This is a genomic window from Sinomonas albida, assembly GCF_004919045.1.
In the GTDB taxonomy this organism is placed as follows: domain Bacteria; phylum Actinomycetota; class Actinomycetes; order Actinomycetales; family Micrococcaceae; genus Sinomonas; species Sinomonas albida.
In genome coordinates, this window is record NZ_SWDW01000005.1 from 224,362 (window position 1) to 269,727 (window position 45,366).

The following is a 45,366-nucleotide window of genomic DNA, read 5'->3' on the forward strand; positions in this document are numbered from 1 at the left end:
CATCATGCTCATCGGCATTCTCGGCATCGCCACGAGCAAGAACCTCGTGCACGCCGTCGTGTGCCTCTCGGTGGCGCAGTCGAGCACTTATGTGCTCCTCATTGCGGTCGGCTTCCAATACGGAGGGGTTGCGCCGATCTTCGGGTCCGGGGTGGACCAGAAGACGCCTGTGGTCGATCCGGTGGTCCAGGCGCTCACGCTCACCGACATCGTCGTCTCTGCTGCCGTGACCTCGATGCTGCTAGCCCTCGTCATCCAGATGGCCAAGCGGCGCCGGGCCATCAACCCCGACGACCTCGGTCCGCTCGAGGGCTGATCATGACGTCAGACGCAGCAGCTCCGCTCATGCCCGCGGTGGTCATCGGCCTCATCCTCGTCGCGTGCGTGGTCATGTCGCTGGGCCGCGTGCTTCCGCGGCGCTTCGGCAGCCTGCTCTCGGGCGGCGCGGCGATCGCGGCGGCGGGCATCGAGGCCGCGATGCTCGTGCCCGCGTCGCAGACGAGGCTCGTCTACTGGATGGGCGGCTGGGCCGCCCGCGACGGCCGGACGGTCGGCATCGCGTTGGTCGGCGACCAGCTGAGCATCGGGATCGCCCTCCTCGCCGCCGTGCTCATGGTCGCAGCGCTCGTGTTCTCGTGGCGGTATTTCGAGTCGGACAGCACGCACTATCAGGGCCTCATGGTGCTCTTCCTCGCCGGGATGACGGGATTCGCGTTCGCGGGGGACGTCTTCACGATGTTCGTCTTCTTCGAGCTCATGGGCGTCGCGGCCTACGCTCTGACCGGCCTCAAGAGCGAGGATCCCTCGGCCGTCCACGGCGCGATCAACTTCGGGATCGTGAACTCTCTTGCCGCCTACTTCTCGCTCATGGGCGTGGCCATGCTGTACGCCCACACAGGCAGCCTGAATCTCGCGGCCCTCTCACTCGAGCTCGCCGGCGACCGGAGCTTCCTGGTGCCCGTGGCGTTCATCCTCCTGTGCACAGGATTCCTCGTGAAGGGCGCCGTGGTGCCGTTCCACTTCTGGCTCGACGACGCGCACGCCGTGGCGCCCTCGCCGGTCTGCGTGCTGTTCTCCGGCGTCATGGTCGAGCTCGGGTTCTACGGCGTTGCGCGGGTCTACTGGGCGGTGTTCAGTGCTTCCGGGGTGGCGGGCCCGGCGCTGACGGTGTTCGTGGCGCTCGGGGTGATCACCGCCGTCGTCGGCACCGTGATGTGCTTCCTGCAGCGGCACCTCAAGCGGCTCCTCGCCTACTCGACGATCGCGCATATGGGGCTCTTCGTCGTCGTCCTCGGATCCGCCTCCCGCGAGGCCATGGGCGGCGTCGTCCTCTACATCGTGGGCCACGCCGCGGTGAAGGGCGCACTGTTCCTCCTGAGCGGGGTGATCCTCGATCGGTACGGGAGCGTCGACGAGTTCAGCCTCCACGGCCGCGGCCGCGACGCCCCGGCCCTCGGGGTGGGCTACCTGCTGGCCGGGCTCGCGCTCGCCGGGGCGCCGCCGTTCGGGCTCGGCCTCGGGAAGGCCGTCGCCGAGCATGCGCTCGCCGTCGACGGCGCGCCGTGGGCGATCGTGCTCTTCGTCGCCGTCTCAGCCGTGACAGCCGGCGCCGTGCTGCGCGTGGGCGCGCGGATCTTCCTCGACGTCGGCTCGCCACCCGAGGGGGTCGAGGCGGAGGGCATGAGCGGCGACGAGGAGATGATCGAGGTGACCATTGGCCGGCAGAAGGTGCCTCTCTCCATGTCGGCGCCCATCGTAGGGCTCCTTGCGTGCGGACTCGCGGCCGGCCTGATTCCCGCCCTGGCCTCCGCGGGCGTCCGGGCCGCCGAACGATTCATGGATACCGCCGGCTACGTGAATGCGGCGCTGAACGGCGCGGGCGGCTATGCGGCGTCGGGGCCCACGCAGGCGTTCTGGGATGCCCCCAGCGCGGGGCTGGGCCTGCTTTCGTCCGCGCTCGCCGTGGGCTTCGCAGCCGCCGGCCTGCTGCGGCATCGCCTGCCGACCGCAGTTCGGCGCGGCTTCGCGACGCTCGACCCCTCGACGCGTGTCCTGCGGCGCCTCCACTCCGGGAAGGTCGGCGACTACGTCGTGTGGATGGTGCTCGGCGTGGCTCTTTCAGGCGTTGCGCTCGTGGTCTAGCACGACGGACGACGGCGGCCGGCTGGCACCGCGTGCACGGCGCCTCGGGCTCGGGAGCCGACCCGCCACGGCCGCCGGTTCGCGCTGCGTCGTGACGCTGCGAGCGTCGGGCTCGTAGCATGAATTCAGCACCGCCTCGTTTGAGGAGACCACGTGGCAGAACCGGCAGCCGCACTTCCTCCCGGCGACAGGACCTACTCGGAGATCCGTTGGGCCAGCCAGGAGCTGTACTTCTTCGACGATGTCTACGCGCGGCCGCTCACTGCCCAAGCCGGGTGGGGGATCGCGATCGATGCGGTCGCAGTCTCGCGCGGAACGGCCATCTCGGTGTGGCGGGGGCCCCGCAATCGGATGGGGCCCTCGACGCCCGTCGATGGGATGTGGGCCCTCATCGAGCGGCCGGATCGTGTTCCCGGGGTGCCGAGCCTGCCGCAGGCCGTGGACCCTGATGCGGCGGGCTGTGGCGTTCTCCTTCGCGGCGAGGCCCCGGACGGGATCGTGGGCCGCGGGGTCCACGCCCTCGTGGCGATCCTCGAACTCGCCGAGCCGTTGCTCGGCGGACTGGCCGACGCCGAGCGGGACCGGGCATACCTCCTCGTCAACGCCGCCATCATCCGGGGCATGCGCGCCTGAGATTCGTAGCTACTGACGGGTAGCGATAATCGTTGGACAGGTCTAATGTGAGACCCATCACTTATTTCAAGTCGATGGGGGAAGTACATGGATGAGCGGCTCATGCGGGAGCTGGCGTGGCAGATTACCGGGATTCGCCGGCCGTCGCAGTGTAGCGACGAAGTCTTTGCCACGACACTCGAGCGGGTGGCTGTGTTTGCGGCGGCCGAGGGCCGGATGCCTGAGCATGACGCTACAGGTGCCCTCGAGGCGCGGCTCGGACGGTGGCTCGAGGCTCAGCGCGCCGATGCCCGCCGCGGCACGCTGTGCGAGTCGCGTCGGCAGATGATTCTCAATGGCGTTTGTCAAGCCGGTAGCGGTGCCGCTAGACCTCGCTGGTCGTAGGTGGTGCCGTCTCGCAGCAGGGCCCAGATGACGTTGATGCGGCGTCGGGCGAGGGCGAGGATGGCCTGCTTGTGGCTCTTCCCCTCTGCGCGCTTGCGAGAGTAGTACGACTTGGAGACGGGGCAGTGCATGGCCGCGGTCTGCGCGGAGAGGTAGCAGGCGCGCAGGAGCCTGCGGTCGTAGCGTTTCGGCCGATGATGGTTCCCTGTGATTCGTCCGGAGTCTCGGGGCACTGGCGCGACTCCGGCGACCCCCGCGAGCCTTCCTGCGCTTTCGTAGTTGGTGATCGTCCCACCGGTGACGGCAACGAACTCGGCTGCCAGGAGAGGCCCGAAGCCGGGGATGCTCAGGAGGATCTCGGCGTGCTCGTGCTCGCGAAATCGGGCCTCGATCAGCCGCTCGGTCTCCTCGATCTCGCCAGTGAGGCGGAGGATCTCGGCGGCGAGCCTTTCGACGAGCATCGCCGCGGTCTTCTGCCCGTTGACGGTGGTGTGCTGGCGGTTCGCTGCTTCGATTGCGGCCTCTGCGATGGCTGCGGGGCTGTAGGTGCCCTGTTTGCGCAGCCAGGCGGTGATGCGCGAGGCGCCAGCGCGGCGGATCCCATCGGGAGTCTGGTACTTCGTGAGCAGAACCAGAGCGCCCTTGCGCTGGGAGTAGTCGAAGGCAGCCTCCAGCGCCGGGAAGTACTCCAGCAGGGTGGCCCGAAGCCGGTTGAAGGCTCTGGTGCGGTCGCAGACGAGATCGGTCCTGTGTGCCGAGAGCAGGCGGAGATCGGTCGCGATCTCGTCTCCGCTGCGGATGGGCTGGAGGTCGCGGCGTATCCTCGCCTGGTCGGCGATGATGCCCGCGTCCTTGGCATCGGTCTTCCCATCGCCCCTGTAGGTCCGGGAGGCGTGATGGACCGTCCGGCCAGAGATGTAGAGGACTGGCTGGCCGTTGTCCACAAGCACGCTGATCATCAGCGCCGCCCCGCCCTGGTTCAGGTCCGTCGCCCACAAGACCTCGTCCCCGTCGGCAGCAGAGAGGACGTCGGCGACCAAGGCCAGCAGCTCGCTCTCGTCGTTGGCGATCCGGCGGGACAGCACCCGCTTGCCGTCTTCGCCGATCGCCACGCAGTGGTGATGGGTCTTGCCGGCATCGATCCCTGCCCACAGTCGTGGCACGGGCACCTCCTCATTTTGTTCGAACGCGTCCCCCACCCCGCAGCCGACCACGCCGTCGTGTCCTTACACAGCGATGAAATCGCACATCTCAATTAGCGGTCGAGTCGTTGCCGGACACCGGGCGGCCAATCATCTCAAGCCATGGGAGCAGCAGATCGATCACAGCCATACCCGACATCCTGGGGTGGTCGGAAGCCTACGGCCGCCCCCGATCCACGCTCTAATAACGTAAGGATCGATCAGGCCATCGGTGCCGGGTGGGCGTTCGACGCGATCGGCGCCGGGTCCTGAGGCACGGCGCAGCCCGGGGCCGGAGCCCCGGGCTGCGCCGACTGGCCGCGGCCACGGTCCGGCTGCGCTGGGCTATTCGCGGCTCCAGTCAGCGAGGAGCGCGGTCATAGCGGGTGCCGCGAGCGGGCGGCTGAAGTGGAAGCCCTGACCCATCGAGGCGCCTAGACGCGAGAGCTCCCGGGCCTGGCCCGGCGTCTCGACGCCCTCGAAGACGGCCCCGAGCTCCAAGGCATCGACCATGTCCAAAATCGCGCGGATGAAGCGTTGCTCGCGCGGATCTCCCGCGACGTCTCCCAGCAGCGTGCGGTCGATTTTGACCAGCGCGGCCGGGAGGCGGCGGAGGTAGCCGATCGAGGAGTAGCCAGTGCCGAAGTCGTCGATGTGCAGGCCCACCCCGAGCACCCGGAGCTGCTCGAAGACCCTCTCGTCTTGCTCGGCTCCGGTCACGAAGGACTCCTCGGTGAGCTCCAAGGCCAGGCTGCCCGGATCTGCGCCGGTGGAGGCGAGCAGGTCCCGGACGTGCCCGGAGTCTACGAGGGAGCGGAGCTGGTCGGCGCTCGCGTTCACGGACAGGATGAACCCCGGATCGATCTGCCGCGCGTTTCGCCAGCGGCCCAGCTGGGTCAGTGCGGTCTCGAGGACGAGCCGGCCGAGCTCTCCCGCGGCTCCGATTTCGTGGGCGAGAGGCACGAAGTCCAAGGGTGGGATCGCGCCGAGCGACGGGTGCTGCCAGCGGGCGAGCACCTCGGTCCCGATGATCTTCCCCGACTGCAGGCCAATGATCGGCTGGTAGACCACGCCGATGCGGCCGGCCCTCACGGCCTCGGCGAGGTCGTCGCCGAGGGCCGTGCGGGATGGGCGGGCGTCCGGGACAGCGGTTCCCGTCTGCCGGACGGGGAGCTCGCGGTGCGTGCGGCCTGCCAAGACGGCGACGCCGGCCTGAGCGAGCGCCTCGTGGGCGCTGGTCCGCGGGTCGAGCTCATGGATCCTCACTTTGACCCGCCCGTCCGGCAAGCCTCCGCCGACCGCAGGAAGCTCGAGGCAGTGCTCGATCCTGCGGGCCAAGGCCGCGGCCATCCGAGGGCCCGTCCTCGGGGCGAGGACGGCCAGAAGCCCTTCGCCCACCACCGCGACGCTCCCAGAATGGACGACGGCGCGCTCAAGCCGCTCGACGGCGGCCGCGGTCAGCTCGTAGGACGAGTCGAGGGCCAGCCGGCCCAAGGGCGGGAGCTCGACGATGAGCAGTGCGGGTGCGGTGGCACCCTCGCGCGCGGCAGCGGTGGCAGCCTCGTCGATGCGGGGGAGGAGTCCAGACAGGTCAGTCAGGGATTCCTCGCCGGAAGTCCAGTTCATGAAGTCCGTTCAGCGAATCAAGCGGGTCGGTTGACAGGGTGCCGTCGGCTGTGGCGAGTGGTCTGCCTCAATGTTCGTACAACGAAGCGAGACTCTGCGGGTCAAACGCGCCGAGACCTACGTCGGATCCGGGACGCGTGTCGCGATCGGGGCGCCCTGGTCGGCTGCTCCGTCCGGCCCAAGCAGCGTAGAAACCCAGGGCCCGGACGCCTCCCGAAAGCCGAGTTCAAGGAGCAGGTCGAGTTGTCCCGGGCGGGCGATTTCCGTCGCGGCCGCCCCCATCCCGAGAGCTCGCGCGGTGAGTGCGAGCGAGCCGGCCAGGGCCGCGGCATCCTCGTCCGTGTCGATGTCATCCGTGAGGGCGGGCGAGACGTAGAGCATGGAGAGCGGGAGCAGGCGAAGGTCCAGCAGGCGCGGTTGGCAGCCGCCGAAGTCGTCCAGGGCGGTCTGGACCCCATGGCTTTCCAACTCGCGGAGCTGATTCGCGATGTGGTGGATCCTCGGCGGAGGTAGCGGCCCGGTGAAAATGAGACGAAGTGCTGCGCCGGGAAGTCGGTGGGCCGTGAGCGCCACTGATACCTCCGCGGCCGGAGTGCCTTCGGCAAGCCATGTCGACGAGGCCCTCAGCACCACGGGGTGTGCCCTTCCCTCGCGGGCCAGCTGTGCCGCCTTCCGGCACACGCGTTCGAGCTCCCAGCGCCCGATCATGCCCAGCTGAAGACTGCGCTCTGCGACCGGCATGAGCTCCTCTGACGTGATGGAGCCCAAGCCGGGGATCTCCCAATGCAGGGATGACAGCACAGCTGCCTGCCCGCCGTCGTCAATGCTCAGGACCGGTTCGTACCGAAGGTCGAAGGCGTCCTCGTCGAGTGCCCTCAGGAGTTCTCGCTGGACCTTCGCCTTCCTCGCGAAGGGGTCCTCCTGTCCGGGCGCCACCGTCTGCACGCGGTGCTTGCCGGTTCGCTTCCCGGCCAGCATGGCGCCGTCGGCGTAGCGGAGGAGGGCGTCGAGCGGGCTGAGCTCGTCGTCCAGGGAAACCTCTGAGGCGATCGCTACGCCGACGGTCGCGGAGAGCCGAAGGCTGTGTCCGCCGTGTTCGAACGGTCGGGAGGCCGCCTCGAGGACGCGTGCTGCGGCGGCCTCGGCTCCCGGGCCGGTGGCTCCCAGGAGGACGGCGGCGAATTCGTCTCCTCCCAGCCGTACCGGGGTGTCGCCTCCTCGGAGGCACGCGGGCAGCCGCGCGCCGAACTCGGCCAGGACCGCGTCTCCTGCCTCGTGGCCGTAGGTGTCGTTGACGGTCTTGAAGTTGTCCAGATCGATATACAGGATCGCAGTCCGGCCGGGATCTGTGCGGGCGAGTATCGACGGGCCCCGGTCCGCGAGCCACCGTCGATTCACCAGACCCGTGAGCTGATCGTGCCAGGCCGCATGTCGGAAGGAGGCGGAGAGCTGCTCGAAGAGCTGCGAGACCGTGACCAGGTGGGGTCCCGCTGCGCCGAGCAGGAGCACGTCGTCGTATCGGTTTGCCTCCGCCCGGCGAAGGACCAGATCGGCCGCCTCGTCGAGGGTGGTCTCCTCGGTGAGGACCAAGGACCATTCGGGCACAAGCTGGCCGGCGTTGCTCCGCGCGTGCAGGGCCCGGCCGTATCCGAGCCGACCGGAGAAGTGCAGCTCGGTCGCAGTCCGCGTCAGCAGGGCAGGCCCATTCGGGCCGTCGAGGACCGCGACCCCGCGGAGGTCGGGGCTCATGCGGAACATCCCGTCTACCTCGAATGCCGGCGTGTCTGCGGGCACGGTCGGGATCGCCCTGGCCAGACGCGCCACGGTATTCTGCGCCCCTGCCCCCGAGGCTCTCGGCGCGCCCGCGGCCATCGGCGCGAGGGGCGAAGCATCGACATTGGCAGCGTCGGCGCGGCGTCGCGATGAGGCGCCCGATTCCGACGAGGATCGCTCGCTGGACAATCTGTTCTCCTGAACTCCAGGCCATCGGATTGCTGGCCTGGCCCGCACCACAAGGGATAGGGGCCCAGACGGGCTCGCTCGCGAGGATCTCCCAGCGGCAGGCACAGTGACGCCCTCGACCGACCGTAGTGCTTTACAACGATCGCGTCGCGAAGTCCAGTCAAACGCCGGATGAATAACGTCGGCGCGGCGCCAGAGCCCCGGGGACACCTCGGTTGCCGCTAGTGCGGCACTCGCCTCCCACCACCCGAGTAGGACTATGACCAGGCACACATAGGATTGGACTACGAAGGACGGCGTGGGAACCGGCCGCGAAGTGCGGCCACGGCACCGTCCGCAGGAAGGGCAGCACCGATGGCAACAGGCACCGTGAAGTGGTTCAACTCCGAGAAGGGCTACGGGTTCATCGCACCCGACGACGGCTCGGATGACCTCTTCGCCCACTACTCGCAGATCGACTCGCGTGGCTTCCGCAGCCTCGAAGAAGGCCAGAAGGTCGAATACGAGGTCGGGCAGGGTCAGAAGGGCCCGCAGGCCCAGCAGATCCGCCCGCTCTGACCGGGGCCATTCCTGAGGGGAGGGACCGCTTGGTCCCTCCCCTCAACGGCTTCCGGTGCTAACTGGTCCTGGGCATAGGGGAGCCCCGGCACCGCCGAGAATGCGCGATGTGCCGGGGCTCCCAGACTGCAGACCTCTTCCGGTCAGCGGCCGTAGACGGTCCCTGCCGCCGCGGTGGGGACGTCGAAGCGCTGACCCTCCGGCTTCGGGGCCAGCAGCATGAAGATGAGGACGATGAGGCCGCCGACGAACGGGACGAGGCCGAGGAGGATCATCCATCCACTCATGTTCACGTCGTGGAGTCGGCGCACCGTCAGCGCCAGGCTGGGAACGATGATCCCGAGACCCCAGACGGCCAGCAGGATGTACCCGATGATCGACAGCGGGCCGGGGGTCACGGTGGAGTAGCCGGTGTTGGGGTCAGTGGAGCCGACCATGCCGACCATGGCGATGACCTCCAGGACGGCGGTGACGATCGCGTTGACAAGCGCCCACCACCAGTACTCGGCGCGGCTGGCGCGGCCGGAGAAGGTCGCGTACTTCTTGAAGACTCGCTGGACGGCGGCCTTGAGCGGGGCGCCGTAGTAGGGCGCCCACAGGGGCGGCTCGCCCTGGAAGCCGGCCGGTGTCTGGGACGGGTACTGCGGAGACTGGTACTGCGGTGCGGACATCGTTACCCCTCTCTCGGATGCATGACGAGCCGATAGTACGGCCGTTTTACCCGTCTAACCACACCTCAGGCCTCGACACGCCCTGATGGCGGCAACTGTTCATCTCTGCTTCTCGGTCTTGGGTGGGATTGCGTCCTGTACACCGAGGTAGTTGGTGACGGCGAGCTCGACTTCGGCAAGTTGGTCTCGGGTCAGGACGTCAGTACGGCTGGACCTCGAGCTCGGTCGCGTAGGTGCGAAACTCGCCGCGCTCCGCGTGCATCTTCCAGAGCAGCTCGGCGAGCACCTGCGGGTCCTTGTCCGCGCTGCCGGGAATGATGCCGCCGGGAATGATCAGCTGAGCGACGTGGATGTCGGTGTCGCGCAGTGCCTGATCGAGCATCTGGGCATACGCCGTCTCAGCCGCGAACGCGATCGAGGTGCCCGCGAAGTGCTGCACCGGCTGCACGGCGCTGCCGCCGTTGACGAACAGGATCGTGCCGCGACCGAGCACCCGCATGCCCTGCAGCACCTGATGCACTGCCGCGACGGGGCCGTAGACCGAGAACTCGACGGCAGCTTTGATGTCGTAGACGGTCGATTCGAGCAGCGGGCGCAGGAACTCTTTCTGCGGCAGAGGGTTGTAGCTGAGCACTTCGATCGGACCGAGCTCTTGCGCCGCGGTGTCGAGGGCGGCCACGAGGGCCTCGGGGTCGCGCACATTGGCGGCGTAGCCCTTTGCGGTGAATCCGTCGGCCGCAAGGTCGGCGGCGAGCGAGTCGACGCGCTCCTGATTCCGCGAGATGAGAGCGAGGCTGAAACCCTCGCGGCCGAAGCGGCGGGCGAGCGCCTCGCCCAATTGACGGCCTGCGCCGATGATGGCCAGCGTGGTCATGTCGGAGTTCCTTTCGGTCGTTAACCGTATGATTGTAGGTTCCCGTTCCTTCAATGCGGACCCGCGCTAGGGCAGTCGAAGAAAAACAAGAAAACCCCTCCCAAACCCACGTTTCCGCGGGTTAGAGAGGGGTTTTGGAGCCTCCCAGCGGGATCGAACCGCTGACCTTCTCATTACGAGTGAGACGCTCTACCGTCTGAGCTAGGGAGGCAATCAGGAGTTCCACCTAGGCGGAACCACCGAGTGAATACTCTAGTTCAGCGCGCGGCTCCGGGTCAAAACGGGCATCACGCCGGCTTCGCCAAGTACTCCACCGCATACGCGACCGCAGCCGAAAAGAGGCGCCACGAACGGTAGTGCGCGGAGTCCACATAGGCCTGCCCGCCGCGCCCTCGTAGGCACGCTAGCGTGCTCTGCCGCCCTCCCGGGCGCTCGGGATATACGACAACCTCAACCGAGCCGATCGTCCCCAATGCGTGTCGCGCGCTGCTTCCCTTCAGCGCCGCCCGCAGCTGCTTGCTGACCTGCATTCTGTCCATCGCCGACGTCCCCGTCACCATCAGCTCCCCGCTTGTGTTCCCGCGCCCCAGTGGTGGCCGCCACCCCCAGCGTGGCGGCCACCTACTAGGTAGAACAAGGCCAGCACGCCGTATGACGCGTTTTTCTCCAACATTTATATCCAGTGTCCTCCGTGGTCGTGTTCACCCTGCGTACGTGGCGAATTCAGTGGTGTGTCGCGAGCCGATGCCATCGTCAAGGAACCATCGCCGGGACAGTCTGGCGTCCGAGCGAAACCCCTGGGGGATCATCAGTGACCGTGCAGAATCTGCCGCCCGCCGTGGCGAGTGGGATCCGTCTTGCCGTGCTCGACATGAACGGAACCACCGTGATCGATGGCGGGGCGGCAGAGCGCGCGATTGGCGACGCCCTTCGCGAGTTCGGGGTGGCGGGGGAGCGGCTCGAGGCCGCGCTCGTGACGTCGCGGCGCAGCGCGGGACTCGACCGCGCCGAGGTCTTCGACCGGCTCTTCCCCGATGACGCCGCCACGGCCCGCGCGGCGTTCCGCTCCTTCGGCGCCGCCTATGACGCGATGATCCTGTCAGGATGCATCAGGGCCGTCCCCGGAGCGGAAGCGGCCGTCCACATGCTGCGCGACCACGGGGTCAAGGTATGCCTCGCGACGGGCTTCGGCCGGCACACGCAGAACAGCGTCCTCGAGGCTCTCGGCTGGATGGGCCTCGCGGACCTCTCGCTCTGCTCGGAGGACGCGGGGCGCGGCCGCCCTTTTCCCGACATGGTCCTCACGGCGGTTCTGGCCCTCGACATCGAAGACGTCCGGCAGGTCCTCGTGGCCGGTGACACGACCGCGGACATCACCTCGGCCCTGCGTGCGGGGGCCGGCGCCGCGGTCGGCGTTCTCACGGGCGCGCAGCCAGCCCACGAGCTGCGCGCGGCCGGCGCGACCGCCGTCGTCCGTTCAGTCGCCGACCTGCCCGCTCTGCTGTGGGGTCGCGAAGCGGTCGCCGCGGTCTGAGGCCAGACGCCTGCTCAGCAGCGCTTGCCGTCTGGCGAGGCCTTCCCGTCCACGAGGAAGCCGTCCACGGCGTTGTCAACGCAGGTCGATCCGCGGCCGTAGGCGGTGTGCCCCTGCCCGTTCCACGTGAGCAGCGACGCGTTCCCGAGCTCCGAGCGGAGTGAAACGGCCCACGGGTACGGCGTGGCCGGATCCCCCGTGGTGCCCAGGACCATGATCTGGTTGCTGCCCGTGTAGTGCGCGGGGGCCGGGGCCCGGACCGGCTTGTACGGCCAGTCGCGGCAGTTGACGCCTCCGTATGCGAAGAACTCCCCGAACGTGGGCGAAGCGTCGGCGAGCTGCTGTGCCTCGGTGCGCATACTCGCAGTGTCCGAGGAGACGGGGTAGTCGAGGCAGTTATAGGCCATGAAGGCCCACGCGCTGTTGGACGAATACTTGCCGTCCGGCCCGCGGTCGGCGGCCTGATCGGCCAGCCGCAGCATCGCGGAGCCGTCGCCCTTGAGCGCTTTGTCGATGGCCTGGGTGAGCACGGGCCAGCTCTGGTCGTTGTAGAGCGGGAGGATGAAGCCGTTCACGAAGTCCGTGATGGGCAGGACGCGTCCGTCGTTGGTGTGCATCGGCTGCTGTTGGACGGATTGGAAGAGCGCCTGGATCTGGCCCACAGCGTCGTCCTCGGATCCCGCGAGTGGGCACCCGGACTTCGAGATGCACGACTTCACGTAGGCGTGCAGCGCGTCCTCGAAGCCCTTCGCCTGACCGAGCGTGAGCTCCCGGGAGCCCAAGGCCGGGTCGACGGCACCGTCGAGCACGAACTTCCCCACCCGGTCGGAGAACATGCTTGCGTAAGTGGCCCCGAGAAGGGTGCCATAGGAGAAGCCCGCGTAGTCGAGCTTGGTCTGGCCCATGACGACGGCCCGCAGGATGTCCATGTCCCGCACCGCGCTGACCGTGTCGGCGTGCGCGAGGACGGGCCCCGTGTTCGCCTTGCACGCGTCGATGACCTTCTTCTGCTCGGCGAAGGTCTGCGCGAGACCGGCGTCCGTCGAATTGTCCAGGTTGAGCTGCCGGACGGCGTCCTGACCCGAGGCATCCAGGCAGTTGACCGGTGCCGAGCGCTTGACCCCGCGCGGGTCCCAGCCGACGAGGTTGTACGCGCCGCGCAGCTTGTCCGAGAACATGGAGTTCCCGGCGTCGCGCACGAGGTCGATGCCCGAAGCCCCCGGGCCGCCTGGGTTGACCAGGAGGTTGCCCTTCGCGTTGTGGCCCTTGAGGCGCGCGACGGCGAGCTGGATCGTGTCGCCGCCAGGCTGCGCGTAGTCCACCGGGACCGTCACTTTGGCGCACTCGAGGTTGTTCTCGCACGGCGACCACTGGATCTGCTGCTGATAGAACTTCGTGAGCTCCGGCGGAGCCCCTTCCGTCGCGGAAGCGTCAGGGGTGGAGTTGCCCTGGCCCGGGGTGAGGAGCGGAGTGCAGCCCGTGAGGGCGATCGCGATCGCGGCCACAGCGACGACGACAACAGCGCGCAGCCGGTGCATTCCGGCTGCGTGCAGAGGTGTCCCCGGCCTCGGGGCAGGCGTCGTCACAGGGCTCCTCCGTCAGATCAGGCTTACCGCCATGGCCTCGACCGCAAGGAGCGGGGCCACATTAGTGGTCGTGATGCGCTGTCGCGTCGTGTTAACCGCGTCCATGCGCGCCAAAGTTACGGCAGGGGTGGATTTCGCCGCGAATTCGCTGATGTCCGCCGCGAGTTCGGCGTTGACCGCCTCGACCTCGCTCCCGAGTTGGACCATCAGCACGTCTCTGTAGAACGAGAGCAGGTGGGTGAGCGTCCGGTCGAGGGAATCGGTGACGGAACGCTTCGCGCGGCGCTTCTGGTCCTCCTCGAGCTGCCGAACCTGAGAACGGAGCGTCGGGGGAAGCTTCTCGTCGCCGGTGGCACCGAGCGTCTCGAGGAGCCGGGCGCGCTCCTGAGCGTCCCGCTCCTCGTTGGAGCTCGCAGCCTCGTCCGTGGCGATCTTCACGAGCTTCTCGGCGAGATTGACGGCCTGCGAGACGCTCGTGAGCGTGAGCGGGAGGCGAACGGTCGCCGCGCGGCGCTCGCGGGCCTCGGGATCGTGGACGAGCCGCCGCGCGATGCCGATGTGGCTCTGGGCGGCCCGAGCTGCTTGCACCGCGAGGTCCGGATCCGCGCCGTCGCGCTCGACGAGGAGCGCGGCAACGTCCGCCACGGGAGGAAGCCTCAGGCCCACGGGACGGCACCGAGACCGGATGGTCACCAGGACGTCCGCCGGCGACGGCGCGCACAGCATCCAGATGGTCCGCGGGGTGGGCTCCTCGATGGCCTTGAGCAGCACGTTCGTGGTGCGCTCGGCCATCCTGTCGGCGTCCTCGACGACGACCACGCGCCAACGTCCCGTCGATGGCCGATCCCCGGACTTTGCCACCAGCTCGCGCGCCTCGTCGATGGTGATCGTGACCTTCTCGGTCCGGACGAACGTCACGTCGCTGTGGGATTCCCCGAGGACCGCGCGGCAGGCCGCGCACACCCCGCAGCCCCGCGCCGTGACGTCCTCGACCTCGCAGTTGAGCGCCGCCGCGAAGGCCTTCGCCGCCGTCGACCGTCCCGATCCGGGCGGTCCCGTGAAGAGCCACGCATGGGTGAGGCCCTCGCCCGCCGCCGCACGGCGGAGCTGGTTGACCACCGGCTCCTGCCCCACGAGCTGATCCCACACGGTCACTTGCGGACCCCCGCCGGATGCGGGGCCGGATGGACGACGGCGGAGCGCGCCTCGAGCGCCCGCGTCACCGCAGCGAGGATCGCCGCGGCCAGCGCGCCGGGTTCCTGGCGTCCGTCGAGGATCAGGTACGCGTCGGGACGCGCCTCCGCGAGCCTCCGGAACGCGGCCCGCACATCCCGGTGGAACTCGTCCGGCTCGGACTCGAGCCGGTCCTCGGCCGCCTCGCCCGCCGTACGCCGGGCACGGCCCTCGGCCTCGTCGACGTCGAGCAGCACCGTGAGATCGGGCCACAGGCCGTCCGTAGCCCACACGTTGAGGTCGCGCACGGCGTCGGCGCCGAGGCCCCGGCCCACGCCCTGGTACACGATCGAAGAGCCGATGTAGCGGTCCGTGATGACGAGGCTGCCGCGCTCGAGCGCGGGGCGGATGGACTGTTCCACGTGGGCCGCGCGAGACGCCGCGAAGATGAGTGCCTCCGTGCGGGCATCGACTTCCCCGTGACCGTGCTCGAGGACGAGGGCGCGGAGCTTTTCGCCGATCGCGGTGCCGCCGGGCTCGCGTGTGAGTACCACTTCGTGACCCGCGTTCCGCAGGGCGTCGGCGAGCAGCCGCGCCTGTGTCGACTTCCCTGCGCCGTCGCCGCCTTCGAAGGCGACGAACAGGCCGGGAAGCGGCGTTTCGGGGGAGGAGGTCACGCACCCAGCGTACCGACTCGGAGGCACTCTCCGCGCCGCAAACGCGCGGATGTGGATGGGCCCGCCTGTGGAGGGTCAACGGGCCGCGCTCCGGCCCGTCATATGCCGCCGCCGATGCCCCCGCGTAGGCATAACCTAGGGGCATGACCGATGCCGTCGCCGATTCCGCCGTCCCCGATCAGGGAGCGTTTCCGCACCTCGATTCGGAGGCCCTCGCCGCCCTCTCGTCGGAGACGCTCGCCGTCGCGGCGGGCCGTCCGGAGCGGGGCCACGACACCCCCGTCAACCCGAGTGTCGTGTTCTCCTCGACGTTCGTGGGCCTCGGCTCGGTCGGGGCGGGCGCGCGCGGCTATGCGCGGTATTCGAACCCCACGTGGGAGCCCTTCGAGGAGGCCGTCGCCCGGCTCGAGGGCACGGACGTCCCGGCGCTCCTCTTCTCCTCGGGCATGGCTGCCGTCGCCTCCGCGCTGAGCCTCGTTCCCGTGGGCGGCGTCCTGGTCGCGCCAGCACACTCCTACTCGGGCACACTCGGCATTGCCCAGAGCAAGGGCGAGCGGGGCGAGCTCGAGCTGCGCTCGGTGGACATCGCCGACACCGCGGGCGTCGTCGCCGCGCTGGACGGCGCGAGCCTTCTATGGGTCGAGAGCCCCACGAACCCGATGATGGAGGTCGCGGACCTTCCCGCGCTCGTCGACGCCGCGCACGCCGCGGGTGCCCTCGTCGTCGTCGACAACACGTTCAGCACGCCGCTGGGCCAGCGGCCCCTCGCGGTGGGGGCCGACGTCGTCGTCCATTCGGCGACCAAGTACCTCGCCGGGCATTCGGACGTTCTGCTCGGCCTCGCCGTGACCGCGAGCGACGAGCTGCGCGCCCGGCTCCTGGTCCATCGGACCCTCCACGGGGCGATCGCCGGCCCCATGGAGGCCTGGCTCGGCCTCCGGGGCCTCCGCACGCTCGCCCTCAGGGTCGAGCGCTCGCAGGCCACCGCGGCGGAGCTGGCGCGGCGCCTCGAGGGGCACCCCGCGGTGCGACGCACGCGCTACCCCGGGCTCGTCTCGGATCCCGGCCACGAGCGCGCGGCCGCGCAGTTCGCGGGCTTCGGCTCCATCATCAGCATCGAGCTCGACGACGCGACCGCGGCGGACACGTTCGTCGCGTCCCTCGCCCTGTGGCTCCCCGCGACCTCGCTCGGCGGCGTCGAGTCGACGATCGAGCGCCGGCGCCGGCACACCGCCGAGCCGCTCACCGTGCCCGAGGGGCTCGTGCGGCTCAGCGTCGGGATCGAGAACGTCGAAGACCTGTGGGCCGACCTCGCCCAGGGCCTCGACGCGCTGGACTGATCCCCTCGCGGCGGAGCCGACCCGTACTCGGTAGGCTTGAACCGTGAGTGGCCAATTTCTCATCGCCTATATCGACCTCATCGTCGGGTACGTCGTCTCGCTCGTGTGCGCGGCCCTGTCGGTGTGGGCGTTCGTGGACTGCACCATCCGCAAGGGGCCGGCGTTCGAGGCGAGGTCCAAGCGCACCAAGGGGTTCTGGCTCGGCCTCACCGGTGCGGCCACGTTCGTGACGGTGCTGTCCGTGCTGGTCCCGACGCCTTTCTTCGGCCTGAGCCTGTTCAACATCGCCAGCGTCACGATCGCCGGCGTCTACCTCGCGGACGTGCGCCCCGCCGTCACCTCGCGCTGACCCCGCCGTGGTGCAGAAGGCGCGGCCGGTCCGAGCGGCCCGCGGCGGTCCCGTGGGGAACGTCACCCGGGGCACCACGAATCCCAACCGCATGCGCCGCGTGGACCGTTGGATCACCGGGGCCCACGCTCGCAGGCTCCGCTCGTTCCCGAACGCCCCGCTCGCCGTCGACCTCGGCTACGGCTCGCACCCCGCGACCGCGGTCGAACTCTTCGACCGGCTGAGGACGGTGCGGGAGGATTTCCGGCTCACGGGCGTCGAGATCGAGCCGAGCCGGGTCGAGGCCGCCAAACCACTCGAGCGCGAGGGGCTGGACTTCCGTCTGGGCGGCTTCGAGCTCCCGGTCGCGGAAAGGCCGGCGCTCGTGCGGGCGTTCAACGTGCTCCGTCAGTACGAAGAGGGCGATGTCACCGCGATCTGGGAGCTCGTGTGCTCGCGGCTCGCCCCGGGCGGGCTCTTCGTCGAGGGAACGTGCGACGAGATCGGCCGGCGCGCGGCCTGGGTAACGCTCGACGACGGTGGCCCCCGCACGCTCTCCCTCGCCGTGCGCTTCGGCGCGTTCGAGCGCCCGTCCGATGTCGCGGAGCGGCTCCCGAAGGCGCTCATCCATCGCAACGTCCCCGGCGAACAAGTGCACGCGTTCCTCCAAGCGCTCGACGGCGCGTGGCTCTCTTCGGCCCCGCTCGCCGCGTTCGGCACGAAGCAGCGCTGGGTCGCGACGGTCCGCGCGGCCAAGGACGCCGGTTGGCCCGTGCTCCACGGGCCCACCCGTTGGCGGCTCGGCGAGGTCACCGTCGCGTGGGATGCCGTCGCGCCCGCTGCTCCACTGAGCTAACGCTCCTCTTGCGGCCTCAGTGGAGGGGGACGATCGCGGTCCCAGACGGCCAGAGGCGTCGCTCACCACGGAGATCCCGCCCGGCGGGCACGATTCAGTGTTGACCGAGGTCCAGCGGCCCAGAAGAGTCGAACCACCGCATGCGCAGCCGCGGCATGCATCAGGGGCTGGATCCTTGACACCGCTGGGACGAGCCTCCTCCGCACCAACGGGAATGGGGAACCATGAACGCGAAGAAGCAGCTTGGTGTCCCGTCGAAAGGGACGCCAAAAAGGTCGGTCGTCAATCGCTTGCTCGCGATGGTTACGGCATTTGGGCTATGCCTTTTGACTCTGGGGTTGGGGCCAGCGGCTCTGGCGATCGAGAACGCACCTCCGGGGATGAAGGCGACGGAATCTGTTGTGCGGGAATCGCTGCTCAAGTCGACCCTCGCTGATAAGAAGCTAGTTGCAAACTCTGTGACCGGTGCAACCATGCCTCTTGGAGATATCGATCATCGAGGCGGCTCCGTGAAGGTTCCAACCGACCTTGAGCATGGGGTCACGTTGAGAGACGCGAACGGCAGCACTACACATATCGCGCTCCCCAATGCCTCTTCAGCAGGGGATGCCCAAGTGCTGGATTCGGCGGTGGTGACCTACCCTGGTGAACACAGCGCCAACACCGTCGTCGTTGGCGATCTTGGCGTGCAGATGCTTACGACCATTGCGAATTACGGTGCCCCTACTCGGTACGAATACAGGGTGTCGCTCGTGCCGGGCCAAAGGCTCACGCTGACCGAATATGGTCCCGTGGTTCTTGATGAGCGCGGAGAGATTCAGCTAGCTGTTGGCGCGCCCTGGGCAAAGGATTCGAACGGCAGGGACGCTCCCACTCATTACGAGGTAACTGGGGACACCCTGACGCAGGTTGTTGAGCACCGGAGCGATGTCAATGTCGCGTATCCAGTTACCGCAGATCCAATTTGGCTCGCCCCTTGGGTGGTCAAGTGCCTGATCGGAATTGGTATCAGGTCATCAGATATTATGAGAATTTTCCAGCTTGGTACCCCCGCCGCGATTGCTGCCGCATTCGGTCGGGGCGCCGTGGCCTGCATCTTCGGGAAGTGATGACTGTGGGATGGTGGTGGTCTCGAGCTGATCTCGATTCCCGACTACGCGAAGTCGATTCAGAAATCGCTGGCCACCCATTCTCGTCGGAAGCAGTCAAGGCTGCTCACTCAGTCATTGACAGTGTTTCTGACGGCGACAAGGAAGCAATCACCCGAGAGCTGTCGGCTCGTGGACTTCCAACTCTAGAAGAATTGGGCAGGATGCAGGTTAGACACGGGTACGCCTGGTGGAAGCTCCATCGTCGTCGGAGGAGGCTGCTCGCAAAGATCGAGCGCTTGAACGGCTGACGACTGAAAAACTGCATTGCCTGGCGCGGCTGAGAGCGCAGATTGGCCGGGCCGTATTCCTAATGGGGACCGTCACGTCATGCTCAAAGCTCTCGTCAAGATTACCTCTTTCGGGATCGTCATCTTCCTTTCGCTCCTTGCCGGGATCGTGATCACGACCGAGGAGAGCGCATTTCCGTGGCGCACGGACTACACGGCCAGCCTGAGCTTCACGCACAGCCAGGTATCGAAGGACCAGGTCGTCGCGGAACTCGGGTCGATCGCCGACCGGACAGGTCTGCGGATCGCCAAGGTCGTGGCCGATCCCAACGACTTCTTCAATTCGCGCTCGCTTTACGTTTTCGGGAGCAGCGGCCCGCGTGAGCCGCAGGACATCGATTGGTTCAAGCCGGGAATGCGCGGCCAGCTTCACCCGGCGCGCGATCTCGGTGCCGCCTCTCTCAACGGTCCCTACGTCTACTCGGGGAGCCGCGAGGCGGTCGCCGGATTCGTCTCGTGGGTCGATGCCCACGGGATCGACCGAAACGTCATGCCAAAGAAGACAAGCGACCTACTCGCCCAATCGCTCCTGGAGACCGGCGCGTGGCTGCCCTTCCTTACGTGCTTGATCCTCGCCGGGACAATGGTCGTCACGTGGTACGTGCTGCGGGCGAGGGCTCGGGCGCTCAAGATCCTGAACGGGGCACCTACACCGAGGATTGTCGCTGGCGACCTCCTCTCGTTCGCGTCCTCGTTCGCGGGACCCGCGCTTGTCGCTGCGCTGGTCTCGGTCGTTGCCGTGGCCCTCCAAGGCAAGGCCTCTCACCTCGCGGACTTCCTGGCCGTACTCGGGCTCCTTGTTGCTGTCGCCGCTGCCGGGATGACGCTGAGCGCGCTCGTGATCGGCTCCATAACGTGGCCGAGCGTTGACGGCATCGCCTCGCGGCAATCTCCCGAACGGCATTTCCGCGCCTCGAGCGAGGTGTTGAAGGCAGCCACACTCGTGCTCGTCGCCCTCATGCTGCCCGTAGTCGGGGCGTCCATCGCGGAGGCGACGAATCTCTCGAACCAGAACGCGAAATGGCAGGTGCTGAAGCACAATGTGGCGTTGCGGCTATCGGGGGCAGGATCGCCCGAAGATTTCTCGCGCAAGTACGATGGTCCGCTGCGTGAAATGGTCGCCTCTGCGACTGAGTCCGGCAAACTGAGCTTCTCGTATGCCCTTGTATCCCGGCACAGTGGGGAAGAAGCCTGGCAAGCCGATGGTCTTGCGGGAGGGGAATTTGACGTGACCGTGTTCGTCAACCCCGAATACTTGCGTTTGATCTCCCCACTGATCGGCTCGACCCCTTCCCCGGATGCGCCACTCGGATTCGCAGGGGAGCGTGTTGCCTTCGAGAATCTTCCGCCTGCACTCAGAAACGATTGGAGTGAGCAGTTCCCGCTATGGAACCGTGCTGGGCGAAATCTCGAGGGCGTCACGGACGCCCTTCAGTACTACCGCTATATCGGCCGCGAGGCGTTCCCGGCCCAGACCAACGTGCTCGGAGAGATGACCCAGCTACGCCGTCCCCTCGTTGTCGTCGTCGATCGCCCGGCGAACGCGTTTACGGATGACACCATAGGCGCGTTCCTCTCGTCGGGAACCATCACCTTCACAGACGCCGCGTGGGTCAGGGACTACCTCGAGTCCTCGCCCCTCGGACCTGCGGTCCTGTCTGTCGACCGGATCGCTGACGCCGCGCTTTACAACAGCCAGCTCCAGAATCAATCCGCCGGGCTCAAGACCCTCTCGTTCGCGCTTGTGCTGCTCGCGCTCACGATGAGCATCGCGGTTTCGGCCGTGGTCTACGGCATCTCCCGGTCCAAACGCCTGTTCGTTCAGCGCATGGCCGGATGGCCACTGCTCAAGTCTCTTGCGCGTCGGATGGCGTGGGAGACTGCGCTTGCCACGACCGTGGCCGCTGGCATGTTCCTTGCCCTCGGCGGAGCGAAGAGACCGGAGGTCCTGTGGACGTTGGCCGGGGTACCGCTCTACCTCTCCATCTCGTTGACTCTGCACCTCGTCGTCGCCAAGGGCGTCTTCGTCAAGGTCCTTGCCCGCAAAGCCTGAAAGGGGAACCGGTGGAAATCACTGCAGAAAGAGTGACCGTCACGATCCACGGCCAGGACGTCGTGACGCGGCAAAGTGTGTCGGCGAAGCCGGGAAGCTCGCTCGCGCTGGTCGGCCCGAGCGGCTCCGGCAAGACCACGTTGCTCAACGTCCTCGGCCTCTTGCTGCGCGTCGACGGCGGCAGGGTCCTCGTCGGGGATCAGGACGCCACCCGCTGGGACGACCGCCGTCGTCGTCAGTTCTGGCAGCAAAGCGCGGCGTTCGTCTTCCAGGACTACGGGCTCATCGACGAAGAATCGGTCGCCTACAACGTCGCCCTGTCGAAGCTGCCCCTCTTCGGCCTCCGCGGCGGCCACAAGGCGGGCGTGGAGGAAGTCCTCAAACGGGTCGGGCTCGGCGGCCGCTCGTCGGACAAGGTCTCGACCTTGAGCGGCGGGGAGAAACAGCGGGTCGGCCTCGCCCGCGCAATGTTCCGCTCGGCGGACGTCATCTTCGCGGATGAGCCGACAGCGTCTCTCGATCTGGAGAACCGGAATCTCGTCACGAGCTTCCTGTTGGCGGAGGCGGCGCGGGGCGCCACGGTGGTAGTCGCGACACATGACGAGGCCCTGATGGCGGCCTGTCATGAGCGGATGAGCTTGGGACAGGCCGCCGGATAGCATGGCCCCATGACTTACACGCTGATCCTGCTGCGCCATGGGCACAGCGACTGGAACGCCAAGAACCTCTTCACGGGCTGGGTTGACGTGGACCTCAACGACCAGGGCCGTGAGGAGGCTCAGCGGGGCGGGGAACTGCTCGCCGACAAGGGCCTGCTCCCCGACATCCTGTACACGTCGCGGCTCAAGCGCGCCATCAACACGGCAAACATCGCCCTCGCCGCGGCCGACCGCGGCTGGATCGACGTCAAGCGCTCGTGGCGCCTCAACGAGCGCCACTACGGTGCGCTCCAGGGCAAGGACAAGGCCCAGACGCTCGCCGAGTTCGGCGAGGCCCAGTTCATGGAGTGGCGCCGCTCGTACGACGTTCCGCCGCCCCCGCTCGCGGACGATTCGGAGTTCTCCCAGGCGGGCGACCCCCGCTACGCCGACCTCGGCGACGACCTCCCGCGCACCGAGTGCCTCAAGGACGTGCTCATCCGCCTCATGCCGTACTGGGAGTCGGACATCAAGGAAGACCTCCAGGCGGGCAAGACGGTGCTCGTCACGGCGCACGGCAACTCGCTCCGGGCCCTCGTGAAGCACCTCGACGGCATCAGCGACGCGGACATCGCGGGGCTCAACATCCCCACGGGCATCCCGCTCGTGTACGAGCTCGACGAGGACTTCAAGCCGACCAACCCGGGCGGCACCTACCTCGACCCCGCGGCGGCCGCAGCGTCGATCGAGGCGGTCAAGAACCAGGGCAAGAAGTAGTCCACTCCCGCTGAGGCCTTGCCCCGCGGCGGAACAGACGCCGGCGGCTGCTCACCGTATGGTGAGCAGCCGCCGTCGTTCGTCCAACGCCCAGCGGCGTCAGTTGGACGTCATGTCCCCATCCCACTCGCCGGTCACGAGGTAGGAGACCTTGCGGCTCACGGAGACTCCGTGGTCGGCAAAGCGCTCGAAGTAGCGGCTCGCGAGGGCGGCGTCGACGGCGAGGGCCGGCGAGCCGGTCCACGCGGAGTCTGCGATCGCACGGAACACGCCCGCGTGAAGGTCGTCGATCTCGGCGTTGGAGCCCTGGATCTTGGCGACGAGCGACAGATCGTGGGTCTCGAGGAGCTCCGCGACGTCCGCGATGATGCTCTGGTCGAGCTCGGCCATGCGGGCGAACGTCTTGGCGAGACGTTCCGGAACCGCGCTCTCCGGGTACCGAAGGCGCGCGAGCTGGGCGATGTGACGGGCAAGGTCGCCCATGCGCTCAAGCGAGGCGCTCATCCGCAGGGAGCTGACGAGCGTCCGGAGGTCGCTCGCGACCGGGCCCTGGAGGGCGAGGATGTCGATCGCGCGTTCGTCGAGCGCGTTCTGGCGGAAGTCGATTCGGGCGTCCTCGGCGATGACTTCCTGCGCGAGGTCTACGTCAGCGGTCTGGAACGACTCGATGGCCTTGTCTAGGGCGGTCGCGACGAGACGCGCGATCTCCACGAGATCGTCGTGGACTGACTTGAGTTCTTCCTGAAAAACTTTGCGCACGGCGGTGTCCTTTCCTCGGTGCTCCGTGTCGGTGCGCACGGGCGCGGGAATTGCCGTCCCGTCACATGCCCTCGCGGGTGCTTCGACTTGTCACACTTCCAGCGGCGGATGAATACTTGCCGCCCGTTACGTGAACGATACGTGAACCGGGGTCCAAGCCGGCGCACCCGGTCCGAGCAAGTCTGGGTCCGCCCCTAAGCTAATGGTGTGGATCCTCTCGTCGTCGGCATCGTCGCGGGCCTTCTCGGCCTGTCCTTCGGGGCCTTCGGCGTCCTCGCGTTCCGCGCGAGCCAGCGTCAGCGCGCCCTGCTCGAGGGTGCGCCAGGCGAGGCGACCTTCCCGGAGGGCGCCGCAGACGTTCTCGCCGTGCTCGGCAAAGCGTTCGTGGTCGTCGATGCGATCGACAGCGTGGTCCGCGCGAGCCCCGCGGCGTACGCGTACGGCTTGGTTCGCGGCCACACCGTGGTGCACCGCGAGCTGCTCACCATGACGGCCAAGGTCCGCGGCAACGGGGTAGTGATCGAGAAGCAGTTCGAGCTTCCGCGCGGCCCGCTCGGCCAGGGAACGATCATCGTCAACGTCCGCGCGGCGATGCTCGGCGAGGAATACATCCTCCTGCTCGCCGACGACCGCACCGAGATCACGCGTACGGAGCGCATCCGCAACGACTTCGTGGCGAACGTTTCGCACGAGCTCAAGACGCCGGTGGGGGCCATCTCGCTGCTGGCCGAGGCGCTTGAGGCGAGCCCCGACGACGAGGACGCTGTGCGGCGCTTCGCCCAGCGCATGCACAAGGAGTCGACGCGGCTCGCGGCCCTCGTGCAGGACATCATCGAGCTCTCGCGGCTACAGGCGGCGGACATCGTCCACCAGGGCAAGGTCGTGGACGTCAACGATGTCGTCGCGGACGCCGTTGACCGCTCGCGGCTAGCGGCTGAGGCCAAGCACATCTCCGTCGTGGTCGGCGGGGCCAGCGCCCACAAGGTCTACGGCGATCCTGACCTCCTGGTCAACGCCTTCCGCAATCTCATCGACAACGCCATCCGCTACTCGTCCGAAAATACGAAGGTCGGGATCGGCATCCGGGACAAGGACGGCCTCGTCTCGGTGTCGGTCGCAGATCAGGGCGAGGGACTCAAGCAGGAAGACCAGGAACGGGTCTTCGAGCGCTTCTACCGGGTAGACGCCGCAAGGTCGCGGCAGACTGGCGGCACGGGCCTCGGCCTGAGCATTGTCAAGCACGTCGTGGAGAACCACGGCGGCGAGGTGACCGTGTGGTCCCAGCTTGGCAAGGGCTCGACCTTCACGGTGCGGCTGCCCCAGATGGAAGAAGACCAAGGCGCTGAGAGCACGGAGCCAGCCGGCCGGCGCCAAGAAGGGGCCGCGCGGCCCCCTGAGCAAGGAGCGATCGCTTGAGCAGGATCCTGATCGTGGAGGACGAGGAGTCGTTCAGCGACCCCCTGTCCTTCCTCCTCGGCAAGGAGGGTTACGAGGTCGAGGTGGTCGACAACGGCACCGACGCCCTTGTCGAGTTCGACCGGAACGGCGCCGACCTGGTCCTGCTGGACCTCCAGCTGCCCGGAACACCGGGCACCGAGGTCTGCCGGCAGCTCCGTGCGCGCTCGAACGTGCCGGTCATCATGCTCACTGCCAAGGACTCGGAGATCGACAAGGTCGTGGGGCTCGAACTCGGCGCCGACGACTACGTCACGAAGCCGTACTCGTCCCGTGAGCTCGTGGCCCGCGTGCGCGCCGTGCTGCGCCGCCACGGCGAGCCGGAGGAGCTCATCTCCTCGACGGTCCAGGCCGGGCCTGTGCGGATGGACGTCGAGCGCCACGTGGTGAGCGTGGACGGCGATCAGGTCGCCCTGCCGCTCAAGGAGTTCGAGCTTCTCGAAATGCTGCTGCGGAACTCCGGGCGCGTGCTGACGCGCGGCCAGCTCATCGACCGGGTCTGGGGCTCGGACTATGTGGGGGACACCAAGACCCTCGACGTGCACGTCAAGCGCCTTCGCAGCAAGATCGAGCCGGACCCGTCGAGCCCGCGCTACCTCGTGACGGTGCGTGGGCTGGGCTACAAGTTCGAACCCTGATCGCAACGCGGTTCCCGTCGCGGCGCCTGAAAGCCGGGGCGAGCACAGACGACGGCGGCCGCTCACCCTGAGGTGAGCGGCCGTCGTCGTCTGTTGGCTTTGCGAGCTTACTTGCTCGGGGTCGCGGAAGGCGTCGCGGAGGCCGAACCCGAGGCGGAACCCGAAGCGGAGCTGGAGCTCGAGGCCGACGCCGAGCCCGAGGCGCTCGAGGTGGCGCTCGACGACGGGGTCGGGAGGTACTTCCGGTAGTCCTGGAGCGTGCCGTCGAGGACCGGAACCTTGACCGACTGGCTCGTACCGCCAGCCTTCACGGTGACGTCCACGAGCGAGCCGGGGACGCCGCCAACGTGCGTGAAGTCGACGGGCGTGGGCGCGGTCTCAAGCCGGAGCTCTCCGTTCTTGGGGACGGTGACCGTGACAGGGCTCGAGGACGGGGTGGACAGCGACACCGTGAGGTCCTCGGCGGAAGTGTTGAAGAGCGTGCCGATCATGCGGCCGGGCGCGTCCGGGCTCGCGGTCGCGGACGAACCGGACTTGCCGGTCGAGGCGATGAGCACGTTGCGGAGCTGGAGCGACCCGATGTCTGCGCGGATGCCGTCCGACGCCGAATACTGGATGGACGTCTGCTGAGGGTTGATGTACTCACAGCCGGTGGCCGACAGCAGGCCCAAGCCCAGGGCGGCTGCGAGGGCAACGCGCGTGGCCGGGGTCGATGCAGTGAAACGCACAGCTCGCTCCTGTGTGATGGTGTCCGAGGGTCTGGTCGCCCCTAGCGTAGCCCGAATTTCGACAGAGCGTAGATTCCGCGACGCGTGCGCGGGGGACGCCGAGGGCGCTCGCGCGTGTGACGTGAAGCACTTTCTTGACGATTCGTCAAGCCCCGCGGGGTCCCCGCGGCAATCGCTCTCCCGCGTCATTCCGCCGATCGCAGGGCATCTCCGGGCAGGGGGCGCCGGCCGGTCGTGATAGACTGGCTTGCGGGAAAGGGGAATGTCCACATGGTTTTTGAGGTTGGCGAGACGGTTGTTTACCCCCACCACGGTGCAGCCAAGATCGAAGAGATCAAAATGCGCACCATCAAGGGCGAAGAGAAAATGTACCTCAAGCTCAAAGTGGCCCAGGGTGACCTGACGATTGAAGTACCAGCTGAGAACGTGGACCTTGTCGGTGTCCGCGATGTGGTGGGCAAGGAAGGCCTCGAGCATGTGTTCGACGTCCTCCGTGCCGAGTTCACCGAAGAGCCGACTAACTGGTCCCGCCGCTACAAGGCCAACCTCGAGAAGCTCGCCTCTGGCGATGTGATCAAGGTCGCCGAAGTGGTTCGCGACCTGTGGCGCCGCGATCAGGACCGCGGGCTCTCGGCCGGTGAGAAGCGGATGTTGGCGAAGGCACGCCAGATCCTCATCTCCGAGCTGGCCCTCGCGGAGAAGACCGACGAGGAGCAGGCCGCGACCGTCCTCGACGAGGTTCTCGCTTCCTGAGTTCAGTGCTCCAGAGCCCCCGCAGCGTGCGTTGCGGGGGCTTTTTGGTGCGCGGGCACTCTGCTGCCCCGCGGACGACCGGACACCCGGACCCGCGGCCGCGCGGACCCGCCGTCCCCGAGAGCCGCAGCCACTACGCTTGAGCGTGTGATCCCCGCCAATCCGCAGGCCAGCGCCCCTGGCGACCCCCCGGAGGGTCCCGCCTCCGAGCCGGCACTCGCCGTCGTCGTCGTTGCCGCGGGGGCCGGGACCCGGCTCGGGCACGGAATCCCGAAGGCGCTCGTGCCGGTCGCGGGGGAGCCCATGCTCGCCCATGCGCTGCGCGGCGCGGTCGCCGCGGGCGTCGCGCGCCAGCTGTGCGTGGCCGTCCCCGCGGACGACGACGAGCTGGCAGCGGTGTGCCTCTCGTTCGCGGAGGAGCTCGCGGCCCGCGGGACGCCCCTCGACGTGACTGTCGTCCGCGGCGGCCAGGCCCGCGCCGACTCCGTGCGAGCGGCGCTTGCCGCGCTGCAGCCGGGCACGGCTCACGTGCTCGTGCACGATGCGGCACGTCCGTTCACGCCCCCTGATGCCTTCCGCCGCGTCGCGACGGCCCTGCGGCACGGGGCGACGGCGGTGATTCCAGCCGTTCCGGTCGTCGACACCATCAAGAGCGTCGCCGCGACCGTCGGCGAGACCGCCTACCTCGCGGACGAGATCGTGACCGGGACCCCCGCCCGCGAGCAGCTGCGCGCGGTCCAGACCCCACAGGGCTTCGACGCCGCGACCCTCCTGCACGCACACGAGACGGCGAGCGCGTGGCCCGCGGAGCGTGCGGCGGCCATCACGGACGACGCGATGCTCGTCGAGTCGCTCGGGCTCCCGGTCTACGTGGTCCCGGGCGATGCCCGCTCGCTCAAGATCACCACCCCGATGGACCTTCGCCTCGCCGAGATGCTCGTCGAGACCCCGAGCGCCGCCCAGGAGACTCTGTGAACGTTCCCCGCACGGGAATTCCCCGCACCGGTATTGGCGTCGACGTCCACGCGTACGCCCCCGACGACGCGCCGCAGCCGCTCTGGCTCGGCGGGCTCCTCTGGGAGAACGAGCGCGGCCTCGCGGGCCATTCGGACGGGGACGCGGTGGCCCACGCGGCCGCGGATGCCCTGTTCTCGGCTGCGGGCCTCGGCGACCTCGGCACGCACTTCGGAACGGGCCGGCCGGAGTATGCCGGGGCCTCTGGCACGCGGCTCCTCGCGGAGGCGGCGCGCATCGTGCGGGCCGCGGGGTTCGAGATCGGCAACGTCGCGGTGCAGCTCGTCGCGCAGCGGCCCGTGTTCTCGCCCCGCAGGGACGAGTCGCAGCGCGTGCTGAGCGACGCCGCGGGTGCGTCCGTGACCGTGTCCGCCACGACGAGCGACCACCTCGGTTTCACGGGCCGGCGCGAGGGCGTCGCGGCCATCGCGACGGCGCTCGTCTACCCGCTCGAGGACCCGCTCGAGGATCCGCTCGAGGATCCGCTCCACGGTCCGCTCGACGCGAGCTGATCAGCCGTGCCCCTGGGTGCTGAGCTCGCCGACTCAGTGCGTCCGCCCGACTGCATGTAGACTTGTAGGCCGTTCCGCCCCCAGCCAAGGAAGACCCCGCATGAAGAAGAGCTCGATCGCCATCGCCCTTGCCGTCTCGGCCACGATGCTGCTGACGGCATGCGGCGCGGACGGACGGATGAACGTCCAGGACAGCTGCAAGTACCTCAACAACGACACGTTCAAGCCGACTGGCACGCAGCTCCAGCAGGCCAAGCAGATCGCGGACCACTACGCTGACGTGGCCAAGAAGGTTGATCCCTCGATCGCGGGCTTCATCCAGACCATGGCCGACCTCGAGAAGAAGGCCGCCGATTCCGCGACCGGCGTCGTGGGTGCGGATCAGCAGAAGCAGATCGGCGACGCGCTCAACAGTGTCGGCAAGGTCTGCGGCGGCTGAGCTGCCGCGCCCGCCGTCGTCGGCCCGCCCCGACCGCCACTCAAACTGATCAACCCGCCCGATACCCTTATCCAGTGACCCTGCGCTTCTACGACTCCGCCACCGCCGAAGTCCGTGACTTCGTTCCGCTCGTCCCCGGTCAGGCGACCGTGTACTACTGCGGCGCGACCGTGCAGGGCTCTCCGCACGTGGGCCACGTGCGCTCGGCCATCGTCTTCGACCAGCTCACGCGCTGGCTCGCGTACCGGGGCTACGAAACGGTCGTGGTCCGGAACGTCACGGACATCGACGACAAGATCCTCGCCAAGAGCGCGGACTCGTTCGAGCCGGGCTTCGTCCCTGAGGGCACGTATCTCCCGCGCGAGCAGTGGTTCGCCCTCGCGTACCGCTACGAGCAGGAGTTCGAGACAGCGTACGAGACGCTCGGCGTCCAGCGGCCCACCTACGAGCCCCGCGCGACCGGCCACATCACCGAGATGCACGAGCTCATCGCGCGGCTCATCGAGCGCGGCCATGCGTATCCCGCCGAGGACGGTTCGGGGGACGTGTACTTCGACGTCCGCTCGTGGCCCGAGTACGGCTCCCTCACGCGGCAGAGGATCGACGACATGCAGGCGGCGACCGACGCCGATCCCCGCGGCAAGCGTGACCCTCGCGACTTCGCGCTGTGGAAGGGCTACAAGGAAGGCGAGCCGGAGACAGCGAGCTGGCCGTCCCCGTGGGGCCGCGGCCGCCCGGGCTGGCACCTTGAGTGCTCGGCGATGGCCACGAAGTACCTGGGCCCGCGCTTCGACATCCACGGCGGAGGGCTCGACCTCCGCTTCCCGCACCACGAGAACGAGCTCGCCCAGTCCACCGCCGCCGGGGACGGCTTCGCGAACTTCTGGATGCACAACGGCATGGTGACGTTCGAGGGCGAGAAGATGTCGAAGTCGATCGGGAACGTCGTCTCGCCCGCGGAGATGCTCGAGCTCGCGAGTCCGCGCGTCGTGCGCTACTACCTCGGCCAGGCCCATTACCGCTCCGTGCTCGACTACCGGCCCACGTCTCTTCAGGAGGCGGCGGCCGCCGTCGAACGCATCGACGGCTTCATTGCGAAGGCGGGCGCGAAGCTCGGGGCAGCCGCGGGCGGCAGCGCAGCGGACGACGGCGCGCGCTCAGCCTCGTCGGTCCGCGTCCCGGACCCGGTTCCCGCGGCATTTGCCGCAGCCATGGACGACGACCTCAACATTCCGCAGGCCCTCGCGGCCCTGCACGAGGCGGTGCGCCGGGGCAACACGGCACTCGCCGAGGCCGCTTCGCCTGCCACGCTGGCGACGGTGCGGGCCACCTTGGGCGAGGTGCTCGCCATGACCGCCGTGCTCGGGCTCGACGCCGCGGGCGGCGGGTCGACGACCGCGGAGGACGACGCCGCGGACCGGGCGCTCGGCGTGCTCGTCGCTGCGCAGCTCGAGGCGCGCGCGGAGGCCCGCGCTGCGCGAGACTGGGCCGCCGCGGACGCGATCCGGGACCGCCTCACGGCCGCGGGGATCACCGTCGAAGACCACGCAGACGGGGCGACATGGAGCCTCGCGCAACCCCAGATCACCACCACCGGAACGGGAGCATAAATGGCCGCGAACGGGCGCCCCGGCGCGCGCAAGACCAATAAGAAGGGCGCGACCGTCGGCACGGGAGGCCACGGCCGCAAGGCCCTCGAGGGCAAGGGCCCGACCCCCAAAGCCGAGGACCGCGTCTACCACAAGGCCCACCGGGCCAAGGAGCTCGCCGAGCGCTCTGCCGCGAAGCGTCCGGGCCAGCCCGGCCGTCTCGCCGCAGGCCGCGCCGCGGGCCGGCCGAAGGGCATGGAAGAGATGGTCACGGGACGCAACTCCGTGGTCGAGGCCCTCCGCGCGGGCGTGCCCGCGAAGGCGCTCTACGTGGCCGTCCGGATCGAGATGGACGACCGCGTGCGCGAGTCCATGAAGCTCGCCGCCGAGGCAGGCATCCCGCTCATGGAGTCCCAGAAGCCCGAGCTCGACCGCATGACCGGCGACGCGATCCACCAGGGCGTCGCCCTGCAGATCCCGCAGTACGAGTACCCCGACGCGTTCGAGCTCGTCGAAAACACGATGGGGCTGTGGAAGATGGGCCACGTCTCGGCCACGCCGCTCTTCGTCGCGCTCGACGGCATCACGGACCCGCGCAACCTCGGCGCGATCATCCGCTCGGTCTCGGCGTTCTCGGGCCACGGCGTGATCGTGCCGGAGCGACGCAGCGTCGGGATGACGGCGGCGGCCTGGAAGACGAGCGCCGGCGCGGCCGTGCGTGTCCCCGTCGCGAAGGCCTCGAACCTGAACACCGTGCTGCGCCAGGCCAAGGAGGCCGGCTACTTCGTCCTCGGCCTCGACGGCGAGGGGGACGTCGCGCTCCCGGGGCTCGAGCTCGCGACCGAGCCGGTGGTGCTCGTCGTCGGCTCCGAGGGCAAGGGCCTCTCGCGGCTCACGCGCGAGCTCTGCGATCAGATTGTCTCGATCCCGATCGATTCGCACATGGAGTCGCTCAACGCAGGCATGGCCGTCGCGATCTCGCTCTACGAAGTCTCGTCCCGTCGGGCCGGAGCGAGGTAGGGCGATGCGCGTCGCGCTCGTCCAGCTCACCACCGGCCGCAGCCTCGAGTCCAACCTCGAATTCGTCCGCGCCGGGATCAGCGAGGCGGCGGCGCGGCGTTCCGACGTCGTCGTCTTCCCGGAGGCGAGCATGCGCGCCTTCGGGAACTCGCTCGTCGACATCGCCGAGCCGCTCGACGGCCCGTGGGCCACTGCGGTGCGCGCGGCCGCGGACGAGGCGGGCGTCGTCGTCGTCGCCGGGATGTTCACGCCGGGCGAGCCGGGGACCGTGCGCAACACGCTCCTGGTCTGCGGCCGCGGGATCGACACGCACTACGACAAGATCCACCTCTACGACGCGTTCGGCTTCAAGGAATCGGACACCGTGACGGCGGGCGCCGCGCCGGTGCAGTTCACGCTCGACGGCGTGACGTTCGGTCTCGCGACGTGCTACGACGTCCGTTTCCCCGCGCTCTTCACCGCGAACGCGGCGGCCGGGGCGCACGTTCAGCTCGTCTGCGCGTCGTGGGGCGCGGGGCGCGGCAAGGCCGAACAGTGGGACCTCCTGGTGCGGGCGCGCGCGGCGGACACGACGAGCTACGTGCTCGCGTGCGGGCAGTCGGAACCGTCCGCTGCGGGAGTCGAGGCGCGCCCAGGCGCGCCGACCGGCATAGGCCGCAGCGCCGTCGTCGGCCCCTACGGCAACCTCATCGAGCGAGCAGGCGACGCGCCCGAAATCCTCTACGCGGACATCGATACTGCGGAGGTCGAGGGCGCCCGCCGCACTCTTCCGGTGCTCGCCAATCGCGTAGCACTCTGACGGGTCCGGGCTCCGTCTCAGAAGCGGCCAGTAGGATTGGCGCTGATGAGCAGCAACATGACGATGCCGCTGGCCTTCGTGGTCACCCCGTCGCAGCCATTTCCGCTGGGGCTCACGCCTGCGCGGAGCGCCGAGCAACAGGCTGCGCAGTCGGTCAACCTTGCCGTCTACGCGCCCGGGCTCGACGCCGTCGACGTCCATTTCGTCGACGCGGCCGGCGCGTGGCGCAAGGAACCGCTGCCCGAGCTGACGGACGGCGTCCACCATGGGCTCGTTGCGGGCATGCCTGAGGGCACCCGCTACGCGTTCGCCGCGCGCACCGCGGGAGACGGCAAGGTGCCCGGTCCCGGCGAGGCCGAGCTGCTCCTCGATCCGTATGCGCGCGCCGTGGCGACCGTCGAACTGCCCGGCGCGAAGGCGGAGCCGGACGCCGGCCAGCTCATGGGCGTGCGGGTGCACGACCATTTCGACTGGGGCGGGATCGCGAAGCCGGGCGTCCCGTGGCGCGACACGATCATCTACGAGGCCCATGTCCGCGGCCAGAGCATGCGCCACCCCGAGATCCCCGAGGAACTGCGCGGGACGTATGCCGGCATGGCCCACCCCGCCATGATCGAGCACCTCCAACGCCTCGGCGTGACGACAGTGGAGCTCCTCCCTGTCCACGCCCACCTCGACGAGATGCACCTCCAGGACCTCGGGCTCGCCAACTACTGGGGGTACAACACAGCGGCGTTCTTCGCGCCGCATCCCGGGTACGCGACGCGGGCGGCCCAACAACGCGGTCCGCAGGCGGTTCAGGACGAGCTCAAGGGCATGGTCAAGCTGCTCCACGCGGCCGGCATCGAAGTGGTCCTCGATGTGGTCTACAACCACACGGCTGAGGAGGGCCCGGACGGGCCGGTCGTGAGCTTCCGCGGGCTCGGAGACCGCAGCTACTACCGGACGGATCCCGAGGGCCGGTACATCGACACGACCGGATGCGGGAACACGCTCGACTTCGGCAACCCGCGCGTCGTGCAGCTCGCGCTCGATTCGCTGCGGTACTGGACCGAGGAATTCCAGATCGACGGCTTCCGCTTCGACCTCGCCGTGACGCTGTGCCGCGACGCGCAGCACCAGTTCACGTCCCTGCACCCGTTCCTCGTCGCCGCCGCGGCCGATCCCGTGGTCTCGCGGGCCAAGCTCATCTCCGAGCCGTGGGACGTGGGCATGGGCGGCTGGCAGACCGGCCGCTTCCCCCAGGGGTGGTCGGACTGGAACGACCACTACCGCGACACCGTGCGCGACTTCTGGCTCGGCGACCGTGGTGCGATCGAGGCCGGCGGGCTCGGCGGTTCGACGGCTCGCCTCGCCGACGTCCTGTCAGGCTCGCACGGGCTGTTCGCGGAGTCCGGGCGCACGGCGCTCGCGTCGATCAACTTCGTCACGGCCCACGATGGCTTCACGCTCGCGGACCTCACGGCCTACCACCGCAAGCACAACGAGGCGAACGGCGAGCAGAACCGCGACGGCGCCACGCACAACCGCAGCTACAACCACGGCTTCGAGGGCCGGACCGAGGTCGAGTCCATCATCGCCGCGCGGACCCAGACGGCCAAGAACGTCATGGCCACCCTCATGGTCTCGCTCGGCGTGCCGATGATCACGGCGGGCGACGAGTTCGGGCGCACGCAGCAGGGCAACAACAACGCGTACTGCCAGGACAACGAGACCACGTGGCTCAACTGGAATCTGGACACCGCCGGCCGCGAGATGCTCGACCACACGCGCTGGCTCACCCGAATCCGGCGCGACTTCTTGGAGCGCCAGCCCGCGAGCTACCCCGCGCGCGAGGAGAGCAACTACTTCCATTGGTACGGCTCGGACGGGCGGCCCATGGACCCCGACCGCTGGCAGGACCCGAACCAGCGAATCCTGCAGTTCCTGCTCGGCTCGCGCGAGGGCTATCTCGACGGGCTCGTGGTGATCAACGGCGGTCCCCAGCTCGCCGAGCTCGTGTTCCCCGAGGCCTTCGGGCACGAGTACGCGTTCGAGCTGCGGTATTCGACGGCGCCGCGCGGCGAGCAGCGCATTGGCACGGTCTTCGCGAGCGGCCAGAACGATGTGGCGGAGCCATGGTCGCTTGCGATCTACCGCGCGCGGCATGGCGCTCCCGGCCTGCACACGAGCCCCTACGGCAAGTCGCCGTAGGGGCTCGCGCCGCTCGCTAGCCGGCGTGCTTCGCTAGCCTGCGTTGACTACGAGCCCGAGCTCGGCCTTCGACGCGAGTGCCTCGTGCCGCGGCATGACCCGAACGGTGTAGCCGAACGGACCCGAGCGCTCGATCGTCACCGTGCCCCCGTAGAGGTACCGCCCGTTCCCGAGCGTCTGCACGGCATCCAGCTCGGCGATGCGCGTCTCCGTGAGGTCGTCGCTCTCGTCGACCCGGCCGTAGCCGATCTCCACGAGCACGTCCGAGGGGTTGAGCACGCCGAGGTTGAGGTACGCGTTGACGTGCAGGCGGTCGCCGATCTGCGGCACCTCGGACAGCCCGCCGGACTCGATGTGCTCCACGTGGACCTGCGACCAGTTCGTGCGGACGTGCTTGGTCCACGCCGCGAGCTCGCGGGCCTGCTGGAAGTCGTCGGCACGGGCTGCGCGGCCCGAGATCGCGGCCGGCGTGTACAGCTCGCGGACGTAGTCGCCGAGCATGCGGTCGGCCGAGACTGCGGGTCCGAGGTGCGAGAGCGTGTGCTTGATCATCGACACCCAGTGCGTCGGCACCCCGTTGGTGCCCGTCGTCGAGGGGCCGGCGGCCCCCGCCGAGTCGGCACCCTCCGCCTTGCTCGAGGCCCCGTAGAAGCGTGGCGCCACGTGGTCCTCGATGAGCTCGTAGAGCGCCGCCGCCTCGACGTCGTCGCGCTCGTGCGGGCTCGCCTTGTCGCTCGCAGTCGGGATGGCCCAGCCGTTCGAGCCGTCGTACATCTCGTCCCACCAGCCGTCGAGCACGGACAGGTTGAGCGAGCCGTTGATCGCGGCCTTCATGCCGGACGTCCCGCAGGCCTCGAGCGGCCGGAGCGGGTTGTTGAGCCACACGTCGCACCCGGGGAAGAGCGTGCGGGCCATCGCGATGTCGTAGTTCGGCAGGAACGCGATGCGGTGCCGCACCTCCGGATCGTCCGTGAACCGCACGAGGTCCTGGATCATCTTCTTGCCCGCATCGTCGGCGGGGTGCGACTTGCCCGCGATCACAATCTGGATCGGGTGCTCGGGGTCGAGCAGGAGCCGCTTGAGCCGCGCGGGGTCGCGCAGCATGAGCGTGAGCCGCTTGTACGTCGGAACGCGGCGGGCGAAGCCGATCGTGAGCACATCCGGATCGAGCACGGAGTCCGTCCAGGTCAGCTCGGCATCCGCGGCGCCGCGCTTCTTCCACGAAGCCCGCAGCCGCCGTCGCACGTCCTCGACGAGCCGCGCGCGGAGCTGCCGGCGCACGGCCCAGATCTCCTCGTCGCCCACGTTGAACACGACGTCCCAGCGGCCGCCCACCGCGGCGCCGGGCGCGAGCTCCTCGGCGAGGCCCGTGACCGACGAGTCGATCCAGGTGGGCACGTGGACGCCGTTCGTCACGGACGTGATCGGCACCTCGGAGTGGTCGAAGCCCGGCCACAGGCCCGCGAACATCGCGCGGGAGACCTCGCCGTGGAGCTTGGCGACTCCGTTCGCCCGCTGCGCGAGGCGAAGTCCCATGACGGCCATGTTGAACACCGAGGGATCGCCGCCCTCGTAGCTCTCGCGGCCGAGCTCGAGGATCTTGCCCGTCGGCACAGCAGGGGCGAGGCCGGCCTCGAAGAAGTACTTGATCTGTGCGGCGTCGAAGCGGTCGATGCCCGCCGCGACCGGCGTGTGGGTCGTGAAGACGGTCGACGCGCGGCCCGCGACGAGTGCCTCGTCCCAGCTGAGCGGCTCCTCCGCGTCCATGAGCTCCTGGATGCGCTCGATCCCGAGGAAGCCTGCGTGCCCCTCGTTCGTGTGGAACACCTCGGGCGCGGGGCAGCCCCCGAGCCGCTCGTAGATGCGGATCGCCTTGACTCCGCCCATGCCGAGGAGCAGCTCCTGCTGGAGGCGGTGATCGCCGCCGCCGCCGTAGAGGCGATCCGTGATGGAGCGGGCGCCGTCGTCGTTCGCCGGGACGTTCGAATCGAGCAGGAGGAGGGGCACGCGGCCCACGTCGGCCCGCCAGATGTATGCGTGGAGCTTGCGGCCGTTGGGGAGGGGCAGTGTCACGACGGCGGGCGAGCCGTCCTCCTCCTTCAGCAGCGTGAGCGGGAGGGCGTCCGGATCGAGCACCGGGTACGTCTCCTGCTGCCAGGCGTCCCGCGAGAGGGCCTGCTTGAAGTAGCCGGACTGGTACAGGAGGCCGACGCCGACGAGCGGGACCCCAAGGTCGGACGCCGCCTTGAGGTGGTCGCCGGCGAGGATCCCGAGGCCGCCCGAGTACTGGGGGAGCACCTCGGTGATGCCGAACTCGGGGGAGAAGTACGCGACACAGCGCGGCGACTCCTCGCCGAGCATCTGGTACCAGCGCGGATCCTCGAGGTAGCGGCGCAGGTCCTCGCTCGCGGCCGCGACGCGCTCCACGACGTCGGCATCCTCGGCGAGGTCCGCGAGCTTCTCCCGCGAGATCGAGCCGAGGAAGCCCACCGGATCGTGGCGGCTCTCCTCCCAGAGCGCGGGGTCGAGGCTCTCGAACAGCTTCCGGGTGGGCTGGTGCCACGACCAGCGGAGGTTCGTGGCAAGAGCACCCAGCGCCGCGATGGGCTCAGGCAGGACAGTGCGTACGGTGAAACGACGGATGGCCTTCACGTGCGCCACCCTATCCGAGCCGGTCACGATGCTGAATACCATCCGGTAACGCGCCGGTGAATGACGCGTGGACGGCGCAGGCGAGCCCCTGATGCGGGGTCACGTCCTTCGCAATCGGCGAGAAGGCGGACTATGGTGGCGGATGTTCGACCCTTGCCGTGCCCGCCGCGAAAGGATCCTTCTGTGTCTGGTCTAGACCCCATTCTTCCCGACAAGCTCCGCTTCGGCCGGTTCCCCATCACGGACATCTCGCCCGTGGTCGAGAACGGGGACTTCCCAGCGAAGGCCCTTCCAGGGGAGGGGATCGTCATCTCGGCGACCGCGACCCGCGAGGGCCACGACGCCCTCGGAGTCTCCGCCGTCCTGTACAGCCCGCGCGGCAAGGAGAAGCAGCGCGTCCGCCTCGAGCAGGTCGGCAAGGGCCTTGACCGCTGGAGCGGTGTCCTCACGCCGGGGAAGGAGGGCCTGTGGAGCTTCGCCATCGAGGCGTGGCACGACCGCTACGGCACCTGGCACCACAACGCCGACGTCAAGATCGCCGCGAGCGTCGACGTCGAGCTCATGCTCGCCGAGGGCGCGAAGCTCCTGGGCGAGGCCGCGGACGACGACGACCGCTCCGAAGCGGACCGCCGCACCTTCCGCGCGGCCGCCGAGGCCCTCGCAAACACGTCCCGCTCGGTGCCCGAACGCCTCGCCGCCGGCGAATCGCCGGAGGTGCTCACCGCCGTCGAACGCTTCCCGATCCGCGAACTGGTGACGGTCACGAAGCCGTACCCGATCCTCGTCGAGCGGGACCGCGCGGGCCGCGGCTCGTGGTACGAGTTCTTCCCCCGCTCCGAGGGGGCCTGGCGCGACCAGCAGACGGGCCAGTGGACGTCCGGGACGTTCCGCACGGCCGCCGAGCGGCTCCCGGCCGTGGCGGCCATGGGCTTCGACGTCCTGTACATGCCGCCCATCCACCCCATCGGGGTCGCGTTCCGCAAGGGCCCGAACAACACGCTCACCGCGGGCCCGGGCGATCCGGGGTCCCCGTGGGCCATCGGTGCGCCCGAGGGCGGGCACGACGCCATCCACCCCGACCTCGGCACGTTCGAGGATTTCGACGCGTTCGTGGCGCGGGCAAACGAGCTCGGACTCGAGGTGGCGCTCGACCTCGCGCTCCAGGCCTCGCCCGACCACCCGTGGGTCAAGAGCCACCCCGAGTGGTTCACCACCCGCGTGGACGGTTCGATCGCTTACGCAGAGAACCCGCCGAAGAAGTACCAGGACATCTATCCGCTCAACTTCGACAACGACCCCGAGGGCCTGAGCCGCGAGATCCTGCGGATCGTGAACCTCTGGATCGACCACGGCGTCTCGATCTTCCGCGTGGACAATCCGCACACCAAGCCCGTGTGGTTCTGGGAATGGCTCATCGGGAAGGTCAACAAGAAGAACCCGGACGTCGTGTTCCTCGCCGAGGCGTTCACGCGCCCGGCGATGATGAAGTCGCTCGGGCGGGCCGGGTTCCAGCAGTCGTACTCGTACTTCACGTGGCGGAACACCCGCGAGGAGCTCGAGGAGTTCTTCACGATGATCACGAAGGAGTGGGCCCCGTTCTACCGGCCGAACCTCTTCGTCAACACGCCCGACATCCTCACGGAGTACCTCCAGTTCGGTGGCTGGCCCGCGTTCAAGATCCGGGCCGTCCTCGCCTCCATGGCCGCGCCGACGTGGGGCGTGTACGCGGGCTACGAGCTCTTCGAGCACGTCGCGCGCCCGGGGGCTGAGGAGTACATCGACAACGAGAAGTTCGAGTACAAGCAGCGCGACTGGGGCCGGGCGGAGGCCGAGGGGCGTTCGCTCGCGCCGTACATCACGCGCCTCAACGAGATCCGGCGCGCGCACCCGGCGCTCGCGGACCTGCAGAACCTGACGCTGCACGGGTGCACCGACGACGCGACTCTCGTGTTCTCGAAGCACAAGGTGCTCGAGGACGGCGCGAAGGACACACTCATCGTCGTGGTCAACGTGGACCCGCACAGCACGCGGGAGAGCATGGTGCAGCTGGACCTCGAAGCGCTCGACCTCGAGCCGGGGCTCTTCGACGGGGACGGGAAATTCCGGGTTGACGATTTGATTTCTGGGCAGAGTTGGCAGTGGGGGAAGGAGAACTATGTGCGGCTCGACGCCCACGTCGAGCCCGCGCACATTCTCCACGTGAGGCGCTAGCCGGGCGCAGACCGCGGCGCTAACGTAGGGCACACTGCGCCGCCCGGACCCGTCAGCCAGACCCGTCGGAAGGATCTCCCCCCAGATGAACCTCGGCCAGCAGGCAAAGCAGCCGTACTCGTTCAACGCGCCCGGCCTCCAGCACGATCCGCACTGGTACCGCAAAGCCGTCTTCTACGAGGTTCTCGTGCGGGCGTTCGCCGACGCGAATGGCGACGGCTCCGGCGACATCCAAGGGCTCATCGACAAGCTCGACTACCTCCAATGGCTCGGAGTCGACTGCCTCTGGCTTCCCCCGTTCTTCGAGTCGCCCCTTCGGGATGGGGGCTACGACGTCTCCGACTACGAGTCGGTGCTGCCGGAGTTCGGGTCGATCAGCGACTTCCAGCGCCTCGTCGCCGAGGCCCACGCGCGCGGCGTGCGGATCATCATCGACCTGCCGATCAACCACACCTCGGACCAGCACCGCTGGTTCCAGGAGTCGCGCCGGAATCCCGACGGGCCGTACGGAGACTTCTACGTGTGGAGCGACACGGACCAGAAGTACACGGACGCGCGCATCATCTTCATCGACACCGAGGAATCGAACTGGACGTTCGATCCGATCCGGCGCCAGTTCTTCTGGCACCGCTTCTTCAGCCACCAGCCGGACCTCAACTTCGAGAACCCGGCTGTCGTCGACGCCGTGTTCGACGTCTTCAAGTTCTGGCTCGACCAGGGCGTGGACGGCATCAGGGCGGACGCGATCCCGTACCTCTTCGAGGAGGACGGCACCAACTGCGAGAACCTCCCCGCGACCCACGAGTTCCTGGTGAAGCTCCGCGCGATGATGGACCAGAAGTACCCGGGCCGGATCATCATCGCGGAGGCAAACCAGCCGCCGCACGAGGTCGTGGAGTACTTCGGCACGGAGGAGGAGCCGGAGTGCCATATGGCGTTCCACTTCCCGATCATGCCGAGGCTGTACTACGCGCTGCGCGACCAGCGGGCGCGGCCGATCATCGACACGATGGTGGACACCCCCGCGATCCCCCGCGGTGCCCAGTGGGGAACGTTCCTGCGAAACCACGACGAGCTCACGCTCGAGATGGTCACCATCGAGGAGCGCGAGGCGATGCTCGGCTGGTACGCGTCGGATCCGCGCATGCGGGCCAACATCGGTATCCGCCGCCGCCTCGCCTCGCTCCTCGACAACTCGCGGCACGAGCTCGAACTCATCAACGCTCTGCTGCTCTCGCTGCCCGGAAGCCCGTTCCTCTACTACGGCGACGAGGTCGGTATGGGGGACAACATCTGGCTCCAGGACCGCGACGCGGTCCGCACCCCGATGCAGTGGAACCCGGACCGCAATGCGGGTTTCTCCGTGGCGGATCCGGGCAAGCTGTACCTCCCGACCATCCAGTCGCTCGTCTACAACTACTCGATGGCCAACGTCGAGGCGGAGATGGCGCACTCGGGCTCGCTCCTGCGGTGGACGCGGAATATCCTCGGCGTGCGCCGTGGGCACCCGGTGTTCGGCCTCGGCAGCTATCGGAACATCAACGCGGAATCCGAGCAGGTCCTCGCGTTCGTCCGCGAGCTGCGCGCTGGGGAGGTCCCGGGCGAGCAGGAAGAGACCGTGCTCTGCGTCTTCAACCTGTCCGGCCATCCCGTGGCCTCGATGCTGGACCTCAACGGCTACGAGGGCCGCGGCCTGCGCGACCTGTTCGGCGGCGAGCCGTTCTCGCAGATCGGCCCCGACGGCCGATTCCACGTGACGCTCGGCGCCCACGGCTACTACTGGCTGCGGATCCGCAGCGCGGGCAGTGTCCCGAGCAGCCCGTTCACGCAGGCGATGCCGATCATCACATCCGAGACCCAGCAAGGGGAGCTGATCGAATGACGGACGCTGCCGAACCAATCCTGACGCCGCCTCTGGCCGAGTTGCTCGAGCGCTGGCTCCCGTCTCAGCGCTGGTACCCCGCGAAGGGCCGCCAGGCGGAGTTCGCGCGTGCCGGGAGCATCCGGCTCGAGGATCCGGAGGGCGAGGTGGACATCGAGATCCAGCTCGTGCGGGTCCGCGCCGGGCGCCTCGAGGTGGTCATCAACGTGCCGCTCACCTTCCGCTCCGAGCCCCTGGCCGGAAAGGGCCACGCGCTCGTGGGCCGGAGCGAGCATTCCTCGCGGGGACCGCTGTGGATTTACGACGGCGTCCACGACCCCGCGTTCATCGGTGCGCTTCTCGGGCTGGTCGCCTCGGGTGGCCCCGCGAAGGAGGGCACGGCGTGGGGCCGGACGAGCGGCGCGGGTCACATCCCGCAGGGCTCGCTCGACTGCACCGTGCTCTCGAGCGAGCAGTCGAACAGCTCGATCATCGTGCGTTCGGCGGACGGCGAGGCCGCAATGGTCAAGGTGCTCCGCCAGCCCGCGGACGGCCTCAACCCCGAGGTCGAGCTCGGCGCGGCGCTCGCCCAGGCCGGCGCCGCGGACGTTCCCGCGACGCTCGGCTGGCTCGACGGGGCCTGGGCCCAGCGGGGTGAGGGGACAGCGCGAGGCCAGCTCGCCGTCGTCCATGAATTCCTCCCCGGCGGCCAGGACCTCTGGCAGCTCGCGCTCGACGCGGCTGCGGCCGGCGAGGACTTCACCGGCCACGCGCGGGGCCTTGGCGAGGCGACGGCCCGCGTCCACGAGGCGCTCGAGGCGAGCCTCGGCAGCGAGGAGCTCGACGACGCGGCGGCGGCCGAGTTCGTCGGCGGGCTCGCGTCGCGGCTGCGCGCTGCGTGGGACGACGTGCGGGAGAGCATCGGGCTGCCGGACGCCGCCCTTGAGAGCCTCCTCGACACGCTCGCGGGCGAGGCCTCGGGGCTGCACGTCCAGCGGATCCATGGCGATCTCCATCTCGGCCAGATCCTGAACTTCCCCGGCCACGCCGATCGCCCCTACGCCATCCTGGACTTCGAGGGCGAGCCCCTGCGCCCCGTGTCGGAGCGGAGCCGGCCTGACGTGCCGCTGCGCGACGTCGTCGGAATGCTGCGCTCGTTCGACTATGCCGCCGGCGCTGCCGAACGCACGGTTCCGGCAGCGCGCGTCACGAAGGACTGGGCCGACGAGGCGAGCACTGCGTTCTGGGAGGGCTACGCGAGCGTGCGAGGGCAGGCCGATGCCTTCGGCGGTCCGCTTTTCGCAGCGCTGTGGCTAGACAAGGCCCTGTACGAGGTGGCCTACGAGGAGCGGAATCGGCCCGCGTGGGCCGAGATTCCCCTGCGGGCGGTGCGGACGGCCCTGAGCGCCTACGTCCCTGCGGGACTGTCCGCCGGCGTGGCAGGGCCTGACGGACTTGAAGACCAGGCGGCCTCGGGCCGCCGAGGAGAGGAGAGAGACGTGTCAGAGCACACTGAACAGCAGAGTGCCCACGCGGGGGCGTCCGCGGACTCTGGGACGGCGATTCCCGTTCCGCTGGATGTCCTGGGGCGCGTCGCCGCCGGATCGTTCCACGCGCCGCACGCTGTGCTCGGCGCGCATCTCGCCGAGGACGGCTCGGTGACGATCCGCACCGTCAAGCACCTCGCCACGGGCGTCACCGCGATCACCCCGGGCGGCCGGATCCCGCTGCACCACGAGGCGCACGGCGTCTGGACCGTCGTGCTCCCCGCAACGGACGACGGCGGCGTGCCCGACTACCGGCTCGAGGTCGAATACGGCGACGGCCACATGGTCGACGTCGACGATCCGTACCACTACCTGCCGAGCATCGGCGAGCTCGACCTCTACCTCATCGGCGAAGGCCGCCACGAGGAGCTCTGGAAGGCGCTCGGCGCCCGCGTGCAGCACTACCACTCGGTGCTCGGCGACGTCGAGGGCACGGCGTTCACGGTGTGGGCGCCGAGTGCCCAGGCCGTCCAGGTGAAGGGCGACTTCAACGGCTGGGACGGCCGCGAGCACGCGATGCGGAGCCTCGGCACGTCCGGCGTCTGGGAGATCTTCATCCCCGGTGTTGTAGCAGGGGCGTGCTACAAGTTCGGCATCCTCACGCGTGCGGGGCACTGGGTCGAACGGGCTGACCCCATGGCGTTCGGCACCGAGGTGCCGCCGCGCACCGCCTCGCGCGTCGTGGAGTCGCGCTACGCGTTCAAGGACGACGACTGGATGAAGCAGCGGGCCGCGAAGGACCCGCACAACTCGCCCATGAGCGTGTACGAGGTGCACTTGGGCTCGTGGCGTCCGGGCCTCAGCTACCGGGACCTCGCGAAGGAACTCGTCGACTACGTCACGGAGATGGGCTTCACGCACGTGGAGTTCATGCCTGTTGCGGAGCACCCCTTCGGCGGCTCGTGGGGCTATCAGGTCACTTCCTACTACGCCCCGAGCTCGCGGTTCGGCCACCCCGACGACTTCCGCTATCTCGTGGACCAGCTCCACCAGGCGGGCATCGGCGTGATCGTGGACTGGGTGCCGGCGCACTTCCCGAAGGACGAATGGGCGCTGGCCCGGTTCGACGGCGAGGCGCTCTACGAGCACTCGGACCCCATGCAGGGCGAGCACCCCGACTGGGGCACCTACATCTTCAACTTCGGCCGGACGGAGGTCCGGAACTTCCTCGTGGCGAACGCCCTGTTCTGGCTCGAGGAGTTCCACGTGGACGGCCTGCGCGTCGACGCCGTGGCCTCGATGCTCTACCTCGACTACTCGCGCGAGGAGGGGCAGTGGCGGCCGAACCAGTTCGGAGGGCGCGAGAACCTCGAGGCGATCTCCTTCCTGCAGGAAGCGAACGCCACGGCGTACAAGCGCAACCCGGGCATCGTCATGATCGCCGAGGAGTCCACGGCGTTCCCCGGGGTCACGAAGCCCACGTCCATGAACGGCCTCGGATTCGGGCTCAAGTGGAACATGGGCTGGATGCACGATTCGCTCCAGTACATTCACGAGAACCCCATCAACCGCCGGTGGCACCACAACAAGGTGACGTTCTCGATCATGTACGCGTTCAGCGAGAACTTCCTCCTGCCCATCAGCCATGACGAGGTGGTGCACGGCAAGGGGTCGATGCTCCGGAAGATGCCGGGCGATCGTTGGCAGCAGCTCGCGAACCTCCGCGCGTTCTATGCCTTCCAGTGGGCGCACCCGGGCAAGCAGCTCATCTTCATGGGCTGCGAGTTCGGGCAGGAAGGGGAGTGGAACCAGGAGCACGGGCTCGACTGGTGGCTCGCCGACACCGAGCCGCATCAGGGGCTCCAGCGTCTCATCCGCGAACTCAACGTGATCTACCGCGACCGGCCCGCGCTCTACACGCAGGACAACGATCCGGCCGGGTTTGAATGGATCCGGGGCGACGACGGCGATCACAACGTCGTCTCGTTCATCCGGTGGTCGACGGACGGCACCCCGCTCGTGTGCGTCGCGAACTTCGCCGGCAGCCCGCATCTCGACTACACCGTGGGGCTCCCGCTCGCGGGGGCCTGGACCGAGGTGCTCAACACGGACGCCACCGAATACGGCGGATCGGGCGTGACGAACGGCGGGCTCGTCATGGCCGAGCAGCGGGAGTGGGACGGGAAGCCGGCAGCGGCGACCATCACCCTGCCGCCGCTGGGCGTGGTCTACCTCGAGCCGAGCACGCTCGCCTGAGCAAAGAACGACGCGCGGCGACGTCCGCCGAAGCGCTGCAGCTGGGGCCCCGGATCCGCGTGATTCGGGGCCTCGGCTGTACTCGCCGGACGGTTGGCACTTGCCCGAGGACGGTGGTATAGTTTTATCCCGCGCCACCGAGAGGTACGGCGCAAAAAACCCTTGCTCTGGAGCGATAAGTCGCTGGCCGATCGGCCGGTTTGACTCCCCGCGGCCGGGCGGGTAGGTTTGAGAAGTTGCTTCGGAGCAAGTCCAGAGATTCTGGAGGGTTTCCGAGGGAGCCTGTTGTTTGAGAACTCAATAGCGTGCCATGTTTGGATTGATGCCATTTTTTTGATGGCTGTTTGCCTGGTCTGTGCGCACCCCCGTGTGTGTGGGCTGGGTTTCGGCTTGGATCGGATTGCCGGGGCGGGGTTTTTCCGCTTTGTCCTGGTTTTCTTTGTTTTTTGTTTTTGACGGAGAGTTTGATCCTGGCTCAGGATGAACGCTGGCGGCGTGCTTAACACATGCAAGTCGGACGATGAAGCCCTTCGGGGTGGATTAGTGGCGAACGGGTGAGTAACACGTGA

At 68.5% G+C, this 45,366-nt stretch carries 37 protein-coding genes, 1 tRNA gene and 1 rRNA gene (1 of these 39 only partly in view); 27 read left to right on the forward strand and 12 right to left on the reverse strand.

Annotated features, from left to right (window positions below):
* The 3 genes from E6A26_RS07025 to E6A26_RS17575 form a co-directional block, all read left to right on the forward strand.
* A protein-coding gene (locus tag E6A26_RS07025) for a sodium:proton antiporter (RefSeq protein WP_136610463.1) crosses the window boundary here: on the forward strand, positions 1-316 show its 3' portion. The gene continues 32 nt to the left of window position 1, outside the view; the window shows 316 of its 348 coding nt (coding positions 33-348); its start codon lies off the left edge, out of view; the stop codon is at positions 314-316.
* A gap of 2 nt (positions 317-318) precedes the next feature.
* Complete coding sequence (locus tag E6A26_RS07030) at positions 319-2,142, forward strand: complex I subunit 5 family protein (RefSeq protein WP_136610464.1); 1,824 nt, start codon at positions 319-321, stop codon at positions 2,140-2,142.
* A 153-nt stretch (positions 2,143-2,295) separates the two neighbouring features.
* Positions 2,296-2,775, forward strand: a complete 480-nt coding sequence (locus tag E6A26_RS17575) for a hypothetical protein (protein WP_168928693.1) — start codon at positions 2,296-2,298, stop codon at positions 2,773-2,775.
* A 344-nt stretch (positions 2,776-3,119) separates the two neighbouring features.
* Here E6A26_RS17575 and E6A26_RS07040 read toward each other — a convergent pair whose 3' ends face one another.
* The 3 genes from E6A26_RS07040 to E6A26_RS07050 all read right to left on the reverse strand — a co-directional run bounded on the left by E6A26_RS07040 (position 3,120) and on the right by E6A26_RS07050 (position 7,715).
* The gene (locus tag E6A26_RS07040; RefSeq protein ID WP_407695370.1) at positions 3,120-4,322 is read right to left on the reverse strand and encodes an IS110 family RNA-guided transposase; all 1,203 of its coding nucleotides are present in this window, start codon (positions 4,320-4,322) and stop codon (positions 3,120-3,122) included.
* A 363-nt stretch (positions 4,323-4,685) separates the two neighbouring features.
* Positions 4,686-5,966 carry an EAL domain-containing protein gene (locus E6A26_RS07045; protein WP_136610467.1) on the reverse strand — a complete coding sequence of 427 codons (1,281 nt, stop codon included), beginning with the start codon at positions 5,964-5,966 and terminating at the stop codon, positions 4,686-4,688.
* A gap of 117 nt (positions 5,967-6,083) precedes the next feature.
* Complete coding sequence (locus E6A26_RS07050; RefSeq protein WP_168928694.1) at positions 6,084-7,715, reverse strand: diguanylate cyclase domain-containing protein; 1,632 nt, start codon at positions 7,713-7,715, stop codon at positions 6,084-6,086.
* A 31-nt stretch (positions 7,716-7,746) separates the two neighbouring features.
* On the opposite strand from E6A26_RS07050, the gene E6A26_RS17580 reads away from it, so the two are divergent.
* A complete protein-coding gene (locus E6A26_RS17580) occupies positions 7,747-7,941 on the forward strand; it encodes a hypothetical protein (RefSeq protein WP_168928695.1) in 195 nt (64 codons plus the stop codon).
* A gap of 341 nt (positions 7,942-8,282) precedes the next feature.
* On the forward strand, positions 8,283-8,486 hold the full coding sequence (locus E6A26_RS07055) for a cold-shock protein (RefSeq protein WP_136610469.1): 204 nt from the start codon (positions 8,283-8,285) through the stop codon (positions 8,484-8,486).
* Between the two features lie 143 nt (positions 8,487-8,629).
* Here E6A26_RS07055 and E6A26_RS07060 read toward each other — a convergent pair whose 3' ends face one another.
* The 3 genes from E6A26_RS07060 to E6A26_RS07070 all read right to left on the reverse strand — a co-directional run bounded on the left by E6A26_RS07060 (position 8,630) and on the right by E6A26_RS07070 (position 10,242).
* Positions 8,630-9,157, reverse strand: a complete 528-nt coding sequence (locus E6A26_RS07060) for a DUF805 domain-containing protein (protein ID WP_136610470.1) — start codon at positions 9,155-9,157, stop codon at positions 8,630-8,632.
* A gap of 199 nt (positions 9,158-9,356) precedes the next feature.
* The gene (locus tag E6A26_RS07065) at positions 9,357-10,031 is read right to left on the reverse strand and encodes an SDR family NAD(P)-dependent oxidoreductase (protein ID WP_136610471.1); all 675 of its coding nucleotides are present in this window, start codon (positions 10,029-10,031) and stop codon (positions 9,357-9,359) included.
* Positions 10,032-10,166: 135 nt separating this feature from the next.
* Positions 10,167-10,242: transfer RNA gene (locus E6A26_RS07070), tRNA-Thr, on the reverse strand.
* Between the two features lie 600 nt (positions 10,243-10,842).
* On the opposite strand from E6A26_RS07070, the gene E6A26_RS07075 reads away from it, so the two are divergent.
* Positions 10,843-11,565 carry an HAD-IA family hydrolase gene (locus E6A26_RS07075; RefSeq protein WP_234865166.1) on the forward strand — a complete coding sequence of 241 codons (723 nt, stop codon included), beginning with the start codon at positions 10,843-10,845 and terminating at the stop codon, positions 11,563-11,565.
* A 14-nt stretch (positions 11,566-11,579) separates the two neighbouring features.
* Here the strand turns inward: E6A26_RS07075 and E6A26_RS07080 are convergent, their stop codons facing one another.
* Genes E6A26_RS07080 through tmk form a run of 3 tightly spaced genes read right to left on the reverse strand, consistent with a single transcriptional unit; the run spans position 11,580 to position 15,001 of the window.
* Positions 11,580-13,151, reverse strand: a complete 1,572-nt coding sequence (locus E6A26_RS07080) for an alpha/beta hydrolase (RefSeq protein ID WP_234865168.1) — start codon at positions 13,149-13,151, stop codon at positions 11,580-11,582.
* A gap of 12 nt (positions 13,152-13,163) precedes the next feature.
* Complete coding sequence (locus E6A26_RS07085; protein WP_136610472.1) at positions 13,164-14,306, reverse strand: DNA polymerase III subunit delta'; 1,143 nt, start codon at positions 14,304-14,306, stop codon at positions 13,164-13,166.
* On the reverse strand, positions 14,303-15,001 hold the full coding sequence (gene tmk / locus E6A26_RS07090) for a dTMP kinase (protein WP_136610473.1): 699 nt from the start codon (positions 14,999-15,001) through the stop codon (positions 14,303-14,305). Before tmk ends, E6A26_RS07085 begins: the two co-directional genes overlap by 4 nt.
* A gap of 143 nt (positions 15,002-15,144) precedes the next feature.
* On the opposite strand from tmk, the gene E6A26_RS07095 reads away from it, so the two are divergent.
* The 7 genes from E6A26_RS07095 to E6A26_RS07130 all read left to right on the forward strand — a co-directional run bounded on the left by E6A26_RS07095 (position 15,145) and on the right by E6A26_RS07130 (position 22,431).
* On the forward strand, positions 15,145-16,341 hold the full coding sequence (locus tag E6A26_RS07095; protein WP_136610474.1) for a trans-sulfuration enzyme family protein: 1,197 nt from the start codon (positions 15,145-15,147) through the stop codon (positions 16,339-16,341).
* A 43-nt stretch (positions 16,342-16,384) separates the two neighbouring features.
* Positions 16,385-16,690, forward strand: a complete 306-nt coding sequence (locus E6A26_RS07100) for a DUF2516 family protein (RefSeq protein WP_136610475.1) — start codon at positions 16,385-16,387, stop codon at positions 16,688-16,690.
* Positions 16,691-16,697: 7 nt separating this feature from the next.
* Positions 16,698-17,525: a class I SAM-dependent methyltransferase gene (locus E6A26_RS07105; RefSeq protein ID WP_211128999.1), complete on the forward strand. Its 828-nt coding sequence runs from the start codon at positions 16,698-16,700 to the stop codon at positions 17,523-17,525.
* A gap of 224 nt (positions 17,526-17,749) precedes the next feature.
* Positions 17,750-18,634 carry a hypothetical protein gene (locus tag E6A26_RS07110; RefSeq protein ID WP_136610477.1) on the forward strand — a complete coding sequence of 295 codons (885 nt, stop codon included), beginning with the start codon at positions 17,750-17,752 and terminating at the stop codon, positions 18,632-18,634.
* A gap of 369 nt (positions 18,635-19,003) precedes the next feature.
* Positions 19,004-21,016 carry a hypothetical protein gene (locus E6A26_RS07120; RefSeq protein WP_136610478.1) on the forward strand — a complete coding sequence of 671 codons (2,013 nt, stop codon included), beginning with the start codon at positions 19,004-19,006 and terminating at the stop codon, positions 21,014-21,016.
* 11 nt (positions 21,017-21,027) lie between these two features.
* Positions 21,028-21,675, forward strand: coding sequence for an ABC transporter ATP-binding protein (locus tag E6A26_RS07125; RefSeq protein ID WP_136610479.1), 648 nt, complete (start codon positions 21,028-21,030; stop codon positions 21,673-21,675).
* Positions 21,676-21,684: 9 nt separating this feature from the next.
* On the forward strand, positions 21,685-22,431 hold the full coding sequence (locus tag E6A26_RS07130) for a phosphoglyceromutase (RefSeq protein ID WP_136610480.1): 747 nt from the start codon (positions 21,685-21,687) through the stop codon (positions 22,429-22,431).
* 99 nt (positions 22,432-22,530) lie between these two features.
* Here the strand turns inward: E6A26_RS07130 and phoU are convergent, their stop codons facing one another.
* Positions 22,531-23,190 (reverse strand): phosphate signaling complex protein PhoU, encoded by a 660-nt coding sequence (phoU, locus tag E6A26_RS07135; protein WP_136610481.1) that lies wholly within the window; start codon positions 23,188-23,190, stop codon positions 22,531-22,533.
* Between the two features lie 207 nt (positions 23,191-23,397).
* On the opposite strand from phoU, the gene E6A26_RS07140 reads away from it, so the two are divergent.
* Both E6A26_RS07140 and E6A26_RS07145 read left to right on the forward strand, forming a co-directional pair.
* Positions 23,398-24,606: a sensor histidine kinase gene (locus tag E6A26_RS07140; protein WP_136610482.1), complete on the forward strand. Its 1,209-nt coding sequence runs from the start codon at positions 23,398-23,400 to the stop codon at positions 24,604-24,606.
* Entirely contained in the window at positions 24,603-25,283 is a 681-nt protein-coding gene (locus tag E6A26_RS07145) for a response regulator transcription factor (protein WP_136610483.1), read from the forward strand. The genes E6A26_RS07140 and E6A26_RS07145 overlap by 4 nt, the downstream gene beginning before the upstream one ends.
* A gap of 107 nt (positions 25,284-25,390) precedes the next feature.
* Here E6A26_RS07145 and E6A26_RS07150 read toward each other — a convergent pair whose 3' ends face one another.
* Positions 25,391-26,011, reverse strand: a complete 621-nt coding sequence (locus E6A26_RS07150; protein WP_136610484.1) for a hypothetical protein — start codon at positions 26,009-26,011, stop codon at positions 25,391-25,393.
* Between the two features lie 270 nt (positions 26,012-26,281).
* Between E6A26_RS07150 and E6A26_RS07155 the strand changes: the two genes are divergently transcribed.
* The 8 genes from E6A26_RS07155 (at position 26,282) to glgX (ending at position 34,330) form a co-directional block, all read left to right on the forward strand.
* A complete protein-coding gene (locus E6A26_RS07155; RefSeq protein WP_066495480.1) occupies positions 26,282-26,764 on the forward strand; it encodes a CarD family transcriptional regulator in 483 nt (160 codons plus the stop codon).
* A gap of 150 nt (positions 26,765-26,914) precedes the next feature.
* The gene (ispD, locus tag E6A26_RS07160) at positions 26,915-27,739 is read left to right on the forward strand and encodes a 2-C-methyl-D-erythritol 4-phosphate cytidylyltransferase (RefSeq protein WP_136610525.1); all 825 of its coding nucleotides are present in this window, start codon (positions 26,915-26,917) and stop codon (positions 27,737-27,739) included.
* The gene (gene ispF / locus E6A26_RS07165; RefSeq protein ID WP_136610485.1) at positions 27,736-28,290 is read left to right on the forward strand and encodes a 2-C-methyl-D-erythritol 2,4-cyclodiphosphate synthase; all 555 of its coding nucleotides are present in this window, start codon (positions 27,736-27,738) and stop codon (positions 28,288-28,290) included. The genes ispD and ispF overlap by 4 nt, the downstream gene beginning before the upstream one ends.
* Before the next feature lie 100 nt (positions 28,291-28,390).
* Positions 28,391-28,729 (forward strand): hypothetical protein, encoded by a 339-nt coding sequence (locus tag E6A26_RS07170; protein ID WP_136610486.1) that lies wholly within the window; start codon positions 28,391-28,393, stop codon positions 28,727-28,729.
* A gap of 74 nt (positions 28,730-28,803) precedes the next feature.
* Positions 28,804-30,339, forward strand: coding sequence for a cysteine--tRNA ligase (gene cysS, locus E6A26_RS07175; protein WP_136610487.1), 1,536 nt, complete (start codon positions 28,804-28,806; stop codon positions 30,337-30,339).
* A complete protein-coding gene (gene rlmB, locus E6A26_RS07180; protein WP_136610488.1) occupies positions 30,340-31,338 on the forward strand; it encodes a 23S rRNA (guanosine(2251)-2'-O)-methyltransferase RlmB in 999 nt (332 codons plus the stop codon).
* Between the two features lie 4 nt (positions 31,339-31,342).
* Entirely contained in the window at positions 31,343-32,137 is a 795-nt protein-coding gene (locus E6A26_RS07185; protein ID WP_136610489.1) for a carbon-nitrogen hydrolase family protein, read from the forward strand.
* Positions 32,138-32,182: 45 nt separating this feature from the next.
* A complete protein-coding gene (gene glgX / locus E6A26_RS07190) occupies positions 32,183-34,330 on the forward strand; it encodes a glycogen debranching protein GlgX (RefSeq protein ID WP_234865172.1) in 2,148 nt (715 codons plus the stop codon).
* Between the two features lie 33 nt (positions 34,331-34,363).
* Here the strand turns inward: glgX and glgP are convergent, their stop codons facing one another.
* Positions 34,364-36,982 carry an alpha-glucan family phosphorylase gene (gene glgP / locus E6A26_RS07195; protein ID WP_211129012.1) on the reverse strand — a complete coding sequence of 873 codons (2,619 nt, stop codon included), beginning with the start codon at positions 36,980-36,982 and terminating at the stop codon, positions 34,364-34,366.
* 60 nt (positions 36,983-37,042) lie between these two features.
* Between glgP and E6A26_RS07200 the strand changes: the two genes are divergently transcribed.
* From E6A26_RS07200 to E6A26_RS07215, 4 genes are all read left to right on the forward strand, one after another.
* The gene (locus tag E6A26_RS07200) at positions 37,043-39,193 is read left to right on the forward strand and encodes an alpha-1,4-glucan--maltose-1-phosphate maltosyltransferase (protein WP_407695371.1); all 2,151 of its coding nucleotides are present in this window, start codon (positions 37,043-37,045) and stop codon (positions 39,191-39,193) included.
* An 85-nt stretch (positions 39,194-39,278) separates the two neighbouring features.
* Complete coding sequence (treS, locus tag E6A26_RS07205; protein ID WP_136610491.1) at positions 39,279-41,075, forward strand: maltose alpha-D-glucosyltransferase; 1,797 nt, start codon at positions 39,279-39,281, stop codon at positions 41,073-41,075.
* Positions 41,072-44,797: a 1,4-alpha-glucan branching protein GlgB gene (gene glgB, locus E6A26_RS07210; RefSeq protein ID WP_136610492.1), complete on the forward strand. Its 3,726-nt coding sequence runs from the start codon at positions 41,072-41,074 to the stop codon at positions 44,795-44,797. Before treS ends, glgB begins: the two co-directional genes overlap by 4 nt.
* 452 nt (positions 44,798-45,249) lie before the next feature.
* Positions 45,250-45,366: ribosomal RNA gene (locus E6A26_RS07215) — 16S ribosomal RNA — on the forward strand; the annotation flags it as partial.

Coding starts and splice junctions, on each gene's coding strand:
- E6A26_RS07030 (WP_136610464.1), top strand. CDS start 319: ATGACGTCAGACGCAGCAGCTCCGCTCATGCCCGCGGTGGTCATCGGC.
- E6A26_RS07045 (WP_136610467.1), bottom strand. CDS start 5,966: ATGAACTGGACTTCCGGCGAGGAATCCCTGACTGACCTGTCTGGACTC.
- E6A26_RS07050 (WP_168928694.1), bottom strand. CDS start 7,715: ATGAGCCCCGACCTCCGCGGGGTCGCGGTCCTCGACGGCCCGAATGGG.
- E6A26_RS07055 (WP_136610469.1), top strand. CDS start 8,283: ATGGCAACAGGCACCGTGAAGTGGTTCAACTCCGAGAAGGGCTACGGG.
- E6A26_RS07060 (WP_136610470.1), bottom strand. CDS start 9,157: ATGTCCGCACCGCAGTACCAGTCTCCGCAGTACCCGTCCCAGACACCG.
- E6A26_RS07065 (WP_136610471.1), bottom strand. CDS start 10,031: ATGACCACGCTGGCCATCATCGGCGCAGGCCGTCAATTGGGCGAGGCG.
- E6A26_RS07095 (WP_136610474.1), top strand. CDS start 15,145: ATGACCGATGCCGTCGCCGATTCCGCCGTCCCCGATCAGGGAGCGTTT.
- E6A26_RS07110 (WP_136610477.1), top strand. CDS start 17,750: ATGAACGCGAAGAAGCAGCTTGGTGTCCCGTCGAAAGGGACGCCAAAA.
- E6A26_RS07120 (WP_136610478.1), top strand. CDS start 19,004: ATGCTCAAAGCTCTCGTCAAGATTACCTCTTTCGGGATCGTCATCTTC.
- E6A26_RS07130 (WP_136610480.1), top strand. CDS start 21,685: ATGACTTACACGCTGATCCTGCTGCGCCATGGGCACAGCGACTGGAAC.
- E6A26_RS07155 (WP_066495480.1), top strand. CDS start 26,282: ATGGTTTTTGAGGTTGGCGAGACGGTTGTTTACCCCCACCACGGTGCA.
- E6A26_RS07170 (WP_136610486.1), top strand. CDS start 28,391: ATGAAGAAGAGCTCGATCGCCATCGCCCTTGCCGTCTCGGCCACGATG.
- rlmB (WP_136610488.1), top strand. CDS start 30,340: ATGGCCGCGAACGGGCGCCCCGGCGCGCGCAAGACCAATAAGAAGGGC.
- E6A26_RS07185 (WP_136610489.1), top strand. CDS start 31,343: ATGCGCGTCGCGCTCGTCCAGCTCACCACCGGCCGCAGCCTCGAGTCC.
- glgX (WP_234865172.1), top strand. CDS start 32,183: ATGAGCAGCAACATGACGATGCCGCTGGCCTTCGTGGTCACCCCGTCG.
- E6A26_RS07200 (WP_407695371.1), top strand. CDS start 37,043: ATGACGCGTGGACGGCGCAGGCGAGCCCCTGATGCGGGGTCACGTCCT.
- treS (WP_136610491.1), top strand. CDS start 39,279: ATGAACCTCGGCCAGCAGGCAAAGCAGCCGTACTCGTTCAACGCGCCC.
- glgB (WP_136610492.1), top strand. CDS start 41,072: ATGACGGACGCTGCCGAACCAATCCTGACGCCGCCTCTGGCCGAGTTG.